The organism is Caulobacter sp. DWR3-1-2, from assembly GCF_049896225.1.
In the GTDB taxonomy this organism is placed as follows: domain Bacteria; phylum Pseudomonadota; class Alphaproteobacteria; order Caulobacterales; family Caulobacteraceae; genus Caulobacter.
Genome location: NZ_JAFCTW010000018.1, coordinates 1 through 41,206, shown reverse-complemented (window position 1 = coordinate 41,206; position 41,206 = coordinate 1). Strand labels below are relative to the sequence as shown.

Annotated in this window: 36 protein-coding genes and 1 tRNA gene; 14 read left to right on the top strand and 23 right to left on the bottom strand. The window is 66.4% G+C overall.

Features of this window, described 5'->3' with window-relative positions:
• Positions 1 to 303: 303 nt before the first annotated feature.
• The 4 genes from ACP696_RS19575 to ACP696_RS19560 all read right to left on the bottom strand — a co-directional run bounded on the left by ACP696_RS19575 (position 304) and on the right by ACP696_RS19560 (position 4,169).
• Positions 304 to 993, bottom strand: coding sequence for an imm11 family protein (locus ACP696_RS19575; RefSeq protein WP_426015167.1), 690 nt, complete (start codon positions 991 to 993; stop codon positions 304 to 306).
• Positions 994 to 1,112: 119 nt separating this feature from the next.
• Positions 1,113 to 1,565, bottom strand: a complete 453-nt coding sequence (locus ACP696_RS19570; RefSeq protein WP_426044204.1) for an HlyD family efflux transporter periplasmic adaptor subunit — start codon at positions 1,563 to 1,565, stop codon at positions 1,113 to 1,115.
• Between the two features lie 212 nt (positions 1,566 to 1,777).
• Complete coding sequence (locus ACP696_RS19565) at positions 1,778 to 3,766, bottom strand: methylmalonyl-CoA mutase family protein (protein ID WP_426044203.1); 1,989 nt, start codon at positions 3,764 to 3,766, stop codon at positions 1,778 to 1,780.
• A gap of 85 nt (positions 3,767 to 3,851) precedes the next feature.
• Positions 3,852 to 4,169: an Mpo1-like protein gene (locus ACP696_RS19560; protein ID WP_426044202.1), complete on the bottom strand. Its 318-nt coding sequence runs from the start codon at positions 4,167 to 4,169 to the stop codon at positions 3,852 to 3,854.
• A 270-nt stretch (positions 4,170 to 4,439) separates the two neighbouring features.
• Between ACP696_RS19560 and ACP696_RS19555 the strand changes: the two genes are divergently transcribed.
• Positions 4,440 to 4,877, top strand: a complete 438-nt coding sequence (locus ACP696_RS19555; protein ID WP_426015175.1) for a helix-turn-helix domain-containing protein — start codon at positions 4,440 to 4,442, stop codon at positions 4,875 to 4,877.
• A gap of 72 nt (positions 4,878 to 4,949) precedes the next feature.
• Here the strand turns inward: ACP696_RS19555 and ACP696_RS19550 are convergent, their stop codons facing one another.
• On the bottom strand, positions 4,950 to 5,246 hold the full coding sequence (locus tag ACP696_RS19550; protein WP_426015177.1) for a PilZ domain-containing protein: 297 nt from the start codon (positions 5,244 to 5,246) through the stop codon (positions 4,950 to 4,952).
• Between the two features lie 262 nt (positions 5,247 to 5,508).
• Between ACP696_RS19550 and ACP696_RS19545 the strand changes: the two genes are divergently transcribed.
• Positions 5,509 to 6,498, top strand: a complete 990-nt coding sequence (locus tag ACP696_RS19545; RefSeq protein ID WP_426031866.1) for a glucokinase — start codon at positions 5,509 to 5,511, stop codon at positions 6,496 to 6,498.
• A 40-nt stretch (positions 6,499 to 6,538) separates the two neighbouring features.
• Here ACP696_RS19545 and ACP696_RS19540 read toward each other — a convergent pair whose 3' ends face one another.
• The 3 genes from ACP696_RS19540 to ACP696_RS19530 all read right to left on the bottom strand — a co-directional run bounded on the left by ACP696_RS19540 (position 6,539) and on the right by ACP696_RS19530 (position 8,737).
• Positions 6,539 to 6,964 (bottom strand): VOC family protein, encoded by a 426-nt coding sequence (locus ACP696_RS19540; RefSeq protein WP_426031868.1) that lies wholly within the window; start codon positions 6,962 to 6,964, stop codon positions 6,539 to 6,541.
• Between the two features lie 88 nt (positions 6,965 to 7,052).
• Positions 7,053 to 8,336 carry an RNA polymerase sigma factor gene (locus ACP696_RS19535; RefSeq protein WP_426044201.1) on the bottom strand — a complete coding sequence of 428 codons (1,284 nt, stop codon included), beginning with the start codon at positions 8,334 to 8,336 and terminating at the stop codon, positions 7,053 to 7,055.
• Positions 8,333 to 8,737 carry a YciI family protein gene (locus tag ACP696_RS19530; protein WP_426044200.1) on the bottom strand — a complete coding sequence of 135 codons (405 nt, stop codon included), beginning with the start codon at positions 8,735 to 8,737 and terminating at the stop codon, positions 8,333 to 8,335. Before ACP696_RS19530 ends, ACP696_RS19535 begins: the two co-directional genes overlap by 4 nt.
• Between ACP696_RS19530 and ACP696_RS19525 the strand changes: the two genes are divergently transcribed.
• Positions 8,736 to 8,867 (top strand): hypothetical protein, encoded by a 132-nt coding sequence (locus ACP696_RS19525; RefSeq protein ID WP_426015186.1) that lies wholly within the window; start codon positions 8,736 to 8,738, stop codon positions 8,865 to 8,867. The two genes, ACP696_RS19530 and ACP696_RS19525, sit on opposite strands and share 2 nt — an antisense overlap.
• Before the next feature lie 175 nt (positions 8,868 to 9,042).
• On the opposite strand, the gene ACP696_RS19520 is transcribed toward ACP696_RS19525, so the two are convergent.
• The 7 genes from ACP696_RS19520 to ACP696_RS19490 form a co-directional block, all read right to left on the bottom strand.
• Positions 9,043 to 9,119, bottom strand: a tRNA-Met gene (locus tag ACP696_RS19520).
• Between the two features lie 45 nt (positions 9,120 to 9,164).
• Positions 9,165 to 10,217, bottom strand: a complete 1,053-nt coding sequence (locus ACP696_RS19515; protein ID WP_426044199.1) for a glycosyltransferase — start codon at positions 10,215 to 10,217, stop codon at positions 9,165 to 9,167.
• A 159-nt stretch (positions 10,218 to 10,376) separates the two neighbouring features.
• Positions 10,377 to 10,748, bottom strand: a complete 372-nt coding sequence (locus ACP696_RS19510; protein WP_426015191.1) for a hypothetical protein — start codon at positions 10,746 to 10,748, stop codon at positions 10,377 to 10,379.
• Positions 10,749 to 10,809: 61 nt separating this feature from the next.
• Complete coding sequence (locus tag ACP696_RS19505; protein WP_426031904.1) at positions 10,810 to 11,922, bottom strand: NAD(P)/FAD-dependent oxidoreductase; 1,113 nt, start codon at positions 11,920 to 11,922, stop codon at positions 10,810 to 10,812.
• The gene (locus ACP696_RS19500) at positions 11,922 to 12,218 is read right to left on the bottom strand and encodes a type II toxin-antitoxin system RelE/ParE family toxin (RefSeq protein WP_426044198.1); all 297 of its coding nucleotides are present in this window, start codon (positions 12,216 to 12,218) and stop codon (positions 11,922 to 11,924) included. The genes ACP696_RS19505 and ACP696_RS19500 overlap by 1 nt, the downstream gene beginning before the upstream one ends.
• Positions 12,202 to 12,501: a hypothetical protein gene (locus tag ACP696_RS19495; protein WP_426044197.1), complete on the bottom strand. Its 300-nt coding sequence runs from the start codon at positions 12,499 to 12,501 to the stop codon at positions 12,202 to 12,204. Before ACP696_RS19495 ends, ACP696_RS19500 begins: the two co-directional genes overlap by 17 nt.
• Positions 12,502 to 12,607: 106 nt before the next feature.
• Positions 12,608 to 16,090 carry an indolepyruvate ferredoxin oxidoreductase family protein gene (locus tag ACP696_RS19490; RefSeq protein WP_426044196.1) on the bottom strand — a complete coding sequence of 1,161 codons (3,483 nt, stop codon included), beginning with the start codon at positions 16,088 to 16,090 and terminating at the stop codon, positions 12,608 to 12,610.
• A gap of 141 nt (positions 16,091 to 16,231) precedes the next feature.
• Here ACP696_RS19490 and ACP696_RS19485 point away from each other — a divergent pair, with 141 nt between their 5' ends.
• The 5 genes from ACP696_RS19485 to ACP696_RS19465 all read left to right on the top strand — a co-directional run bounded on the left by ACP696_RS19485 (position 16,232) and on the right by ACP696_RS19465 (position 19,440).
• Positions 16,232 to 16,729 (top strand): Lrp/AsnC family transcriptional regulator, encoded by a 498-nt coding sequence (locus tag ACP696_RS19485; protein WP_029914476.1) that lies wholly within the window; start codon positions 16,232 to 16,234, stop codon positions 16,727 to 16,729.
• A gap of 61 nt (positions 16,730 to 16,790) precedes the next feature.
• Positions 16,791 to 17,042 carry a type II toxin-antitoxin system ParD family antitoxin gene (locus tag ACP696_RS19480; RefSeq protein ID WP_426015197.1) on the top strand — a complete coding sequence of 84 codons (252 nt, stop codon included), beginning with the start codon at positions 16,791 to 16,793 and terminating at the stop codon, positions 17,040 to 17,042.
• Positions 17,039 to 17,335, top strand: a complete 297-nt coding sequence (locus ACP696_RS19475; protein WP_426015199.1) for a type II toxin-antitoxin system RelE/ParE family toxin — start codon at positions 17,039 to 17,041, stop codon at positions 17,333 to 17,335. Before ACP696_RS19480 ends, ACP696_RS19475 begins: the two co-directional genes overlap by 4 nt.
• 77 nt (positions 17,336 to 17,412) lie before the next feature.
• The gene (locus ACP696_RS19470; RefSeq protein WP_426015202.1) at positions 17,413 to 18,303 is read left to right on the top strand and encodes a pirin family protein; all 891 of its coding nucleotides are present in this window, start codon (positions 17,413 to 17,415) and stop codon (positions 18,301 to 18,303) included.
• Between the two features lie 102 nt (positions 18,304 to 18,405).
• On the top strand, positions 18,406 to 19,440 hold the full coding sequence (locus ACP696_RS19465; RefSeq protein ID WP_426015203.1) for an adenosine deaminase: 1,035 nt from the start codon (positions 18,406 to 18,408) through the stop codon (positions 19,438 to 19,440).
• A 112-nt stretch (positions 19,441 to 19,552) separates the two neighbouring features.
• Here the strand turns inward: ACP696_RS19465 and ACP696_RS19460 are convergent, their stop codons facing one another.
• The 4 genes from ACP696_RS19460 to ACP696_RS19445 form a co-directional block, all read right to left on the bottom strand.
• On the bottom strand, positions 19,553 to 20,527 hold the full coding sequence (locus ACP696_RS19460; RefSeq protein WP_426015205.1) for a DegT/DnrJ/EryC1/StrS family aminotransferase: 975 nt from the start codon (positions 20,525 to 20,527) through the stop codon (positions 19,553 to 19,555).
• A gap of 131 nt (positions 20,528 to 20,658) precedes the next feature.
• On the bottom strand, positions 20,659 to 22,209 hold the full coding sequence (locus tag ACP696_RS19455; protein ID WP_426044195.1) for a class I adenylate-forming enzyme family protein: 1,551 nt from the start codon (positions 22,207 to 22,209) through the stop codon (positions 20,659 to 20,661).
• A 70-nt stretch (positions 22,210 to 22,279) separates the two neighbouring features.
• Positions 22,280 to 24,358, bottom strand: a complete 2,079-nt coding sequence (locus ACP696_RS19450) for a 3-hydroxyacyl-CoA dehydrogenase NAD-binding domain-containing protein (protein ID WP_426044194.1) — start codon at positions 24,356 to 24,358, stop codon at positions 22,280 to 22,282.
• Between the two features lie 427 nt (positions 24,359 to 24,785).
• Positions 24,786 to 26,012, bottom strand: coding sequence for a serine hydrolase domain-containing protein (locus ACP696_RS19445; RefSeq protein ID WP_426015210.1), 1,227 nt, complete (start codon positions 26,010 to 26,012; stop codon positions 24,786 to 24,788).
• 129 nt (positions 26,013 to 26,141) lie between these two features.
• On the opposite strand from ACP696_RS19445, the gene ACP696_RS19440 reads away from it, so the two are divergent.
• Positions 26,142 to 28,085, top strand: a complete 1,944-nt coding sequence (locus ACP696_RS19440) for an ATP-binding protein (RefSeq protein ID WP_426044193.1) — start codon at positions 26,142 to 26,144, stop codon at positions 28,083 to 28,085.
• Between the two features lie 172 nt (positions 28,086 to 28,257).
• A complete protein-coding gene (locus ACP696_RS19435) occupies positions 28,258 to 29,502 on the top strand; it encodes a TetR/AcrR family transcriptional regulator (RefSeq protein WP_426044192.1) in 1,245 nt (414 codons plus the stop codon).
• A 35-nt stretch (positions 29,503 to 29,537) separates the two neighbouring features.
• On the opposite strand, the gene ACP696_RS19430 is transcribed toward ACP696_RS19435, so the two are convergent.
• The gene (locus tag ACP696_RS19430; protein ID WP_426044191.1) at positions 29,538 to 32,579 is read right to left on the bottom strand and encodes a TonB-dependent receptor; all 3,042 of its coding nucleotides are present in this window, start codon (positions 32,577 to 32,579) and stop codon (positions 29,538 to 29,540) included.
• A gap of 438 nt (positions 32,580 to 33,017) precedes the next feature.
• Between ACP696_RS19430 and ACP696_RS19425 the strand changes: the two genes are divergently transcribed.
• The 4 genes from ACP696_RS19425 (at position 33,018) to ACP696_RS19410 (ending at position 39,539) form a co-directional block, all read left to right on the top strand.
• Positions 33,018 to 33,710, top strand: coding sequence for a MarR family winged helix-turn-helix transcriptional regulator (locus ACP696_RS19425; RefSeq protein ID WP_426044190.1), 693 nt, complete (start codon positions 33,018 to 33,020; stop codon positions 33,708 to 33,710).
• Positions 33,711 to 33,772: 62 nt separating this feature from the next.
• Positions 33,773 to 35,326 carry an efflux transporter outer membrane subunit gene (locus ACP696_RS19420; protein ID WP_426044189.1) on the top strand — a complete coding sequence of 518 codons (1,554 nt, stop codon included), beginning with the start codon at positions 33,773 to 33,775 and terminating at the stop codon, positions 35,324 to 35,326.
• Positions 35,323 to 36,399, top strand: a complete 1,077-nt coding sequence (locus tag ACP696_RS19415; protein WP_426031900.1) for an efflux RND transporter periplasmic adaptor subunit — start codon at positions 35,323 to 35,325, stop codon at positions 36,397 to 36,399. Before ACP696_RS19420 ends, ACP696_RS19415 begins: the two co-directional genes overlap by 4 nt.
• Positions 36,399 to 39,539 (top strand): efflux RND transporter permease subunit, encoded by a 3,141-nt coding sequence (locus ACP696_RS19410; protein ID WP_426044188.1) that lies wholly within the window; start codon positions 36,399 to 36,401, stop codon positions 39,537 to 39,539. Before ACP696_RS19415 ends, ACP696_RS19410 begins: the two co-directional genes overlap by 1 nt.
• 55 nt (positions 39,540 to 39,594) lie before the next feature.
• Here the strand turns inward: ACP696_RS19410 and ACP696_RS19405 are convergent, their stop codons facing one another.
• From ACP696_RS19405 to ACP696_RS19395, 3 genes are all read right to left on the bottom strand, one after another.
• The gene (locus ACP696_RS19405) at positions 39,595 to 40,050 is read right to left on the bottom strand and encodes a DoxX family protein (protein ID WP_426044187.1); all 456 of its coding nucleotides are present in this window, start codon (positions 40,048 to 40,050) and stop codon (positions 39,595 to 39,597) included.
• A gap of 56 nt (positions 40,051 to 40,106) precedes the next feature.
• Complete coding sequence (locus ACP696_RS19400; protein WP_426015227.1) at positions 40,107 to 40,601, bottom strand: thermonuclease family protein; 495 nt, start codon at positions 40,599 to 40,601, stop codon at positions 40,107 to 40,109.
• 152 nt (positions 40,602 to 40,753) lie between these two features.
• On the bottom strand, positions 40,754 to 41,206 hold a 453-nt coding region (locus ACP696_RS19395), incomplete at its 5' end, for an EF-Tu/IF-2/RF-3 family GTPase (RefSeq protein ID WP_426044186.1).

Below are 41,206 nucleotides of genomic sequence, written 5' to 3'. Positions count from 1 at the left end.
AACTCGACGCCGTCGCCCTCGAAATCAACAACCGCCCTCGCAAAACCCTCGACTTCCAGACACCCGCCGAAGTATTCGAAAGAGCCGTTGCGATGACCGGTTGAGACCGCCGTGTCCCTGTTTCCGACTTCTGGAATCCACTGGGAAGCGTGACCGAGCTGAACGGGATTTTCCCCGTCGCGCGCAGTGGCCGAGTAGTTGTTCCGCGAAATTTTACCGTAACGCTACCCGGAGTGGCCATTCTTCATCCCGTATAATTATCTAAAGATTCACTTTTTTGATCAGACGTTATAATATTCAGGCTTATAAATATAAATTCTCATAGATGGATTGCCCGGACGGGTGCTTAGCGTACAGGCCGAGAACGCCACATGCTTTCGCCGTTTCGAGTAATTCTCGTGACCAAAACCAGTCTTTTATATCCAAATCTTTAAATGCATGGATTTCAGGGCTTAATTTCTTAAAAATTACACCAGATGGAAAGTTTACCCTTATGGCAGAGACGCCAGGGACAGTTTCCTTGTAATGGACGGTGACATCCGAGGCATCAGGATCCACGGCCTCGATGAGGCGACCGGGCATAATGACATTCATGGGGCGCGCGAAGCCGTTGCCCTTTAACGTGGCCCGCCGTAGCTCCACGGCGTCAGGGTCAAGACCCTCGATTATTTCCAACGCCTTGTCAGACACTATGAAGATGTCCGCCGCCGGGGCATAAAAGTCGATGACTTCGCTCTCCTTGCCCCGAAAAGTCAGGTCAAAATCCGCCACGGCATCCAAGCCGCGATGTTGCTGGTATCGATTGCCCACGTACGGCGCCTCCATCATGGGAAGAGCATTTTCCCAGACCAGCAAATCTTGCCCGTAGTCGTAGTTCGCGTGGACGCTCATGAAGCGCCCGACAGGGTCCGCGGGCTGGATGCTTCGCGCGAACGTTCGTTTCTCACGAAGCTTCACAAGCCCGCGCATCTCGGAGATCGAAGGATTGGACATAGAGTTGATAGCTCCAAACTGTTGACCGTAACTGCCAGGCTGGGAGTCCAGCTGTGCGTCGCAAATGCACTCGACCCAATTGGCTCGTCGAGACCCCATAATCGTTGCGCTCTTGTGATTCACCGCTCCCGCCCGCCTTCCTTCACCCGCCGCGCCAACGGCGACAGCAGGAACCCAATAATCCGGCGCTCACCGGTCTTGATCTCGACGGTGGCCGCCAGGCCCGGAGCTAGCGGTACGCGTTGACCCTCGATCATGATCCAAGGTTGCAACAGCTTAACCATGGCGGGAAAGACGAGTCCTTCCTTTTTGTCCTGCACAGCGTCGCGGCCCACATGTTCGATCACCCCGTGCACAATTCCGTAGCGGGTGAACGGATAGGCTTCGAGCTTGACCTCGACGCTCTGGCCCTCGTGGACGAAGCCGGCGTCGCGGTTCTGGGCGCGGGCCTCGATGATCAGCTCGCCGCCCTTGGGCGCCAGCACCATCAGCGGGTCGGCCGGCTTGACCACCCCGCCCAGGGTGTGGACCTGCATCTGCTGGATCACCCCGTCCTGCGGCGCGGTCAGCACGGTGAGACCTGCCTTGTCGCTGGCCTTGGTCAGTTCCTCGCCGGGCAGCCGGCGGTTGGCCTGCGCCTCGGTGAGAGCGCCCCGCGCCTGATCTCTCGGGACGCACGATCACCATCGATCCAGACGGCGGGCGCGACGGGTCAGCGACCAGTTCGCAACGCGCCCAGATCACTCTCCCAAGCCAGATGGCCGCGAAGTTCGCGGATGCCCCTTCAGGCCTCCGCCAGCGCCGCGGCCTCCACCAGCCGCACCACATCGCCCATGATCTCGGTGATCTTGAAGTCTTTCGGGGTGTAGATCCGCGCCACGCCCATCTGTTTCAGCACCAGGGCGTCGCCTTCGGGGATGATGCCGCCGACCACCACCGGGATGTGGCCCAGGCCCTCGGCGCGCATCACGCGGATGACCTCTTGCACCAGGTCCAGGTGCGAGCCTGACAGGATCGACAGCCCGACCACGTGGGCGCGGCCCTGCTTGGCGCGCCGAACGATCTCGTCGGGGGTCGAGCGGATGCCATCATAGATCACTTCCATCCCACAGGCCCGGGCCCGGGTGGCGATCTGTTCGGCGCCGTTGGAGTGGCCGTCCAGGCCGGGCTTGCCGACCAGATAGGTCAGGGTGCGACCCAGCACCTGAGAGACTCGCTCGACCTCGCGCTTCACCGATTCCACGTCTTCGGCGTCGCCGGTCGAGACCACCACCGCCACGCCGGTGGGGCCGCGATACTCGCCGAACACCTCGCGGAGAGCCCCGGCCCATTCGCCGGTGGTGACGCCGGCTCTGGCGGCGGTAATCGAGGGTTCCATGATGTTTCGGCCATCAGCGGCGGCGGCCTTGAGGTCAGCCAGGGCGGCCTCGGCGGCGACAGGGTCGCGGGCCGCGCGCCAAGCCTTGAGGCGTTCGACAACCCCGGCCTCCAGGCGCGGGTCGACGGTCTCGATGCTGCTCTCACCCGCCGACAACGGCGAGGCCTCGGTGTCGGTCCAGCGATTGACCCCGACCACGGTCATGTCGCCGGTCTCGACGGAGCGCACCCGCTTGGCGTTGGAGCCGACCAGTTCGCCCTTCATGTAGTCGATGGCGTTGGAGGCCCCGCCCATGGCGTCGATCAGCGCCAACTGCGCCAAAGCGCCCGCCGACAGCTCGGCGACCTTGGCCTCGACCACGTGGGAGCCATCAAACAGGTCCTCGTATTCCAGCAGGTCGGTCTCGTAGGCCAGCACCTGCTGCAGCCGCAGCGACCACTGCTGGTCGAACGGCCGCGGCAGGCCGAGCGCCTCATTCCAGGCCGGCAGCTGCAGGGCCCGGCAGCGGGCGTCCTTGCTCAGCGTGACGGCCAGGGCCTCGATCAGGATGCGGTAGACATTGTTCTCGGGCTGCTGCTCGGTCAGTCCAAGAGAGTTGACCTGCACGCCATAGCGAAAGCGCCGGGCCTTCTTGTCCTGCACGCCATAGCGCTCCAGCAGGATCTGGTCCCATAGCCGGGTGAAGCTGCGCATCTTGCAAAGCTCGGTGACGAACCGCACGCCGGCATTGACGAAGAAGCTGATCCGCGAGGCGACGATCTCGAAGTCTTCCTCGGGCACCTGGTCGCCGGCCTTGACGGTGTCGAGCACGCTGATGGCCGTGGCCAGGGCGAAGGCCAGTTCCTGCTCCGGCGTCGCGCCGGCCTCCTGCAGGTGGTAGCTGCAGACGTTCATCGGGTTCCACTTGGGCACCTCGATATAGCACCAGGCGATCATGTCGCCGATCAGCCGCAGGCTGGGGCCGGGCGGAAAGATGTAGGTGCCGCGGCTCAGATATTCCTTGATCAGGTCGTTCTGGGTGGTGCCCTGAAGCAGGCGACGGTCGGCCCCCTGCTCGTCGCCCAGCGCCACATACATCGCCAGCAACCAGGCGGCCGGGGCGTTGATGGTCATCGAGGTGTTGGACTGCTCCAGCGGGATCTGGTCGAACAGCTGGCGCATGTCGCCCAGGTGGCTGATCGGCACGCCAACCTTGCCGACCTCGCCGCGCGCCAGGATATGGTCGGCGTCATAGCCGGTCTGGGTGGGCAGGTCGAAGGCCACCGACAGGCCCGTCTGACCCTTGGAGAGGTTGGCGCGGTAGAGGGCGTTCGACTTCTCGGCCGTGGAGTGCCCCGCATAGGTGCGGAAGATCCAGGGCGCGTCCGGCGCGTGCTGGAACGGCTTGGTCGTCATCCTGCGCTTCCCGTTTATCGTTCTTGATTACCGCTGATCATGAACCCGGTTTTGCTGCGACGCAATATCGCAGGAGCGAAGGCGATCAGAAGGGTCGCTTGCCCGTCACAACCTCGAACCACAGCCGAAAGTCGCCGGCCAGGCTGTAGAGCGGATATTTGAACGTCGCCGGCCGGTTCTTCTCGAACACCAAATGCCCCACCCAGGCGAAGCTGTAGCCGATCAGCGGGGCGGCGATGAAGAACCGCCAGTCGACCAGAAACCCGCAGGCCAGGACGGCGATCACCAAGCTCGTTCCGACCACATGCAGCCGGCGGCTAGTGCGGTTGATGTGTTCGCTCAGATAGAAAGGGTAGAAGGCGGCGAAGCTGCGATATCGCCCGGGTTCGTCTTGCGTGCTCATGCCCGATGTTCCGCCCATAGGCTTGTCAGGGCAAGAACCGTGTGTCGCCTTGGCTGCCACCGGCGCCTGCCGCGCTCAACGCCAAACGATCGCAAGGTTGCGTAACAATCTGGCCTAGAATTCGCCGTGATCGAAGTATTTTAAGGCGTAACGTTAGCGCAGCACGAGGCCAAAAAGCGGCCTTCAGCGACCTAACGCCGCAGTGCCACCTCGCCGTTTCATCAACGCCACGGACGTGTCATTGTAGGGAACAACCTTTGGAGGCGAAACTTGAGCGAGGAAACCGAGGGCCGACGCCCTAATCCCGTGGACCTGCACGTCGGTGGCCGGGTCCGCATGCGTCGCAGGCTGCTGGGCGTCAGCCAGGAGCAGTTGGCCGATTCGCTGGGCCTGACCTTCCAGCAGGTCCAGAAATACGAGCGCGGCGCCAACCGCGTCAGCGCGTCGAAGCTGTACGAGATCGCCCGCACCCTGCAGGTGCCCGTGTCGTTCTTCTTCGACGGTCTGGCGGATCCCATGGACGGGTCGGAGATCGACGAAGTCGGTCAGAAGGCCGAGCGTATCGTCCAGGAATTCCTGACCACGCCCGAGGGCCTGGAACTGGCCGAGGTGTTCCCGAAGATCGGTCGCGGTCGCGTCCGTCGCCAGGTCCTCGACTTGGTTCGCGCCATGGCCGAAGAAGCCAGCCGCGCGGAAGAGGCCGCCTAACACCGGCCAAGATCTCGGATGTTTCGTTCAGGCCTCGGCGTTCACACGCCGGGGCCTGATCGCTATCGGGGGTCAGCTTGCCGAGACGCGGCCCTGAGCCGCCTGCCACATCCGCTTGGCGGTCTGTAGCGAAGCCGTCGCCAGGCCGCGCAGGTCGTGGCTGCGCACGATCCTCAGACCGAACTCGCGGTCCTTCTGCCAGATCACCTTGACGTCGTGGGCGTAGCCGCTGACGAGATCGACCAGTTGAACGGATTCAGGCGGCGTGGACCCCGACAGCATCTGGATGCGCAGGCCGCTCGCGGACTCGTCGCGGATTACGCAGTCCCAGGCGAAGGCGCCGCAGAGCACCTTGCCGGCATGTTGCATTATCGTGCGTGTGCCAGCGCGCCGGTCTTGGGCCCCGCCAGAGCCGAACTTGGACATACACCTACCAACGCGCATCGATGTTAATCGGCGGTGCGCGCAGAGGGTTTATTTCCCGATGACCACGCCGCCTGAACGGACTCGCCGCTAAAATCTGTGGAAACCCAGAGGCTCGACCGTTATTTGGCCGGTAACCGGTCTGCGGCTAACGTGTCTGGGCGAGCCGGCGAAGAACGGCATGCGAGGAATCACAGGGGACGACTCCATGACCCACGGCGTGGCGCTGCTGGCGGACGTGACCGGGCGCGAACTGATCGTCGCCCTGGCCAAGCCGGGCGACAATCCGGGCGACCATCGCGTCCTGCCGTGCTCCACCGCGCTGGAACTGGAGGCTGGCCTTCGGTCGGTGGTGGCGGAACTGGCGACCGACGACCTGATCGGGGCGGCGGTCAGCGCGGCCGGGCCCGCGATCGACGGCTCCGTGATCTTGACCAGCACCGGCCTGACCATTTCCCAGGCTTGGCTGCGCAACGTCCTGCGCACGCCGCGGGTCTATCTGGTCAACGACTTCACCGCCTGCGCGATGGGGGCCCCAAAGGTGGCGGAAGCCTCGCTCGGCGTGATCCACCCCGGAAAGGCGGACCGCAACAGCGCCATCGCGGTGCTGGGACCCGATATTGGACTGGGCGTGGCGGCCCTGGCTCCGTTGCGAGGCGACGGCTGGCTAGCCGTTCCCAGCGAGGGCGGCCACATGGACTTTTGCCCGCTGGAGGCGCGCGAAGCGGCGGTCTTCTCGGCCATCCGCGTTCGTCATGGCGATATCTCCGCCGAACGGCTGCTGTCCAAGGAAGGATTGAGCGACATCCACGCCGCCCTGGCGAGCGAAGACCCCACTTACCGGCCTAAAGATGACAACGCTGTCATCAGCTTGGCGCGGTCGGGCGACGCGGTCGCGCGTGAGGCGCTCTCGATCTTCAGCGGCCTGCTGGGCGGTTTCGCCGGCGACATGGCCCTGCTGTTCGCCGCCCGGGGCGGGGTGTTCCTCAACAGCCCCCTGCTGGAAGAGATCGGCGATTTGCTGGACCAGGAGGCCTTTATCCGTCGCTACCGCGCCAAGGGCCGGATGAGCCACTACGTGGCCGACCTGCCGGTGTTCATCATGCCGGGTCGCCCCGCCCTGCTGGGTCTGTCGAGCCTGTTCACAGCCAGCGACATGCGCTACGCGGCCTCGGACGTGAAGTTCTTGGACTGCTGACAGGCGGCGGGGACCAGCAAGCCGCGCCCCGCCCACCGCTCTACGCCTTGGGCGTGGTGGCGATCGACCATTTGACGCCGTAAGGGTCCTTCAACTGGCCATAGCGGTCGCCCCAGAACATCAGCTGCGGCGCCATCAGGGTCTCGGCGCCCGCCTTGATCGCGCGCTCGAACCAAGCGTCCACGTCGTCGACCTGTAGATGCAGGGTGAAGGCGCCGGGGGTTTCGAGCGCATAGCCGTGATCGGGATAGGCGTCGCTGAGCATCACCGAATTGCCATTCATGCGCAGATGGATGTGCATGGTCCGCCCCTGCTCGTCGGGCTCGAAGCGGAACAGATCCTCGGCCGCGAACGCCTTGACGTAGAAATCCGCCTTCGCGCTGGCGTCGCTGGACTGCAGACAGGGAACCACGCCGCCGACGACGGGCGGGCTGGCGGCGAGCTTTTCGAGTCGCCGGTCGCTCATGGTCGTTTCTCCCTGGATCGAGGCCTGATCTGAGGACGAACCGGGCCATGCGGACCCGACATCACCGGAGGATTTTTCCGCAGCTTGCCTAGCTGGCCGCGCCGTCGCGCTCCAATCGGTCGAGATGAAGCCGGATATGGGTGGCCTCGGCGGGGGTGTTGGCCAGGGCGATCGCCTGGTCGAACGCCGCGCGGGCCTCTTCGCGCCGGCCCAGCTGGAAAAGCAGCCCGCCCCTCAACCCGAAGAAGTAGAAATAGCCCGACAGCTTGGCGGCCAAGGGCTCGATCATCGCCAGGGCCGCCCCTGGCCCCGCGACCTTCGCCACGGCCACGGCGCGATTCAAGGTGACCACCGGCGACGGCGCCAGTTGCTCCAGGTCGCCATACAGCAGGTCGATCCGCGCCCAATTGGTCGCTTCGGGGCGCGGCGCGCGATCGTGCTCGGCGGCGATCGCGGCCTGAACCAGATAAGGGCCTGGCCGGCGGTGGCGGACGGCCTTGTCGATCAAGGCCAGCCCCTCGTCGATCATCCGGCGGTTCCACAGGCTTCGATCCTGGTCCTCCAGCAACACGACCGCCCCCTCGGTGTCGAAACGGGCCGCCGCACGAGCGTGCTGCAGCAGCAGCAAGGCGGTCAGGCCCATGACCTCCGGCTCGCCCTGAAACAGGCGCAGCAGCAGCCTCGCCAGGCGAATGGCCTCGTCGCACAGCGAGCCCCTGGTCGCGGCCGCCTCGCCGCTGGCCGAGTAACCCTCGTTGAAGATCAGATAGATCATCGCCGCCACGGCGTTGAGCCTCGTCACTTGCTCCGCCGCGTCCGGCGCGCCGAACGGTACGCCCGCCGCGCCGATCCTGGCCTTGGCGCGGGTGATACGCTGCTCCATCGCCGATTCTCCGACCAGAAAAGCGCGGGCGATCTGGCGAACATTCAGGCCCGAGACAATGCGCAAGGCGACCGCCACCTGCTGGGTGGCGGTCAGGTCTGGGTGGCAGCAGATGAACAGCAGCCGCAGCACGTCGTCGCGATAGTGGTCGCCGTCCAGCCGCTCGACCAACGAGGCCTCGGCGTCTTCGAGGTCGGAGATCAGCGCCTCGGCCGGCAGAGGCGCCGACTTGCTGCGCTTGCGCACCCCATCCAACGCGGCGTTTCGGCCCACCAGGATCAGCCAGGCGGTCGGGTCGCGCGGTGGCCCATTCCCTGGCCAAGCCTTCAGGGCGCGCAGGCAGGCGTCCTGGAAGGCTTCCTCCGCCGTGTCCAGGTCGCGAAAATACCGCAGCAGCGCCGCCACGGCCTGGGGCCGGGCCGCGGTCAGGGCGGCGTCGATCCATGCCCCGTCGAGACTGCAGCCGCCCATGCTCGCCATGTCGCTCATCCGCCAGCCGCCTTCATCGCGCGGCTCGGCCCGACCTGGACCGCGACAGGCCGAAAAAGGCCGATCGGCCGCACTTCAAAGGCCCCGCCGCTGGCATTGGCCGTGGCCAGTTGCCGCGCCACATCGATCGCCGCCTCCAGCCCTTCGCACTCGATCACATGGAAGCCCAGCAGCTGTTCCTTGGTCTCGGCGAACGGCCCGTCGATCACCAGATTCTCGCGACCCTTGCGCAGGGTGACGGCGCTGGTGGTCGGTAGCAGCCGGGCGACGGGGCCAAGCCAGCCCTTGCGGACCAACGCCTGTTCAACCTCCGCCAGCCGCGCCATCACCGCGTCGTCCTCCGCCTGGGTCCACGATCCGACCATGTCTTCGGCGTCGTAGCAAAGGATCGCGTAGAGCATGGAACAGACCGCCTCTCGCAACCAGGACGATCCGCGCGCCCGGCATCCGACATGGCGTTCTGGAAAAGGCCGCGAAATCCTTTTGCGGCCAGGCTTGGACGATCAAATTACCGACACGAACCTGCGCTAACCGGTCGCACGGAGGCGAGAAAATCGTCCACTGCGTGAGCGTCGCAATCCTTTTTCGCCTTCTGGGCGCAGGCGGAATTGACGGGCGCAAGCTGTCGCAACTGCGGTCAACGCCGCCCGTTCAAGGCGGGGTAAGGCGGCTGGCGAAATCGCGGCGGGCGTTGGGAAACACCGCTTGGTGGCTGGGGGCGGGATTGAACCGCCGACCTGTGGGTTATGAATCCACCGCTCTAACCATCTGAGCTACCCAGCCCGCGCGAAGCGGAGGCGGGCTTATATGCGCAAAGCGGGGGCGGCTTCAAGCCCGTCCGAGCATCAGATCGAGCACCGCGCCAAGTCGCCGCTCAAGGCTTTCCGGACCATAGTCAGCCAGCACCTTGGCGCGCGCCGCGACGCCCAGGGCCACGGCCTTGGACGGCGCGGCGATCAACCCCGCCAGGCTGGTGGCCAGGGCGGCGGCGTCGCCCGGGGGGACCAGCCGGCCATCGACGGCTTCGGCGATCATCTCGACCGGACCCGGAATGGCGCTGGCCGCGACCGGCAGGCCGACGGCCATGGCCTCCAGCAGCACCAGCGGGAAGCCTTCCTGGTGCGACGGGAAAGCAAAGACGTCGCCGGTGGCGAGAAAGGCCGAGACGTCGTCACGCCAGCCGACCAGGCGCACGCGCTCGGCCAGACCGTGCTGGGCGATTAGCCCTTCCAGCTTGCCGCGTTCATCCCCCTCGCCGGCGATCTGCGCCTCGAAGGCCACGCCTTCGTCGCGCAACAGGGCCAGGGCGGCGATCAGAATGTCGAAGCCCTTCTTGGGATGCAGACGGCCGGCGGCGACGATAAGCGGCGGGCGGTCCATCCCTGAGAAAGGCGCCGCCAGAAGCGTCGGGGGCCGGACGGCGTTGGGCACGAAATGGACGCGGTGAGCGGGCGCGCCGCGTTCGATGGCGAGCCGCGCCAAATGCTGGCCGACGCAGAGATAATGCGTCCGGGTGGTGTCGATATCGAAGGCCGGCTTGTGCACGCAGACGGCCAGCACGGCCTTCGCCGGCGCGACCTTGGCCATCAGGCGGGCTGGACGCTGGCCATGGCTAAGGATCAGGTCCGGCGCCGCGGCTTTCACCAGCTTGCGAGCCGCGCCCAGGGTGATGGGGTCCCAGTCGGTATGGGCCGGCATCGTCGCCAGGGCCGGAACGCGGCCATGCTCTTGGGCCGCGACCCTGCCCCCGGCCCGCACCACACCCGTGGCGACGCCGCCGTCGGTCGCCGCATAGGCTTCGAGGATGGGCTGGTAGTCGAGAAACACCTGCTCCAGGCCACCCAATCCCTTGCCCAACATGGCGTGCAGGATGGCGATCAAGGCGGGCTCCGTCTCTGGCGAGGCCGGACCTTCGTCGGGGGCGCGCCGCAAGTCAACGCCTGGAGCTGGTCGGCGGGCTCAAGGGCTAACTCGCGCGCCTGACCCTCGAGCTCACTCCGCCGATCGACTCGCGACCGCCTCCTCCACAGAGTGAGCCTGCTATTTCGGCTTGCCCTTGCGTGCGTCCCAGAGGCTCGCCGCCAGTGACGGCTTGCCCTTCAGCAGGGTGGCGGCGGCCATGCCGGCCATGAACGAGGCGGTGGGATGGGCCTGGATCATCGCCACCACGCGCTCGTCCAGCGGCGGCTGGCGGGTGCGGGCGATGTGGCTCTTCTGCGCCAACGCCCACACCGTCACCGCCAGGGCCGCTGTCGCTGCGACGATGGTATAGGCCCATGCGGCCCCGACCCACTGACTGAGAAAGGCGAACACCGCCATCGCCGTCGCCACTGCGGCGATCGCGGCCGCCATGATCAGACCAACCCCCGTCATTAATCGCGAGATCAGTCTATCGATAAAGTCGTCAAGCATATCGCCCTCCTGAAAAGCCAAGACGCCAACGCATGAAGTGGAACTTGGTCGCAAAGCGGCCTTACACGGCCAGCCGTAGGGCGACCTCTTCGCCGATGGCCAACGAACTGGTCAGGCCAGGGCTCTCGATGCCAAACAGCGCCATCAGCCCCACCAGGCCGTGGGTGTCGGCGCCGCGCAGCTGGAAATCGGGCTGCGGATCGTTGGGGCCATGCAACTTTGGCCGGACGCCGGCATAGTCGGCGGTCAGCAGGTCTTCCGGCACGTCGGGCCAGAACTTGCGGATATAGGCGGCGAACACCGCAGCCTTGGCGGGATCGACCGAATAGTCGGGAGCCGGCACATATTCCAGGTCGGGTCCGAACACCGCCTGACCGCCCAGATCGTTGCGATAGTGGGTGCCAAGGGCCCCATGGATCGGCGGCGGATAGATCAGCCGCTGGAACGGCGCCTTGGCCGCCAGCCGGAAATAGACGCCCTTGCCGAAATGGGCCTCCGGGATCTGGTCCTTGGGAAAGCCTTCGATGTTGGCCGCCACCGCCTGGGCCGACAGGCCGGGGGCCGTGACCAGCAGGCGACAGGTCAGGGTCGCCGCCTCGGGACCGCCGATCCGCACAGTGAAGCCGCCGCCGGCCAGGGGGGTCGCGCCCTCGAACGGCGTATTGATCACAACCGCCCCGCCGGCCGCCTCGACCTCGCCCTGCAAGGCCAGCATGTAGTCGTGGCTGGCGAAGACGCCGCTCTCGGGCGACAGCAGGGCGGCGTGAGCGTTGAGACCAGGCTCCAGGGCGCGGGCCTGGGCGCCGGTCAAGCGCTCCATGCCCTCCACATCATTGGCCAGGGCCTGGTCGTAGATCGTCGCGAGTTGCTCGAGTTCGGACTCCTGGGTCGCCACCACCAGCTTGCCGCACTTCTTGTAGTCGAGGTGATGCTTGTCGAGGAAAGCGTAGAGCAGCCGCCGCCCCTCGACGCACAGCCGCGCCTTCAGCGAACCGGTCGGATAGTAGAGCCCGCCGTGGATCACCTCGGAATTGCGCGACGACACACCTTGGCCGATGTGGCCCTCGGCCTCCAGCACGGCCACGGCCAGCCCGCGCTGGCTCAGGGCGTAGCCGCAAGCCAGGCCCACCGCGCCAGCCCCCACCACGACGGCGTCGAAATCGAAGTCTTGGATCATTTGAGGGACGCCGCGTGCTTCATGGCGCGAATGCGCACGAGGCGATCCGAGACCGAAGAGAAGATGATGAACGGTCCGTATGGAATGGCTCGCCAGTCCTTGCGGTTGCGCAGATTGGCCCGGGCCGCGAACGGAAAATCGACGACGCGCTCGCAACGATCTAGCAATTCATCGAGATAGCGCTCGGCTCGGCGCGGCCAGGACTGCCTTCGGCAACATAGGCCCGAACGGACAGCAGATCGCGTCGCGCGCCCGCCGTGATCGCCAGCCGCCGCCTCACCCGCGCGACGCATCCAGGCGCTCTTTCAGACCCGCGCGAAGCTCGGCGAAGAAACCTTCCGCGTCGACGTCGGTCGAGGGATCATCCTCGGCCTCAAGCGCGTCGAGGAAGCGCTCAAGCTTTTCGGAGCCGCCCATGACCTCGGCGGCGCGCCGATAGTTGAGTTCGGCCAGTTCCGCGCTGACCGCTTCGTCGAGCGACGTGAACTCGCCACGCTCGACACGCGCCTGCAGATCGAAGGCGTCGTCCGGCGTCAGGGTCACGGCGACCGGGGCGGGATGGACCGGCTTGTTCATGGGCCGAGCCTATCACGAAGGCAGAAACTCGCCAGTCATCAGCGCGTCAAGCGCTGCGTGGAAAACGTCATCACGATCCCGCCGATCGGCCCAGACGCTTTGTTCCCTACCCCTCCCACTGCGACCACAGCGCCGCAGCGTCCGCCTTGGCCTTGACCACCGAGGCGTCCTTGACGTGGCCGTAGCCGCGGATGTTCTGCGGGACCGACGCGATGCGGGCCGCGATCGGCAGGCGTTCGGGCGTGAGCCCGCCGGTCAGGCGGTCAAGGGTGAGTTCGTAGTCGGCGATCAGGCCGCGCTCCATCCTGCGCTCCTCGGTCCCGCCGAACAGGTCGAGCGGTCCGCCCCGCAGGCCCTTCATCCTGGCCATGATGGGGAAGGCGTAGTCGAGCATCCACCCGCCGAAAGCCATCTTGCGCGGCCGGCCGTCCTTGTCCTTGGCGCCGATGATCGGCGGAGCCAGCCAGACCTTGACCTTGCCGCCCTTGAAAGTCCCGGCCAATTCGGCCTTGAAGCGACCGTCCGTATACAGACGGGCGACCTCGTACTCGTCCTTGTACGCCATCAGCTTGTACAGATTGACCGCCGCCGCGCGGGTCAAGGGCAGGCCCCCAACGGAGTCGGCGCCTTCGCCGCCATCGGCGACCTCGGCGGCGCGGACCTTGGCGACCTTGGCGGTGTAGCGATCGGCATAGGCCTGGTTCTGATAGGCCACGAGGTCGGCCGTGCGCTTGGCGATCAGTTCGTCCAGCGACATCGTCTCCGGCGTCGGCACATCGGCGTCGCCCCCCTGCTGGCTTGAGGGCCCCATCGCGGCCGGGTCATGCGCTACGCGGCGACCCAGCTCGAAGGCGGCGAGGTTGGCGTCGTAGTCGACGCCATTCAGCTTGATCGCCCGATAGACCGCGCGGCTGGACAGCGGGATCACCCCGCGCTGCCAGGCGAAGCCGACCATGATCATGTTGGCGAAGATGGCGTCGCCGAACTGGGTCTCGGCCAGGTGCTGGGCCGGACAGGAGTCGAAGGTCTTGACCGCGCCCTTGATACGCCGGGCCATGGCGCTTGAGTCGAACCGCACGTCGCGGCTGGTGACGAAGTCGGCGGTGGGCGCAAAATCGCTGTTGCCGAACGCGCGGGTGCGGTCCTTGGCGTATAGCGACAGGCCCTCCGGCGAGGCCGCCACCAGCATGTCGCAGGCGATCAGCACGTCGGCGCTGGCGGCGGGCACGCGGCCGCCGACCACGGTGTCCTCGGTCTCGCCGATCTTGACGTGGCTGAACACCGAGCCGCCCTTCTGGGCCAGGCCGGTCATGTCCACGACGCTGCCCGCTCGACCGTCGACATGGGCGGCCATGGCCAGGATCGAGGCCACGGTGGTGACGCCCGTGCCGCCCACGCCAGTGAAGATGATCCGCCGCACGCCGTGGAAGTCGCTGAATACCGGTAACGGCGTGGAATCGGCCGTCAGGGCCGGGGCCTTCTTGGCCTTGGTGCTCTCGGCGCCCTCCAGGGTGATGAACGACGGGCAGAAGCCGTCGACGCAGCTGTAGTCCTGGTTACAAGACGACTGGTTGATCTTGCGCTTGCGGCCGAACTCGGTGTTCAGCGGCTCCACCGACACGCAGTTGGACTTGATCGAGCAGTCGCCGCAGCCCTCGCAGACCAGGGGATTGATGAACACCCGCTGGGTCGCCTTGGCCATGGTCCCGCGCTTGCGGCGACGGCGCTTCTCGGTGGCGCAGGTCTGGTCATAGAGCAGCACCGTGGTGCCCAGCGTGTCGCGCAGCATCTTCTGCACGCTCATCAACTCGGACCGCGGGAAGACCTCCACGCCGGGGGCTAGATCCTTGACCCCTTCGTAGCGCTTAAGCTCATCGACCACGATCACCGTCCTGGTGACGCCTTCACTGGCGAGCTGGCGAGTGATCTGGGCAGGGGTGAAGCCGCTTTCGGCCTGCTGCCCTCCGGTCATGGCCACCGCATCGTTGAACAGCAGCTTGTAGGTGATGTTGGCCTTGGCGGCGATCGCGGCCCGGATGGCCAGGGAGCCCGAGTGATTGTAGGTGCCGTCGCCCAGGTTCTGGAAGACGTGCTTCTCGGTGGTGAACGGCGCGGCGCCCACCCAGGTCAGGCCCTCGCCGCCCATGTGGGTGTTGAGGTCGGTCGAGGGATCGTTGAAGCCGGCCATGTAGTGGCAGCCGATCCCGGCCAGAGCCCGCGAGCCCTCGGGCAGCTTGGTCGAAATGTTGTGCGGGCAGCCCGAGCAGAAGAACGGCTTGCGCTGCTGGTCGGCGGCCAGGCTGACAGCGGCGACGCCGGCGGCCGAAACGCGGTTCAGATAGGCCTGGGCCCGCTCCATGTGCGGCCCTTGCGGCAGGCGGTCATAGATGGCCAAGGCGATTTCGGCGACCGACAGCGAGCCCAGCTCCGACAGCAGCGGGTGGCCGTGCTCGTCCAGCTTGCCGATGATCCGGGGACGGGCATGGGCGGGCAGGTCGTAAAGCGCAGCGCGGGCCTGCGGCTCGATCAGCCCGCGCTTGTGCTCGATGACCATCAGGATCTCGAGACCGGCGGCGAAGCTGCGCATGCCCAGCGGCTCCAGCGGCCAGGGCATGCCGACCTTGTAGATCGAGACACCCAGGTCCGACGCTTCCTCGAGGCTCATGCCCATGGCGGTGAAGGCTTCCAGCACGTCCTTATAGGCCTGGCCCTGGCAGACGATGCCGAGGCGGGCCTTGCCGACCCGCACGTGCCCCCCTTTTCCATACAAGCCGCCCAGCACGACCCGGTCGATGCGGTTGGCGCGGGCGAAGGCCAGGGCGGCGGGCAGCTTGTGGAGGCGGAGGCGACGCTCCTTCTCCATCGGCTGGTCCTTCAACCGGATCCCCAAGCCGCCGGGCGGCATCGGGAAGTTCTCGGGAATGATGATCTTGTGCCGGTCCAGCGAGACGTCGATGGTCACGCCCGAGTCCATGGTGTCAGCCAGGGCGATCATGCCCGTCCACAGGCCCGAGAACCGCGACATCGAAATGCCCATCAGGCCGTAGTCGAGCACCTCCTGGACGTCGGCCGGTGACAGCACCGGCATCTCGAAGTCCTGGAAGGCGAACTCCGACTGCGACGGCAAGGTCGAGCTCTTGCAGCCATGGTCGTCGCCGGCCACGGCCAGCACGCCGCCCGTGGGGAAGGATCCGGCGAAATTTGCGTGCTTGAAGACGTCGCCGGTGCGATCGACGCCGGGCGCCTTGCCGTACCACATGCCGAAGACCCCATCATGGGTGGCGCCGGGGAACAGGTTGGCCTGCTGGCTGCCCCACACAGCGGTGGCGGCCAGGTCCTCGTTGAGGCCCTCCTTGAAGACCACGTCGTGGGCGGTGAGAAGTCCCGACAGGCGAGCGGCCTGCTGGTCCAATCCCCCCAGGGGCGAGCCGCGATAGCCCGACAGGAAGCCGGCGGTGTTTAGCCCATTGCGGGTGTCGAGACGCTTGCGGTCGAGCAAAACGCGGAGCAGCGCTTGCACGCCAGTGATGAAGGCGCGGCCATCTTCGAGCACATATTTGTCGTCAAGCGTGACTTCCGAGTGCCGCATAGCAAAAATTTTCCTCGTGGGTCTTCTCGCCCGCTCAGCAATATCTTATAGAAGCGGGGAAATTGTTTGCCCAAGGCTTGCCCGACTCAAGGCCGCTTTCGGCACGATCGCCGCGCTAAATGACCTCTGGGGGAGGAATTCTTGTCCGAACAACTCGACGCCGTGGATGCCAAGATCCTCGATCTCATCCAACACGACGCCGGACTGTCTGTCGCGGAGATCGCGGAGCGAGTCGGGCTGTCTTCCAGCCCGTGTTGGCGCCGGATCAAGCGCCTTGAGGACGCGGGCGTCATCCAGCGCCGCGTGACCATCCTGGACCGCGAAAAGCTGGGCCTGGGCTTCGAGGTCTATTGCACCGCCAAGCTCTCGCTGCCGACCAAGGAAAACCTCGAGGTCTTTGAACAGGCCGTCGGCAAGTGGGCCGAGGTGGTGCAGTGCGCCACCGTCACCGGCGCCGCCGACTACGAGCTGCGCATCGTCACCCGCGACATGCGGGCCTTCGACGAGTTCCTGCGCGACAAGCTGCTGTCGCTGGGCCTGGTGTCCAACATCGAGAGCCGGATCGTCATCCGCGGCGTCAAGAACTCCACCGCAGTGCCGCTGGGGCTGGTCAGCCCGTATGTCAGCCCGCTGAGCTGACCGAAAGGCTCGGCAATAGCGAAAATTGCTATATATTGGCATTGCCCCTTGGAGCGACGCCATGAACGTGTCCTTGACAACCGAACTTGAGCGCCGGATCGCCGAGAAGGTGGAGTCCGGCCTCTACACCACCGCTAGCGAGGTCGTACGGGAAGGTCTGCGCCTGCTGTTCTCCGCCGACTCACTTCGAGCCCAGCAACTTGAGCGCTTGAACGCGGACCTTCAGCTCGGCCTCGACCAACTGGATCGAGGCGAAAGCATCACGGGCGAAGAGTTGGCCCGCGAACTGGACGCCCTGCTGAAATCGGCGTGACCGCCTACTCGGTCTCCTCGGCGGCGCGGCAGGATCTGTTGGATATCGTCAGCTATATCGCTGCTCGCGATATTGACGCCGCGACAAAGGTTCGAGACGCCCTGCTGACCGCTTTCGACCGCCTGGCGAGACGCTCAGCCCTGGGCCACGCCCGGCCCGACTTAACCAGGCTTCCCCTAAGGTTTTGGAGCGTCGCCGGTCGCTACAGCGTGGCCTATCGCGGCGATGGCGGGTCCGTGGAGATCGTTCGCGTCTTCGGCCCGGGCAGGGACATCGCCTCGCTTCTGCGCTGAGCTTCACCTCCGATTTCTTCTAGAATCCCCTCGCCTCCCCATTCACACTAACCTCTCCACCACCTCGGAGCCCTCCCATGATCGACCTCGTCATCGACCGGCGCCGCAAGGATCTCGGCGGGTTCGAGGTGGGGCGCGTCCTGCCCTTTCACAGCCGGCGGATGGTGGGGCCGTTCACCTTCTTCGACCACATGGGGCCGGCCCGGTTCGAGCCCGGCTTCCCGCGCAATGTCGATGTCCGGCCGCATCCGCATATCGGCCTGTCGACCCTGACCTATCTGTTCGAGGGCGAGATCACTCACAAGGACAGCATCGGCTCCAATCTGCCGATCCGTCCGGGCGAGGTCAACTGGATGACGGCCGGCAGCGGCATTACCCATTCCGAACGCTTCGAGACCTTGCGCCGCGACGGCGGCGTCATGCACGGCATCCAGGCCTGGGTCGCCCTGCCGGACGGCCAGGAAGAGGTCGATCCCGCCTTCTCGCATCATCCCCGCGACCAGATGCCGGTGTTCGAGGACAAGGGTCTGAAGGCCGCCCTGGTGGCCGGCAAGGCGTTCGGCGCCTCGGCCCAGGTGCCGGTGTTTTCGCCGCTGTTCTACGTGCACTGGGAAATGGCTGCGGGCGCCAAGGCCGGACTGCCGGCCGAATATCCCGAGCGCGCCGCCTATGTGGCCACCGGCAAGGTCGAGGTCGAAGGCCAGACCCTGCACGCCGGGCAGATGGCGGTGTTCAAGCCGGGCGACACCATCGTCTTCGAAGCGCTTGAGCCGTCGACCGTGATGCTGCTGGGCGGCGAGCCGGTCGGCCCGCGTTTCATCGAATGGAACTTCGTCTCCTCGTCCAAGCACCGGATCGAGCAGGCCAAGGCCGACTGGCGCGCCCAGCGCATGAAGCTGCCTGACCTGGACGACCAGGAGTTTACCCCCCTGCCCGAGCCGGTTCCGCCGGCCCAGCCGATGTCCTAAGCCCCGCGACCAAGGTCGGGGACACGCCCAAGGGCATGTCCCCGACCTGCGGCGTCACGATCCCCGTTGAATCTCCCCGCCTCGAGCGCCCATAAGGTCTCCATGACCGATCTCGCGCTCGAAACCTTCGTCCGTGGCCTGCCCAAGGCCGAACTTCACATGCATATCGAGGGCAGCCTCGAACCCGAGCTGATGTTCGAGCTGGCCGCGCGCAACGGCGTCATCCTGCCGTTCAAGACGGTCGAGGAGGTCCGCGCCGCCTACGACTTCTCCAACCTGCAGGACTTCCTGGATATCTATTACCAAGGCGCGGGCGTCCTGCTCACCGAGGCCGATTTCAAGGACCTGGCCCTGGCCTATTTCCGCCGGCTGGCGGCCGATGGCGGCACCCATGCCGAGATCTTCTTCGACCCCCAGACCCACACCGATCGCGGCGTGGCGTTCGGCACGGTGATCGCCGGGCTGACGGCCGGCATGGTCGAGGCCGAGGCGACGCTGGGCATCAGCTCCAAGCTGATCCTCTGCTTCCTGCGCCACCTGGACGAAGCCGCCGCCTTCGCCACCCTGGAAGAGGCCAAGCCCTATCTCGACAAGATCGCCGGGGTTGGCCTGGACTCCTCCGAAGTCGGCCACCCGCCCGCCAAGTTCGCCCGTGTGCTGCAGGCGGCGCGAGACCTGGGCCTCAAGCTGGTGGCGCACGCCGGCGAGGAAGGCCCCCCGGCCTATGTCTGGGAAGCGGTCGATATCATCAAGGTCGACCGCATCGACCATGGCAACCGGGCGCTGGAGGACGACTGCCTGACGGCGCGGCTGGTGCAGGACGGCACGACGCTTACGGTCTGCCCGCTGTCGAACCTGAAGCTGTGCGGGGTTTCGGATCTGAAGCATCACCCGCTGAAGCGAATGCTGGATCTGGGGCTGAAGGCCACGGTCAATTCCGACGATCCGGCCTATTTCGGCGGTTATCTGCTCGAGAACTACATGGCGACGGCAGAAGCCATCGGCCTGACGCGGGATGAGCTGATCACCCTGGCCAAGAACAGCTTCACGGGGTCGTTCCTGGACGAGGCGGAGAAGGCCGAACGGGTGGCGGGAATCGACGCCTATGTGGGATCACACCCACTTGCCCCCACCTGACCGCTTCGCGGTCTGTCCGCCCCCATGGGGGGCGGAGCTCAAAAGCGCGGGGCTCTTCTCCCTCTGGGGGAAGACGATCGCGAAGCGATCCCTAGGGGGCAAGTGTTCGCCGCTAGAGCGCCCGGCGCACCGCGTCCGCCAACTCGTCCAGCTCGGCGATGCCCAGATCCGCGCTGAACGGCAGGCTCAGCACCGAGTTGGCCAACCGATCGGCCACCGGCGTCTCGTCGCGGGCGGCGTGGCCCGGGCCGACGGCGTTGGTGGCGTAGCCCATTTCGGCCAGCTTGGCGGCCACGGAGGGCGCCGCGCCCTCCTGCAGGCTGACGACCCAGGCGTCGGACACCCAGCTCATCCCCCAGCCCGGCTGAAAACCGATCGGCGCGCCCAGGAGCAGCATCCGCAGGCGCTGGGCGGCGGTGGCCAGGCGCAGGCGCTGGCCCGACCAGGCGTCCAGACCCGCGTCACCGGAAAAGGCCGGCGCATCAAGGCGGGCGACGAAATCGGCGTCCTCGCAGGCCACGAACACCCCGCGACCGCCGGGCATGCCGACCACCACGGGAACGGGGGCTTCCATCACCACGTCGAAGCCCTCTGCGGCGTCGACGACGATCGGCAGGCCCGTCTCGATGTGGAACGCGGCCCAGGCCGTCATGTCCGGCGCTCGGCCAAAGGCGCAGGTGGGGACAATGGCCTCGATCGGCGGCGGAGCCTCACCCAGTCGCTCGCGCAGGTGGGCGGGGTCGAACATCCAGCTGTAGGGATCCACATCGACCAGCCACGGCCGGAGACCGGCGGCGGCGATGCCCTGAAGCGTGGCGGCCGAGGCCAGGGCGGGAACGATGCAGACGCCGCCGCGACGCGCGCCGGCGGCGGCCAAGGCGGCGGCCAGGGCGGCGACCCGGGTCGAGACCGCGCGGACGGCGGTCGGACGATCGAATCGGTCGGCCAGCTTGGCGTCCAGGCCCGGCGTCAGGCCCTGGCGCAGCAAATGCTCGACGGCCGCGAAGTCGACGGGCACCCCGCGCTTGACGAGTCGCTCGCGCTTGCTGACCTGGCCCGAGGGCGCGGCTTGGGACTGAGGCTGCATCAGGATTACGTTTCCGACGAATCCGGCTTTGCCACACGGCATCACCTTATGGTTAAGCAAACGTATCGAGTGACTCGGATGATGCGCATGCGGCGCGCCGTCGCGGCATTTTTGGCGCCGGAATCTTTGACCTAGGCAGAAGCCGTCCATTCGTCGCGCAGTTCGCGCTTCAGAACCTTGCCGATATGACTGCGGGGCAAGGATTCCACGAGACGCAGGTCGACCAGTCGCTGGGTCTTGCCCAGCCGAGCATTGACCCAGTCCCTCAACCCCGCCGCGTCGATTCGCGCATCAGGCCTCAGCGCCACGAAGGCCACCGGCGATTCGCCCCAGGCGTCGGACGGCACGCCGACCACCGCGGCCTCGACCACATCCTCGTGCTTGACGATCTGCGCCTCGATGTCGCTGGGATAGATGTTGAAACCGCCGCTGATGATCATGTCCTTCTTGCGATCCATCAGGGTGAGGAAGCCTTCATCGTCGAACCGACCGACGTCGCCGGTCCGAATAAAGCTCCAACCCTCGGGCGAGCGCCAGGTCGCCTCGGCGGTCTTGCCCGGCTGGCCGTGATAGCCGTTCATCATGCCCGCCGAGCGGCCGACGATCTCGCCGACCACGCCCGGGCCAACCTGCACGCCATCCTCGTCGATCAGCCGGATGTCATGGCCGGGCGCTGGGCGGCCGACCGTGTGCAGCTTGTCCGGATGCTCGTGGGCCATCAGGATGCAGGTGCCGCCGCCCTCGGTCATGCCGAAATACTCGACCAGCCCGCCGGGCCAACGAGCCAGGACCTCCCCCTTAAGCTCGGCGGCGAAGGGCGCGCTGGTGCAGAACTTCAGGCGGGTCGAGGACAGGTCGAAGTCGCTGAAGTCGGGGCGGTCCATCAGCCGGCGGTACTGCACGGGCACCAGCATGGTGTGGGTCATGCGATGATCCTGGGCCAGTTCGAGATATTTGCCGGCGTCGAACTTCTTCATCAGCAACACCGTACCGCCGCCCGCCAGGGTGGGAAAGAAGCAGACCAGGGTGGTGTTGGAATAGAGCGGCGTCGACAGAAGGGTGACGGTGTCGGACCCGTAGCCCACGGCGTCGCCCCGGAACACGTGCTTCCAGCGCATGGCGTGCGACTGGACGATGCCCTTGGGCGCGCCGGTGGTGCCGCTGGAATAGATGATGTTGAAGGGGTCTTCGGGCGCGATGGTCACGGGCTCTGGCCGGATGCCGTCCGGGGCCAGCCAGGCGTCGAAGGCCTCGCCGAAGTCCGCGCCGTCCAGGGCGATGTAGCGCACGGCGATGGGCGCGGGCTTCTGAGCCTCGGCGACGCCGGCGTCCATGAAGAACAATCGCGCCCCGCAGTCGGCGACCATGCCGGCGATGGCCTCCGGCGTCGAGGACGGGGCCAGGGGCGCGACGGCGACGCCGGCTCGCAGGGCGCCGAGGAACAGCGCCGTGTACGGAATGGATGACAGGGCGCAGACGGCGACGGCCTCGTTTCGGCCGATCCCGTCGCGTTGCAGGGCGGCGGCCACGCGGTCGGCCAGGGCGTCGAACTGGGCGTAGGTCACGGCCTCGCCGGTTTCCAGGATCACGGCCGAGTGGTCGGGATGCTCCTGGGCCCGAAGCCGGAGGATGTCGCCCATCACGCCGTAGTCGGCGGTCATCATGTCGGCGATGGTGTTCATGGAAGTCCTACTCAATGCCCAGGATGGAGACAGACACATGTGCCTGTCTCCATCGGCTTCGCCGAACGCCTCACGCGTCCTTGAACCCCTTGCCCTCGGCCACCAGCCGTTCCAGCAGGGCCGAAGGCTTGAAGTCGTCGCCCAACTCGGCCTGGAACGCCTTCATCTTGGCCAACACCTTATCGAGCCCCACCAGCTCGCCCCAGAACATCGGGCCGCCGGTATATACCGGCCAGCCATAGCCGTTGATCCAGACGGTATCGATGTCCGACGCCCGGATCGCCTTGCCCTCTTCCAGGATCTTGGCCCCCTCATTGACCATCGGGTACAGGCACCGCTCCAGGATCTCCTGGTCACTGATCGCGCGACGCTGGATCTGGCGCTTTTCGGCGAAGTCGAGGATCACCTGCTCGACCTCTTTGCTCGGCTTGGCGACGCGGTTCTCGTCGTAGTCGTAGAAGCCCTTGCCGTTTTTTTGGCCGCGGCGGTCCATCTCGCACAGCACTTCGCGCACTGTGGACGAGCTCGACTTGGTCTGGTCCCAGCCGATGTCGAGACCGGCCAGGTCGCTCATGGCGAACGGCCCCATCGGCAGGCCGAAGTCGTACAGCACGCGGTCGACGTCCCAGGGCATGGCGCCTTCCAGGATCAGCTTCTGGGCCTCGCGCTGGCGCTGGGCCAGCATGCGATTACCGACGAAGCCGTGGCAGTTGCCGACCAGCACCGCGACCTTGCCGATCTTCTTGCCGATCTGCATCGAGGTGGCGATCACCGACTTGTCGGTCTTTTCGCCGCGTACGATCTCCAGCAGCTTCATCACATTGGCCGGCGAGAAAAAGTGCAGGCCGATGACGCTTTGCGGCCGCGAGGTCGAGGCGGCGATGACGTCGATGTCGAGATAGGAGGTGTTGGAGGCCAGGATCGCGCCGGGCTTGGCAATCGTGTCCAGCTTGCCGAACACCTCCTTCTTGATCTCCATCAGCTCGAACACCGCCTCGATGATCAGGTCGCAGTCGGCCAGGTCTTCCAGGTGCATGGAGGGTGTCAGCAGGCCCATGCGCTTTTCGACGTCGTCCTGGGTCAGGCGGCCCTTCTTGGCGGTGTTTTCGTAGTTCTTGCGGATCACCCCGACGCCGCGATCCAGGTTCTCCTGCTTGGCCTCGATGATCGTCACCGGGATGCCGGCGTTGAGGAAGTTCATCGAGATGCCGCCGCCCATTGTGCCGGCCCCGATCACGCCGACCTTCTTGACCGGGATGATGGCGGTGTCGTCCGGCACGTCGGGGATCTTGTTGGCCTGGCGTTCGGCGAAGAACACGTGGCGCTGGGCGGCCGACTGACTGCCGGTCATCAGCTCCATGAACAGCTTGCGCTCTTCCTTCAGCCCCTCGTCGAAGGGCAGGTTGACGGCCGCCTCGACGGCCTTGATGTTGTTTTCCGGAGCCAGGAAACCGCGGAACTTGCGGGCGTTGGCCTTGCGATATTCGCTGAAGATCTCGGGCTTGCCGCGCGCGGCCTCGACCTTGGCGTTCTGGTCGCGGATGCGGGTCAGGGGCTGGTCCTCGGCCAGCACCACCTTGGCGAAGGCGATGGCCCCGTCGCGTAGAGCGCCTTCCTCGACGATCGAGTCGAACAGGCCCATGGCCAGCGCGGCCTTGGCCGGGATGTGCTGGCCGGTGGTGACCATCTCCAGGGCCTTTTCGACGCCCACCACGCGCGGCAGGCGCTGGGTGCCGCCGGCGCCGGGCAGCAGGCCGATATTCACCTCGGGCAGGCCAGCCTTGGCCGAGGGCACGGCGACGCGGTAGTGCGCCACCAGCGCCGCCTCCAGCCCGCCGCCCAGCACAGTGCCGTGGATCGCGGCGATCACCGGCTTGGGCGAGTTCTCGATGGTGTTCTGAACGTCCTGCAGAGACGGCCCGGTCATGGCCTTGCCGAATTCGGTGATGTCGGCGCCGGCGATGAAGGTCTTGCCCTCGCAGATCAGCACGATGGCCCGGACCGCCGGATCGGCGATCGCCGCCTCGAAACCCTTGGACAGCCCCTCGCGCACCGCCGCCGAAAGGGCGTTGACTGGCGGCGAGTTCAGCGTGACGACGCCGATGTCGCCTTCGACCGAGAAGTCCGTGACGGTGTTGATCGCGGCCATGGCGCTTCCATCCCTGAGCTGGCGTTGCACGTTCTTGAGTTTGAACGGTTGTTTGAAGCGAAACCTGCACAGACCGGGCGGTGAAGTCCAGGGGTCGCGAACGGCGCCGGAAATTTAGGCGCCGGCCGTTGACGGCGCGAAGATCATACTAGAAATTCGAAAATGCCAGTTTCAGTCTGAACATTCGGGCGGTGGGGGATATTCGCCAGGACAAGAGGCCCGCCAACACCAGGCGGCCTTGGACAAATGGTCCGACTGACAAGGGGCGTACGCGCTGACTCGGTTTCCAGGGAGCGACTTGCATGCGTCCCCCATCTTCGAAACCGATCCGGAGCGGCCGCGGCGCGCCGACAGGCGTGTCGACTAGGTGAAGCGCACTCGGCGCGGGAGCCCTCTCCCGCGCCGCTTTCTTTCCAGGCTCTGTGCCCTAAGCCGCCGACTCCGTGAAGGCCGCATAGACCAGGGTGCGCAGCTCGCGCCGGATCGGGTAGGCCGAGGACGGGATCAGCTGGGTCATGAACACCACCGCCAGATCCTCGACCGGATCGATCCAGAATGCGGTCGAGGCCATGCCGCCCCAGAAATATTCGCCCAGCGAGCCAAGGTTCCTGGTTCGGGCCTGATCGACGGTCATCGCGAAGCCGAGGCCAAAGCCCAGGCCCTCAAACACCGCTTCGCTGAACAGCGATTGCGACATCTCCGTCAGTTCCTTGCCGCCTGGCAGATGATTGGTGGTCATCAGCTTCAAGGTCTTGGGGCTGACGATCCGGGCGCCGTCCAGTTCGCCGCCGTTCAGCAGCATGCGGCAGAACCGCATGTAATCGTCGGCCGTCGAGACCAGCCCGCCGCCGCCCGACTTGACCGAGGGATCGGTGAGGTAGCGGCTGGTCTCGGGATCGTCCTGCAGCACCACCTCACCCTTGGCGTTGAGGGTGTAGCAGGCGGTAAAACGATCCTTCTGACTTTCCGGGACGAAGAAACCGGTATCGACCATCTTCAGCGGGTCGAAAATCCGCTCCTTAAGAAACGTCTCGAATGGCTGGCCCGAAATCAGCTGAACCAGATAGCCCAGCACGTCGGTGGCCACCGAATAGTTCCAGGCCTCGCCAGGGCTGAATTCCAGCGGCACGGTTCCCAGCGTCCCGATGAAGTCATTCAGCCCGCCGTCGCTATCGACCCCATCGAGCTTCAGCTTGCGATAGGCCGCGTCGACATTGCTTCGCTGCTGGAAGCCATAGGTCAAACCGGCGGTATGGCGCAGCAGATCGACGATCCGCATGGGCTCGGAGACGGGCTTGGTCTGGAACGCGCCCGCCACGCCAGCCTGGAACACGCCCAGGTTTTTCCAGGCCGGGATGTAGCGGTGCACCGGATCGTCAAGCGCGACCTTACCCTCCTCGACCAGCATCATGAAGGCGATCGAGGTGATCGGCTTGGTCATCGAATAGATGCGAAACAGGCTGTCGGCCTTCAGCGGCAAGCCGCGTTCCTTGTCGGCGGAGCCCAGGATCGCGGTATGGGCCAACTGGCCACGACGCCAGACCTGAACGAGAGCGCACGGCAGTTTTCCGGGCGCGATATATTGGTCTTGGATGAAGGCGTCGATGCGCTTCAATCGGTCCGACGACAGACCCACGGCTTCCGGTGTGCTCAACGGCGTATCTCCCACGGCCACCCGAGGCGGGCGGCGTCCACTGTTCTTGAGGCCGATCGAAGAAGCGGTACGTCGAAACGCTAACTTTACCCGATCATGCGCATATCGATTGAAAACTAGGGAGTGGGGATGGGCAAGTACTTGCACGACAAGCCGCCCACGCAGATCGAGCAGGCCGCCGCCGATTGGTTCTTCGACAACAGCCTCGACATGTTCGTGGTGATCGAGAAGAGCGCCGTCGCGCGGGTCAATCCCGCCTGGATCCGGCTGACCGGCTGGACCGCCCAGGAAACCTTGGGCCGCCCCATCCGCGATTTCTTCCACCTGCACGACACCGAGACCATCCAGGCCATTGGGGCCGCCCTGAGCGCACAAGGCCAGGCGCGCTCCGAACACCGCCTGGCCCGCAAGGGCGGCGGATGGCTGTGGGTGCGCTCGCAATCGAAGGCCCTGCCCGGCGAAGCCCTGCTTATCGTGTTCCAGGATTTCAGCGAGGACCGCACGCGTCGCATCGAGCGCCAGCAGGCTGAGCGCGCCAACGAATTGCTGCGCAACGCCGCCGGGGTCTATGTCTGGCGCTTCGATGCTCGCAAGGGCGTCTATGTTTTCGAGCAGGACATCGCCACCCCCTCCTCGCCCCAGGGCGGGGTCCGGATGATGACGATCCAGGAAATGACCACCTCGATCCATGGCGAGGATCGCCAGAGGGTGTGGGACGCCTTCATCCAGACCCTGGCGCAGGGCGACCATCAGGTCCTGACCTACCGCTATCTCGATCCGGCCAACCAGATCTGGGTCTGGATGCGCGCGGCCTGGCGCGGCGTCAAAGGCGCCAGCGCCAACACCTGGGACGTGATCGGCATCAGCCAGAATGTGACAGAACTGGTCGCCGCCCGCGACGCCGCCCTGGACGCCGCCGACGCCAAGTCGCAGTTCCTGGCCAATATGAGCCACGAAATCCGCACCCCAATGAACGGCGTGCTGGGCGTCATGCACCTGCTCAAGCGCGAAAAGCTGTCTGAAGACGGTCGCCTGCTGCTGAACGAGGCCCTGGGCTGCGGCGCCATGCTGTCCGAACTGCTCAACGACATCATCGACTTTTCGAAGATCGAAGCCGGCAAGCTTGAACTCAATCCCGAGCCGATCGACCCCGCCGCCCTGCTGCGCAGCGTCGCCGAGCTGCTGAGGCCCCAGGCCCAGGAACGCGGCCTGGCGCTCGATGTCACGGTCGATCCTGGCATTGGATGGGTCAACGCCGACCCCCTGCGGCTGCGCCAAGGGCTGTTCAATCTGCTGGGCAACGCGGTGAAGTTCACCCTGGAAGGCGGCGTTCAGGCGCGGCTGACCTCACGTGAAGCCGCCGACGGCCTGCGTTTGCGCTTCGAGATCGAAGACAGCGGGGTCGGTATCGACGAGGCCGCAGGCGCGGGCCTGTTCGGGCGCTTCAACCAGGCCGACGGCTCGACCACGCGGCGGTTCGGCGGCGCGGGACTGGGCCTGGCCATAACCCGTCGCCTGGCCACCCTGATGGGCGGCGACATTGGCTTCACCAGCCAGCCAGGCCAGGGCTCGACCTTCTGGCTGGAGATCGACGTCGAACGCGCCGTCGAGACCGTCGCGGAGAACGACGAGGTTGAGATTGCTTTGCTGGCCGGCCTGCGGGTGTTGATCGTCGAGGACAACGCCACCAACCGGCTGATCGCCAGTCGCCTGCTGGAGGCCATGGGCGCGGTGGTCGAAACGGCCGAGGACGGCACGGCCGGCGTGGAAGCCGCCAACCGTTCTGGCGCCCAGGGCGGCTACGACCTGATCTTCATGGACATTCAGATGCCCGGCATCGATGGGGTCGAGGCCACGCGGCGAATCCGCGACCTGGGCGGCGCGGCGGCGCGGACGCCGATCGTCGCCATGACCGCCAACGCCATGGCGCACCAGCAGGCGGCCTATCTGGCGGCGGGCATGAACGGCGCCGTCGCCAAGCCGTTGTCGCCCACCGTCCTGGTCCAGACAATCGCCGCCGTCCTGGCCGCCGCGACCCTGACAGAGGCGGATAGCGCACGCCAGGCGACCTGAGGCTTCGAGCGTCCCGCTTCCGCCGCACGCCTGCAATACGGCAGCAAGATCGAGCGCCCATGAAAGCGGCGCCGGAAGGGTCGCGCGCGTCTTGTGACGTCGCTGGGGCTTCCTAAATTGGACTAACCGGTCCAAAAGCCGCGCGCGGTGACCGGCGTTGAGGGGCAAGCACATGGATGACGGTCGGACCGCGACCCCCGCCACGGAGCGGTACGCGAAGAAGAAGGAGGCGATCCTCGCCGCCGCGACCGCGATCCTCAATCGCCAGGGCGTCAAGGGCATGACCCTGGCCGACGTCGCCGCCAAGGTCGGTCTGATCACCACCAGCGTCACCTATTATTACCGCAAGAAGGACGACCTGGCGGCCGCCTGTTTCATGCGCGGGTTGGAACGCTTCGACGCCCTCGTCACCGAGGCCGACCGCGCGCCCGATCGCCGTGGCCGCCTGTTGAAGTTCCTCGAGCTCTATCTCGACCTGAACCGCAGGGTGCGATTGGGGGAGGCCGCGCCTTTGACAAGCTTCACCGAAATGCGGGCCCTGAAGGAGCCTTTGCGCGCCTCGGTGCAGGGCGCGTTCGCCGACCTGTTTCGCCGGGTAAGGCGCTTTTTCGAAGGGCCAGACTTCGAGCATCTCGACAAGCGCGAGCGCAACGCCCGCACTCACCTGCTGCTGGAGCAGATGTTCTGGGCCGGCTCGTGGTTGCGGCGCTACGACGTCGATGATTACGGCCGGGTGCGCGACAAGATGTACGACATCCTGGTCAATGGCTTGGCCCCTCCCAACGAGAAGGGGGAGAGTCGCGACTGGGCGCCGGCCGCCCTGCCCGACCCGACGCCGCAGTCGCCCGACGGCCAGGAATGGCGTGAAACCTTCCTGGTGGCCGCCACCCGCCTGATCAACCAGCGGGGCTATCGCGGGGCTTCGGTTGAAGAAATCTCGGCCCAGCTCAACGTCACCAAGGGTTCGTTCTACCACCACCATGAGGACAAGGACGCCCTGGTGGTGGAGTGTTTCGAGCGCACCTTCGCCGTCACCCGCAAGGCCCAGGCCGACGCCCGGGCCCTTGGCCAGGATGGCTGGGAGCAGGTCGCCGCAGCGACGGCGGCCTTGGTCGAGTATCAGCTGTCAGAGCACGGTCCGCTGCTGCGCGCCTCGTCGATGGGGGCGTTGCCGATCGAGATTCGCCACGAGATGTCGCAAGGCTACAACCGTGGCTCGGAGCGGTTCGCGGCGATCATTTCCGATGGGGTGGCGGAGCGCTCGGTGCGGGCGGTCGATCCGATGATCGCGGCCCACATGATCAATTCGATGCTCAACGCGGCGGCCTCGCTGGGCGCCTGGGTGCCCGGCGTCGAACGCGACGAAGCGGCCAGGCTGTTCGCCCGGCCGCTTCTGATGGGACTGTTCACGAAGTAGGAAACCCTCTCCCTCCGGGAGAGGGCGAAAAAGGGTTAGAACTTCTTGCGGATCCCCATCTTGTAGGTCCGTCCCAGGGGGTCGCCCGTGAAGGGGTCATAGCCCAGGTCCAGCCTCGCATAGGACGGATCCTTGTCGAAAACATTGGTGATCGCCGCCGTCAGGGTGGTGTCCCAGGGCAGGAACACCCGATAGGCCAGGTCGGTGAGGATCTGCTTGTCGATCGTCTTGCCGGCGGAGACCGTCACCGGCGCGCCGGTGGTGTCCTTGTAGGCGCCGGTGGCGAACGGCGCGGTGCGCCGGTCGGTGTAGCTGTCGATATAGTGCACCGTGGCCCGCAGGTTATGCGGCCCCATCGACCATTGGGCATAGACGTCGCCCTTCCACTGCGGAATCGGCACGGCGATCGTCTGGTAGTTCAGCTTGCCAACCGCGTCGAAGGCCGGCGAGACCACCACCCCTTCGACAGTCTGCGCCGACACCTTGTATTCGGAGATGTAGGTGGCGTTGGTCCCAAGCGCGACATTGCCGCCCAGCACACCCTCGAACAGGTAGTCGGCCGAGAAGTCGAAGCCCGAATTGCGGATGTCGGGCCCGTTGACATAGTTGGTCCGCAGGCGGGCGATCGACGAGATCGTGTTGCAGTTGGTGTTGTAGGTGAAGCGCGACTGCAGGGCGGCGAAGGCGGCCACGCCGCAGTTGTTGGCTCCCGTCGCCCCGTTCGGATAGAGGGCGCTAACCATGCCGGCCACCGGTTCGGCGACGATCGGCTTTTTGAAATCGAACCGGAAATAGTCGATGCTGGCCTTGAAGGCGCCGGTCTTGAACAGCACGCCGGCGTTATAGGTGTTGGCCTCTTCCGGCTGCAGGTTGGGGTTGCCGTAGATGTCGACGGCGCGGAACACTCCGAGGATGCTCTGCAGCGAGGTGATGGACGAGGTCACCAACTGCGGATCCGGCGGACCGCGGAAGGTGGAGCCAGCCGAGGCGCGGAACGCCATCCACTTGGTCGCCTGCCAGCGGATCGCGGCCTTGGGATTGAAGGTCGAGCCCGTCGCCCCGCCATAGTCCTCGTAGCGGGCCGCCAGCTGCATCTGGACGGACTGGGTGATCGGCAGGCTCAATTCGCCGAACCCGGCCATGATGCCGCTCTGCTTGTCAGCCTCGGTGCCCACGCCCAGGAACATGAAGGGCCCGTTGCGGACCGAGCCCGTGCAGTTGGTCACGCCGAAGTCGGGCGTGTTGACGCACGGATTGATCGCCGCGTTGCTGATGTTGTTGTAGTCGGCCTTGAAATAGGTGCGGCGATACTGAACCCCGGCCGCCCAGGCGATGTCGCCGCCCGGCAGGGTGATGTTGGTCTTGCCATTCAGCACCGCCTCGCCGACGAACAGCCGCGACGACTGCTTGGTCGACAGTTTCTGGAAGAACCAGCGGGTCACCTCCTCGCTGTTGGCCAGGGCCGAGTTGTAGGCCGGATTGGCCACGCCGGTGATGGCGTTGCCGGGGATGGCGTTGGCGAAGGGGTTGTAGAACAGACAGCCGCCGACCCCAGGCGTGCCTTGGATGCCTGGGGTGGCCGCGTCGGTGTCGCAACGCGAACCGCCCAGGCCGCGCAGGGCCAACTCGAAGCGGTTAACCAGGGTGTCGTAACCCGTGCGGATCCCGACCTCCTGCGAATAGGTCAGGGCGATGTCCCAGCCGATGCCGTTGTCGAACTCGCCTGACAGGTCGCTGGACACCCGGAAGGCGTCATAGGCCCGGGCGCCGATCGAAGGGCCGTAGCCGAAGGCCGGGTTGCCTCCCAGGCCGTACGGGCGGTTGGCGGCGTTGATCGCCCCGCCCGCCAGGATGGTCGAGGGCACGGTGGTCTGGGCGCCGGTCACCAGGCTGGTGGTGGTGATAGTCGGGTTGGCGGCCATGAAGGCGATCAGGCCGGGGTTGTTGGCCGGCACATAATAGCGGCCCGCCAGGGTCGGGGCGGCGGCGGCCTCGGCGGTTGGCACGGCCAGGCCGGCGTAGGACGGCGAAGTGTTCCAGTCGGGTACGTCGGTATGGCTGTACAGCACCTCGGCATGGAACTTGGTCTTGGCCGACAGGTCGGCGTTGACCTCGCCATAGGCCTGGATGGCGTCCTGCTTCTCGACCAGATTGTCGAACGGCGAATAGTGCCAGTAGCAGACCGGCGTCAGGCCGCTGAAGCCCGCAAAGCCCCCCAGGGTCGAGCAACTGGGGTCGCGGAAGCCTGTCGTCGAGGCGGCGGCGGGGATGAAGGTCGAGGGATTGCCCGCCGCCGACCAGCCCGCTTCCGGATTGGTCAGATAGGGCTTGTTAGCCCAGTCGCGATCGGCCACCGACAGCTTCGAGCGGTGTTGCCAACCGATGGAGCCCAGGAAATTGGCGTTGTCCCAGACCTTGCCGTAGGTGACGTTCAGGCCGTAGTCGCCCTTGGAACCGTCGATGAACCGATAGTCGGCGCCGGCTTCCAGGCCATTGAAGTTCTTCTTGGTGATGAAGTTGACGACGCCGGCGATGGCGTCCGAACCGTAGGTGGCCGCCGCGCCGTCCTTCAGCACCTCGATCCGGCCGATGGCGGCGGCGGGGATGATGTTGGTGTCGACGATGCCGGCGCCGGCCGCGGCCAGCGGATTGATCGCCATGCGTCGGCCGTTGAAGAGCACCAGCGTCCTTTGCGAGCCAAGGCCTCGCAGGTTGACCGAGCCTGAACCTTCCGAGCCTTGGGCGCGACTGTCGAACTGGTTGGTGTCGCCCAGCACGCCGTTCGAGACCGGTAGCGCCTTGAGCAATTCGACCGTCGAGGGCGAGCCCTGCTTCTGCAGGTCCTCCGCGCCGATCACATCGACCGGCAGCGAGGCGTCCTCGGGCGTGCCGCGGATGAACGAACCGGTGACGATGATCTCCTCGACCTCGACCGGCCCCTGATCCCTGGATTTGGTCTGGGCATGGGCGGCGCTGCACGCCAAGGCCGTGACGAGCGTCAGGGCCGAAGCCCCCCGCAGGAACGTCGTTCTTTTCATTGTCTTCCCTCCCGAGCTGCTTTTTTTGAACGCAGACATTTTGGGCTTCGGAGAGATCTCAGTCGGCGGCACGCTCCGCGCCGCGCCGATCGGAGGAACGTGGCGCCGCAAAGGCTGCGACGTCGCCGCGAGGACGCGTTTCGAAACTTGAAGATGCGGATAAACGAGCCGACAAGCTTAGGGTCTCCTTGGGCCAGTACTTGAAACGTTTGATTTTAAGTCCGCCATTCCGCGCGAACCGGCGGCCGCCCCGAGGAGTCGAACACCTGTTTCGATGATGCGGTATGTTTTGACGGTACGTCAACCGCTCGGCTGCGAATGACCGCCCGATGCTGCGATGCGACCAATCCCGAAGGGCGAAATTATTCGGCCCGCCTATGTCGCGAAGTCGGCCTGTCGTTCGTCATATCCGGGAAGCGTCGACGCCGTAGGCGGCGCCTGCCATGCGCGCGACGCCTTTGAGAGCAAGGGAATCAAATGACGCCGCGCCTCTTTTCGAAGTCGCTCGCGATCCCATCTAGGTCAACGACAGCCCGCGCCGGCCACGACGATACTTGCCTGCGGCGTTGGTCAACACGCCTGCAGGTCGGTCAGCCAATCGCAAATTTGTGCACCGCAGCATTAAGATGGTTGACTACTAAGCATCTTAATAATACGTCTTCCGTCATGACGACCGATCATCCGGCTCCGACCTTGCAGGGATGGCGCGCGCATGTGCCACGCGACCCGATCGGTCAGCGCCTGAAGACCATCTCCTTCCTGAATCGCGAGATCGGCAAGAAGATCGGCGAGGCCCTCGGCGTCAACGTCACCGACATGGCGGCCCTGGAACAGCTTCTGAACAACGGGCCTCTGACGCCCAGCCAACTGGCCGAACGTCTCAAGGTGACGACCGCCGCCGCCACCCAGATCGTCGATCGCCTGGAGCGCGCCGGTCACGTCTCGCGACAACGCAAGGCCACCGACCGTCGCAAAATCTTCGTGGTTCCGGTGGAAGCTTCGATGGAGAGAGCCTTCGAGAAGCTGGCGCCGATGATCGACGGTCTCGACAGAGTGATCGCCGGCCTGACACCGGCCGAGCGCCAGATCATCGAGGGCTTCCTGGATCAGGTCGTCGACGTCTATCGCGACGTTGCAGGCCTTCCTCCATCGACCGCGGACTCTTGCTGAACGCGATGCCCGCCCTCTCTCCGCGCGAACGCGCCCAAAGGTATTTGTCGATGAGTGCATTCATGACCGGTGAGCGTCGCCGCCCTCGGCCATTCCAAACCTCGGCGTCGATCCTGGCGCTGGGCCTGGCGCTGGGCCTGAGCCTGAGCCTCGCCGGCTGCGTCAGCACCCCGCGCCCGACGCCCGACACCCGCCTGCCCGCCGCCTATGAGGCGCCGGCCGGAACCGTGCTGCCCCGGGCCAGCCTGGATCGCTGGTGGACCACCTTCAACGACCCGCTGCTGACCCGCCTGATCGAGACGGCGCTTGAAAAGGCGCCCGACGCCCGCAGCGCCGCAGCTGTGCTGGACGAGGCCCGCGCCGTGCGCCGCGGCCAGATCCGCCAGATCTACATCCCGGGCACGCCCCTGACCGGAAGCGCCAAGAAGACCCACACCGAGATCCTCGACAGCAGCGGCGCGGCGGGCTTCACCCAAGGTGGCGACAGCGAGGCCTACGCCGCCAATTTCGACGTCAGTTGGGAACTGGATCTGTTCGGCCGCAAGCGCTCCGCCCTGGGCGTGGTCAACAACGACCTGGCCGCCGCCCGCTTCGCCTATGAGGGCGCGCGGGCCTCTCTGGCCGCCAATGTCGCCCAGTCCTATTTCGAAGCGCGGGGCCTGGCCGTGCAACTGGATGACGCCCGGCAAACCGAGCGCATCAACGCCTCGCTGCGCGACTTTTCGGTCAAGAAGGCCAATGCCGGCCTGATCGCCACTTCGGAATCCGACCGCGCCGAATCCGACCTCGCCGGAACCCAGGCGCGCGTCGCCAACCTGGAAGCCCAGTTGGCCACGGCGCGGCGCAGCCTGCTGATCCTGGTCGGCCGCGGGATCGACTCCGTAGGCAGCCTGACGGTCACGGCCGTGCTGGACGCCGCCCCGCCCGTGCCGGCGACCATCCCCGGCGATCTGCTGGGTCGCCGCCCCGACATCCGCGAAGCCCAGGCGCGGTTGGCCTCGGCCTCGGGCAATCTGAAGATCAATGAGCTGGCCCTGCTGCCGACCTTCAACCTGACGCCGGGCGTCGGGCTGTCCAAGAGCGTCTCGCCGTCCTTCCCCTTCGCGGGCGGCGGCGGGAGCGGCCAGACCTCGACCACCAGCTCGGCCTGGTCGATCGGGGCAAACGTCTCGATCCCGGTGCTTAACATCCCGGCCCTGTTGGCCGACATCGACGCCCAGAACGCCCGCACCCAGCAGGCGGCCATCGCCTATGAGCGGTCGGTGCAGACCGCCTATGGCGAGGCCGAGAACGCCATGGTGCAACTGGCCGCCGACCAGCGTCGCGTTACCCTGCTGACGGCCGGCGAGGCCCGCGCCGAACGCGCCTACACCGCCAACCGCAAGGGCTACGGCCTGGGCTTGATCGACCTGACCACCACCCTCCAGGCCGAGCAGTCCTGGCGCGCCGCCCGCACCGCCCTGACCGGGGCCCGCACCGACGCCCTGTTGCACGCCGTCCAGACCTACAAGGCGCTCGGCGGAGGCTGGTCTCCGGATGCGCCGGCCTCGCCCCAGGGTTCTTCGACCCAGGGTTCCTCGACCCAGGTTTCCCCGACCCAGGTTTCCCCGAAATGAGATCCTCCCCCATGACGACCCGCACCACGCTCGCCGCTGTCCTGCTGATCGCGTCGGTCGGCCTGACCGCCTGTGGCGACAAGAAGGACAAGGCGCCCGTCAAGACGGCGGCCTCCCAGGCCCGCACCGTCAGCGTCGGCAGCATCGAGACCCGGCCGCTGGGCGGCGGGGTCGAGGCGTCGGGCCAGCTCGTCTCGCGCGAGGAAGCCGCCGTCGGCTCCGAGCTCAGCGGTTATCGCGTGGCGCGGCTGTTCGCCGACGAAGGCGACTGGGTGCGAGCCGGCCAGCCCCTGGCTCAGCTTGACTCCACCCTGCTGCGCGCCCAGGTCGACCAGCAGGCCGCCCTCACCGCCCAGGCCCAGGCGGAAGCCAAGCGCGTCGCGGGCCTTGATGGTCAGGGCGTGCTGAGCCAGGAGCAGATCGAGACCCGGCGCTACCAGGCCAAGGCCCAGGAAGCCGCGCTCAACGAAATCCGCACCCGCGTCTCGCGGATGACCATCACCGCCCCGGTCAGCGGCCGGGTCCTGCAGCGCGGCGTGCAGCCGGGGCAGATCGCCGGCGGCGGCGGCGCGCCCTGGTTCACCATCGCCCGCGACGGCTTGGTCGAGCTGGACGCCGAGGTCAACGAGGCTGACCTGGCGGGTATCCGCGCCGGCCAGCCCGCCCAGGTGTCCCTGCCCGGCGGCCAATCTGTCTCGGGCGTGGTGCGCCTGGTCAGTCCCCGGGTTGATAGCGCCAACCGCCTGGGCAAGGTGCGCGTGCGCCTGCCGGTCCGTCCCGACCTGAGGCCCGGCGGCTTTGGTCGCGCCACCTTTGGGGCCTCGGGCGCCAGCGTCACGGCGGTGCCGGAGTCGGCGATCCGCTACGAGGCCGACGGCCTGTTTCTGATGACCGTCGACAGCAACAACCGCGCCCACCAGGTGGCGGTGAAGGTCGGCCAGAAGGGCGGCGGCTGGGCTCAACTGATCCAGGGCCCGCCGGCCGGCACGCGCGTCGTGCTCGGCGGCGCCTCGTTCGTCACCGACGGCGATGTCATCCGTCCCTCGGCGCCGAGCCAGCAGGCGGCCCGCTGATGGCTGGCGAACAGAAGACCCCCCAGCAGAAAACGCGCGAGCTGCAGATCTCCGCCTGGGCGATCCGCAACCCGATCCCGGTCGCGGTGCTGTTCATCGCCCTGATCATCGCCGGCATCGGCTGCTACCTGACCCTGCCGATCAAGCAGTTCCCCAATGTCGAGTTCCCCTCGGTGTCGGTGACCGTCACCCAGAGCGGCGCCGCGCCCGGCGAGATGGAGACCCAGGTCACCCGTCCGATCGAGGACGCCGTGGCCAGCATCTCCAACGTCAAGACCATCACCTCCTCGGTGGTCCAGGGCGCGTCGATCACGACCATTCAGTTCAACCTCGGCGAAGACCTGCAGAAGGTCACCGACGAGGTGCGCTCCAAGGTCGATCAGACCCGCTCGCTGCTTCCCAAGGAGGTTGACGAGCCGATCGTCCAGCGGCTGGAAATCACCAGCGCCCCGATCATCACCTACGCCGTCTCGGCGCCCAACATGAGCGCCACCGAGCTGTCGTGGTTCATCGACGACACCGTCACCCGCGCCCTGCAGGGGGAAAAGGGCGTGGCGCAGGTGTCCCGCGTCGGCGGCATCGATCGCGAGATCAATGTCATCATCGACCCCGATCGCCTGGCCAGCTTCGGCGTCACCGCGCCGCAACTGAACCAGGCCCTGGCCAGCTTCAGCGTCGACGCGCCGGGCGGCCGGGCCACCATTGGTGGTCGCGAGCAGACCCTGCGGGTGCTCGGCGCCGCCACCACCATCGAGCAGCTGCGCGACATCACCATCCCGATCGTCGGCGGCCGCTATGTGAAACTGACCGACGTCGCCCAGGTGGGCCAGGGCGCCGAGGAGCAGCGCGGCTTTGCCCGCCTGGACGGCAAACCCGTGGTCGCCTTCCAGGTGATGAAGACCCGCGATTCCAGCGACGTGGCCGTCGAGGACAATATCAAGAAAGCCATCGGCGGGATTGAGGCCAAGCAGCCTGGCGTGTCGTTCGTGAAGATCTTCTCGACCGTCGATGAGACCCGCGCCAGCTTCGCCGCCACCGAGCACACCCTGCTGGAAGGCATGCTGCTGGCCTCGCTGGTGGTGTTTCTGTTCCTGCGCGAATGGCGGGCCACCCTGATTACCGCCATCGCCATGCCGGTGTCGCTGATCCCCACCTTCGCCTTCATGGCGATGATGGGCTTCTCGCTGAACGTCGTGACCCTGCTGGCCCTGACCCTGGTCATCGGCATCCTGGTCGATGACGCCGTGGTCGAGATCGAGAACATCGAGAAACGCGTCGCCCGCGGCCAGAGGCCCTTCCAGGCGGCGATCGAGGGGGCCGACGCCATCGGCCTGGCCGTGGTGGCCACCACCTTCACCATCGTGGCGGTGTTCGTGCCGGTGTCCTACATGCCCGGCACGCCCGGCCAGTTCTTCAAGGAGTTCGGCCTGACCGTCGCGGTGGCGGTGCTGTTCTCGCTGGTCGTGGCTCGCCTGCTGACCCCGCTGCTGGCCGCCTATTTCCTCAAGCCGGTCGAGCACGCCCACCCGCGCAAGGACTTCAAGGGCTTCTATCGCAATGTGCTGGAGTGGTCGCTGGACCACCGGATCCTGGCGATCATCATCGGCACGGTGATCCTGGTCGGATCGTTTGGCATGGTGAAGTTCATTCCCACCGCCTTCCAACCGGCCGCCAACGCCAACTTCTATTACCTGAAGGTCCAGGGTCCGCCCGGCGCGACCCCGGCCGACATGGAACGCACCGTCCAGGCGGTGACCAAGATGTTCAGGGGCCGGCCGGAAACCTCCCACGTCTTCGCCCAGGTCGGCTCCAATATCGGCAGCGGCTTTGGCGGCGTGGCCGGCTCGGACATCCGCGACGCGACCATCACCATCGTCCTGAACGGCAAGCGCGACCTGACGGTGACGCAGATCAAGCAGGTGGTCCGCAACGGGCTGCACGACATCCCCGACGCCCGGGTCAACCTGCTCGGCGACTGGGGCACCTCGGAGGTGCAAACCATCCTGACCTCGGAAGACGGCCCGCTGCTGGAGCGCACGGCGGCCCAGATCGAGCGCGAGATGCAGGCCCTGAGCACGGTCGCCGATCCGCGCCCGTCCTCGCCCCCCAGCGGCCCCGAAATCGTCATCCGGCCCAAGGCCGACGAGGCCGCGCGCCTCGGCGTCAGCGCCGCAGACATTGCCGCCATCGCCCGCGTGGCCACGGTGGGCGACATCGACGCCAACGTCGCCAAGATGACCCAGGGCGAGCGGCGGATTCCGATCCGTGTGCGCCTGCCGGCCGAGACCCGTGCCGACCTCAGCGCCTTGGGCGCCCTGCGCATCCCCACGGCCAGCGGCGGCACGACCCGCCTCGACTCCGTGGCCGAACTGTCGTTCCAGGCCGGTCCGGCCCAGATCCTCCGCTTCGGCCGCAAGCGTCAGGTGACCATCGAGGCCGACCTCAACAACGGCGCCCAGCTGGGCCAGGCGATGAGCGACGTCGGCGCCCTGCCGACCATGAAGCATCTGCCGCCCGGCGTCGGTCCGGCCACGGCCGGCGATCAGGAGGCCTTCGTCGAGCTGTTCACCGGTTTCGCGGTCGCCCTGCTGTCGGCGGTCGGGCTGGTGTTTGGGGTGCTGATCCTGCTGTTCCGCAGCTTCTTCAAACCGATCACCATCATTTCGGCACTGCCTTTGGCGATCGGCGGGGCGTTCTTCGCCCTGCTGATCACCGGCCAGTCGCTGTCGATGCCGTCGCTGATCGGCTTCCTGATGTTGATGGGGCTGGCGGCCAAGAACTCGATCCTGCTGGTCGAATACGCCATCGAACAGGAGCGGGCCGGCATGAGCCAGCGTGAGGCCATCATCGAGGCCTGCCGCGAGCGGGCCCGGCCGATCGTCATGACCACCCTGGCCATGATGGCCGGCATGCTTCCGACGGCGCTCGGCATCGGCACGGGGTCGGAATTCCGCCAGCCGATGGCTGTGGCCGTGATTGGCGGCCTGATCACCTCGACCGTGCTGTCGCTGGTTCTGGTGCCGGTGGTCTACGAGATCGTCGACGACATCGAGCAATGGCTGACGCCAAAGCTGTCGCGCTGGACCACCCCGCGCGAGGCGGCGGGCGGCGCGGCCGCGTCGCCGGTAGACCGGCTTTAGGGACCGCAAATCCTCGATGAACCGCTCATCCCCGCGAATGCCGGGATGAGCGGAATCAGGAAAGCCCCAGTGCGCCGTCCAGCGACAGCGAGCCCGGCCCCGCGACAATCAGCCAGGTCAGCAACGTCAGCAGCAGCACCTCGGGCTTGTAGAGCAGAGAAGACAGGCGCATCAGCGGCGAGGCGCCCTCGATTTCCTTGCCGGTCACCGTGAACAGGGCCACCAGGCAGATGATCGCCAGGACGCCGGCGCCGAGCGGCGTCGCCAGGCCCAGGACCAGCAGGCCGCCGAACAGAAGCTCGCAGGCCGCAACGAGCCAGCCTTGAACCTCCGGCGCGCGAATCCCAGCCTCCTGCAGCGATCGGCGCATCTTGGCGTGCTGCTCGGCATTGGTCAGCTTGCACCAGCCCGACAGTGCGAACATCACGCCTATCACCAGCCTGGCCGCCAGGGCGGCGTAGGGCGCAAGGCCGTGAAGGGCGCCGGTGGCGGTCTGATAGATCTGGATCATGCGGCTCTCCCGCCGCTATCAATGGCCGTGCGCCGTTCCGGTTGCCCCGCCGCGCCTCAGCGCGTTCCGTTGTCGAGCAGCGTGCCGACGGCCGGAGCCCCGGTGGCCCGGCCGCTGATCGGATCGCACCACGAGAACCGGCCATTGGGCGCGTCGGTGCGCCGTCCGGCCAAGCCGGCCTCGAACAGCGCCTGTCCCAGGTCGACGCCGTCGAAGCCGACATGGGCCAGGTCGCGATGATACTCGTCCACCCCGCCCGTCGGCTCGACGGTGACGGCGCGGGCCTCGCGCACCTTGGCGCGCACCCAGTCATTGGCCAGTTTGGACGCGCTGGCCTCGGCCCAGCAGCGAGCGTCCGGCACCCCCTGGGGAGCATAGGCGTTGGCCAGCCGCACATGCCGGCCGTCGATCACGAAGGCGTCGGCGCCGAGCACCCGCACGCGGTCGCCCAGGCCAGGGGGCTGGAGCACGGAGGCGGGTGGGTCGGGCGTCTTGTGGCAAGCGGTCAGGGCTGTCGCCATCGACAGGGCAAGCATGCGTTTGCGGATCACGGGACTTCCCTTCCAGGCTTGTGGTGAAGGTAGTGCATCGGCCTGCGGCGGACTAGGTCCTCCCCCACAGGGGGAGGAACTTGGTAAAGCAAAAGGCCCCGGGGTTTCCCCCGGGGCCTTCGCAATCTCAGCCGAAGTTTAGAGCGTCGAGACTATTCGACGATCTTGGCCACGACGCCGGCGCCGACCGTGCGGCCGCCTTCGCGGATGGCGAAGCGCAGACCCTGGTCCATGGCGATCGGGGTGATCAGCTCGACGTCCAGCTCGGCGTTGTCGCCCGGCATGATCATTTCCACGCCTTCGCGCAGCTTGATGATCCCGGTGACGTCCGTGGTGCGGAAGTAGAACTGCGGGCGATAGTTGGTGAAGAACGGGGTGTGACGACCGCCTTCTTCCTTGGTCAGGATATAGGCCTCGGCCACGAACTTGGTGTGCGGGGTGATCGAGCCGGGCTTGCAGAGAACCTGGCCGCGCTCGACGTCTTCACGCTTGGTGCCGCGCAGCAGCACGCCCACATTGTCGCCGGCCTGACCTTGGTCGAGCAGCTTGCGGAACATTTCGACGCCGGTGCAGGTCGTCTTCTGGACCGGGCGGATGCCGACGAT

Bases quoted from the DNA above. Each gene is read 5' to 3' on its own strand.
- ACP696_RS19575 (WP_426015167.1), bottom strand. From the start codon at position 993: ATGTCCAATCCTTCGATCTCCGAGATGCGCGGGCTTGTGAAGCTTCGT.
- ACP696_RS19565 (WP_426044203.1), bottom strand. From the start codon at position 3,766: ATGACGACCAAGCCGTTCCAGCACGCGCCGGACGCGCCCTGGATCTTC.
- ACP696_RS19560 (WP_426044202.1), bottom strand. From the start codon at position 4,169: ATGAGCACGCAAGACGAACCCGGGCGATATCGCAGCTTCGCCGCCTTC.
- ACP696_RS19550 (WP_426015177.1), bottom strand. From the start codon at position 5,246: ATGCAACATGCCGGCAAGGTGCTCTGCGGCGCCTTCGCCTGGGACTGC.
- ACP696_RS19545 (WP_426031866.1), top strand. From the start codon at position 5,509: ATGACCCACGGCGTGGCGCTGCTGGCGGACGTGACCGGGCGCGAACTG.
- ACP696_RS19540 (WP_426031868.1), bottom strand. From the start codon at position 6,964: ATGAGCGACCGGCGACTCGAAAAGCTCGCCGCCAGCCCGCCCGTCGTC.
- ACP696_RS19535 (WP_426044201.1), bottom strand. From the start codon at position 8,336: ATGAGCGACATGGCGAGCATGGGCGGCTGCAGTCTCGACGGGGCATGG.
- ACP696_RS19525 (WP_426015186.1), top strand. From the start codon at position 8,736: ATGGAACAGACCGCCTCTCGCAACCAGGACGATCCGCGCGCCCGGCAT.
- ACP696_RS19530 (WP_426044200.1), bottom strand. From the start codon at position 8,737: ATGCTCTACGCGATCCTTTGCTACGACGCCGAAGACATGGTCGGATCG.
- ACP696_RS19510 (WP_426015191.1), bottom strand. From the start codon at position 10,748: ATGCTTGACGACTTTATCGATAGACTGATCTCGCGATTAATGACGGGG.
- ACP696_RS19500 (WP_426044198.1), bottom strand. From the start codon at position 12,218: ATGCGTCGCGCGGGTGAGGCGGCGGCTGGCGATCACGGCGGGCGCGCG.
- ACP696_RS19495 (WP_426044197.1), bottom strand. From the start codon at position 12,501: ATGAACAAGCCGGTCCATCCCGCCCCGGTCGCCGTGACCCTGACGCCG.
- ACP696_RS19490 (WP_426044196.1), bottom strand. From the start codon at position 16,090: ATGCGGCACTCGGAAGTCACGCTTGACGACAAATATGTGCTCGAAGAT.
- ACP696_RS19480 (WP_426015197.1), top strand. From the start codon at position 16,791: ATGAACGTGTCCTTGACAACCGAACTTGAGCGCCGGATCGCCGAGAAG.
- ACP696_RS19470 (WP_426015202.1), top strand. From the start codon at position 17,413: ATGATCGACCTCGTCATCGACCGGCGCCGCAAGGATCTCGGCGGGTTC.
- ACP696_RS19465 (WP_426015203.1), top strand. From the start codon at position 18,406: ATGACCGATCTCGCGCTCGAAACCTTCGTCCGTGGCCTGCCCAAGGCC.
- ACP696_RS19460 (WP_426015205.1), bottom strand. From the start codon at position 20,527: ATGCAGCCTCAGTCCCAAGCCGCGCCCTCGGGCCAGGTCAGCAAGCGC.
- ACP696_RS19455 (WP_426044195.1), bottom strand. From the start codon at position 22,209: ATGAACACCATCGCCGACATGATGACCGCCGACTACGGCGTGATGGGC.
- ACP696_RS19450 (WP_426044194.1), bottom strand. From the start codon at position 24,358: ATGGCCGCGATCAACACCGTCACGGACTTCTCGGTCGAAGGCGACATC.
- ACP696_RS19440 (WP_426044193.1), top strand. From the start codon at position 26,142: ATGGGCAAGTACTTGCACGACAAGCCGCCCACGCAGATCGAGCAGGCC.
- ACP696_RS19435 (WP_426044192.1), top strand. From the start codon at position 28,258: ATGGATGACGGTCGGACCGCGACCCCCGCCACGGAGCGGTACGCGAAG.
- ACP696_RS19430 (WP_426044191.1), bottom strand. From the start codon at position 32,579: ATGTCTGCGTTCAAAAAAAGCAGCTCGGGAGGGAAGACAATGAAAAGA.
- ACP696_RS19425 (WP_426044190.1), top strand. From the start codon at position 33,018: ATGACGCCGCGCCTCTTTTCGAAGTCGCTCGCGATCCCATCTAGGTCA.
- ACP696_RS19420 (WP_426044189.1), top strand. From the start codon at position 33,773: ATGACCGGTGAGCGTCGCCGCCCTCGGCCATTCCAAACCTCGGCGTCG.
- ACP696_RS19415 (WP_426031900.1), top strand. From the start codon at position 35,323: ATGAGATCCTCCCCCATGACGACCCGCACCACGCTCGCCGCTGTCCTG.
- ACP696_RS19410 (WP_426044188.1), top strand. From the start codon at position 36,399: ATGGCTGGCGAACAGAAGACCCCCCAGCAGAAAACGCGCGAGCTGCAG.
- ACP696_RS19405 (WP_426044187.1), bottom strand. From the start codon at position 40,050: ATGATCCAGATCTATCAGACCGCCACCGGCGCCCTTCACGGCCTTGCG.